Raw genomic sequence first — 57671 nt, forward strand, 5'->3', positions numbered from 1 at the left:
ATGCACTCTTCCCATTCGTCCACCGGGTGATTCCCCCGGTTGTCCACACCTGTGGATAATCGTGTGGACAACCCGGTCGACTTCAGGAAAGGGAAGCTGCGTGAGCGACGAGCCGAACGCGCTGGCCGATGTGTGGACGGACGTCGTAGCCGAGCTGACCGTCGACGACGGCGGGCTGACGAAGAGCCAGAAAGCATGGCTCGCCCTCGTCAAACCCATCACCCTGGCGCAGGGATTCGCCCTGCTCTCGGTACCTTCCACGCTCGCCCAGCAGTCGATCGAGCGCGATCTGCGCGAACCGATCCTGCGGACCCTCAACCGCCATCTCGGTCACCGGGTGGAGGGCCTCGGTGTGCGCGTCGAACCGCGCGAACGGGTGGACGATCCCGCCGAGGATCCGTACGCCGAACCGCGCGACACACTGCCCCTCGAGGGGCTCCCCGAGGACTCACAGCCTGTGAGTTCCCGCACGGGCGAGTCCCGGTCGCGGGATCTGCGCCGCTCTCCGGCGGCGCCGCGGGAGGGTGGTCTGCCCGGCGAGGCCGTGGCCCCGCTGCACCGGCGGATGCCCCCGCGCAGCCACGACATGCTCGAGGCCGACCACGGCGAACTCGAGGAGGTCGACGACGACCGCGAAGCGATGACCGCCGTCCGCGAGTCGTGGCCGTCCTATTTCACCCAGCCCACGCCGCCCGAGACGCCGCCGATGGGCTCGAGCAGCCTGAACGCGAAGTACACCTTCGACACCTTCGTCATCGGTGCGTCGAACCGCTTCGCCCACGCCGCCGCCGTGGCGATCGCCGAGGCTCCCGCCCGCGCCTACAACCCGCTGTTCATCTGGGGTGCGTCGGGCCTGGGGAAGACGCACCTGCTGCACGCCGCCGGCCACTACGCGCAGCGCCTGTTCCCCGGTCTGCGGGTGAAGTACGTCTCCACCGAGGAGTTCACCAACGACTTCATCAACAGCCTCCGCGACGACCGCAAGGTCGCGTTCAAGCGCCGCTACCGCGAGACCGACATCCTGCTCGTCGACGACATCCAGTTCATCGAGGGCAAGGAGGGTATCCAGGAGGAGTTCTTCCACACCTTCAACACCCTCCACAACGCCAACAAGCAGATCGTCGTCTCCTCCGATCGGCCGCCCAAGCAGCTGGCGACACTCGAGGAGCGGTTGCGGACGCGCTTCGAATGGGGCCTGATCACCGACGTCCAGCCGCCCGAACTCGAGACGCGCATCGCGATCCTGTCGAAGAAGGCGCGCATGGACGGCCTGAACGTCCCGCACGACGTGCTCGAGCTGATCGCGAGCCGGATCGAACGCAACATCCGTGAACTCGAGGGTGCCCTGATCCGTGTCACGGCCTTCGCGTCGCTGAACCGGCAGCCGCTCGACCTGACGCTCGCCGAGGTGGTGCTGCGTGATCTGATGCCGGATTCGTCGGCACTCGAGATCAACGCCGCCACGATCATGGCCGTGACCGCGGAGTACTTCGGTACGTCGATCGACGATCTGTGCGGCCCCGGCAAGGCCCGCCCACTGGCGCAGGCACGGCAGATCGCCATGTACCTGTGCCGGGAGCTCACCGACCTGTCGCTGCCGAAGATCGGGCAGACCTTCGGGCGCGATCACACCACAGTCATGTACGCGGACAAGAAGATTCGCAAGGAGATGACTGAGCGTCGCAAGGTCTACGACCAGGTGCAGGAGCTCACCGCGCGCATCAAGCAGCGGTCGAAGCGCTGATCCTCGAGCCTCGAGAATCCATCCACAGGGAGCGTCCACAGGGCGCTCCCTGTCCTATATCTCGAGAAATTTCCGGTCCCCACACCTGTGGACAACGGTGTGCAGAACGTAGAATCTCTGTGGACGAACGGTGGACAGAAGTTGAACCGTCTCGAGGAATCCACATTCCTCCTCGAGAACTCCTCGAGTTCATCCTCGAGTTCGCGGCCCTCGAGAACGTCGCCCCACCAGCCTAGACGGTCGTTCGTCCACAGTTTCCACAGCCCCTATTACTACTTCTGTGAGTTCTCTTCGGAAATCTTCTTTGGAAACAGGTGTGTGGACAGGTTCGCTCCACAGGCCCTCGAGAAGACACCCCGCCTCGAGCCTCTCGGCTTCCCAAGCAGCGAAGGAAGGCCTAACGTGGAGCCGCATCCCCCGGCTCCGCCTCGGCGGCGTCGGGGTTCTGTGACAGACTTCGAAGACACGTCGAGACCACGATCGAAGGGATCCACCGGGCGATGGAGCTGGGAAGTATGAAGTTTCGTGTGGCTCGCGAGGACTTCGCCGACTCCGTTGCGTGGGTTGCCAGAAGCCTCCCCTCGCGACCTCCCGTTCCCGTTCTCGGCGGTGTCCTCCTGGGCGCCGAGGAACAGGGACTGACCGTCTCGGGCTTCGACTACGAGGTCTCCGCGCAGGTCCACGTCGCGGCGGAGGTCATCACGCCGGGCCAGGTGCTGGTGTCGGGCAAGCTGCTCGCCGACATCACCCGTGCCCTTCCCCACAAGCCTGTGGATGTCGTCCTCGACGGCACCCGCGTGCTCATCACGTGCGGTAGCGCCAAGTTCTCGCTCCCCACCATGCCTGTGGAGGACTACCCGCAGCTGCCCGAGCTGCCGCAGCAGACCGGCTCGCTGCCCGGCGACCTCTTCGCCGAGGCCATCAGCCAGGTCGCCGTCGCGGCCGGCAAGGACGACACGCTGCCGATGCTCACCGGCATCCGGGTCGAGATCGACGGCACCGACATGGTGCTCGCCGCGACCGACCGTTTCCGGCTCGCCGTGCGCAAACTCGAGTGGATGCCCACCTCGGAGGCCACCAGCTCCGCGGTGCTCGTTCCCGCCAAGACTCTCTCCGAGGCTGCGAAAACCGTTGGCGGAACCTCGAATTCGCCGGTCCAGCTGGCGCTGGGCAGCGGTTCGTCGGTGGGTGCCGACGGCCTGCTCGGCATCGTCTCCGAGGGACGTCGCACCACCACGCGCCTGCTCGACGCCGAATTCCCCAAGTTCCGCCAGTTGCTCCCCAACGAGCACACCGCGATGGCCACGGTGGAGATCGCGCCGCTGGTCGACGCCATCAAGCGTGTGGCCCTCGTCGCCGAGCGCGGTGCGCAGGTCCGACTCGAGTTCACCGAGGGCAGCGTGCTGCTGTCCGCGGGTGGCGACGACGCCGGCCGCGCCGAGGAGACGCACCCCGCGGAGTTCTTCGGCGAGCCGCTGATCATCGCCTTCAACCCGGGCTACCTGCTCGACGGCCTGACCTCGCTGCACACCGACAAGGTGTCGTTCGGGTTCACCACCTCGAGCCGGCCCGCCGTGCTGCGGCCCGCTCTCGAGGAGGAGCCCGTGCCGGACGCCTCGGGTACCTTCGCGGCGCCGGAGAGCGACTACACCTACCTGCTGATGCCGGTGCGCCTGCCGGGCTGACCGGCAGGCGAGACTGGACGCCCCCGTGTACGTTCGATCCTTTTCCCTGCGTGACTTCCGTTCGTGGAGAGCGGTTTCCGTCGATCTCACACCGGGGGCGACGGTCTTCGTGGGCCGCAACGGGCACGGGAAGACCAACCTGCTCGAGGCGCTCGGGTACCTGTCGACGCTGTCCTCGCACCGGGTCTCGTCCGACGCCCCGCTGCTGCGGGCCGGCACGACCAGGGCCTTCGCGGGGGCGCTGGTCGTCAACAACGGCCGCGAACTCGGCATCGACATCGAGATCAACGACGGCCGGCAGAACCGGGCACGGATCAACCAGTCGCCGGCCCGCCGTCCTCGAGAACTCCTCGGCATCCTGCGCACGGTGCTGTTCGCGCCCGAGGACCTGTCGCTCGTCCGCGGCGACCCGGGCGACCGCCGGCGTTTCCTCGACGAACTGCTCACCACCCGCTTCCCGCGGCTGAGCGGGGTGCGCGCCGACTACGACAAGGTGCTGCGGCAGCGGTCGGCACTGCTCAAGACCGCTGGTGGGGCGCTGCGCCGCGGCAGCCGCTCGAGCGACGGGGCGAGCGCGCTGGCCACCCTCGACGTCTGGGACGGTCATCTCGCCGCGCACGGCGCCGAACTGCTGGCCGCCCGGATCTCCCTGCTGCACGAACTCGCTCCGCACGTCGCGGAGGCCTACCGGGCCATCGCACCGGAGTCGCGCCCGGCGAGCCTGCACTACCGCAGCAGCCTCGGTGACGCTCTGCCGCCGGAGTTCGCCGATCCGGCCCGCCCGCCGATCCCCGACGACCGGGAGTTCCTCGAGACCGTCTTCCTGCACCGGCTCGCCGAGGTCCGCTCGCGCGAGATCGAGCGGGGGGTCTGCCTCGTCGGTCCCCACCGCGACGATCTCGAGTTGATGCTCGGCAGCGAGCCCGCGAAAGGCTATGCCAGCCACGGTGAATCGTGGTCGTTCGCGCTGGCGCTGCGGCTCGGGGCGTTCGCCCTGCTGCGGGCCGACGGCACCGATCCGGTCCTCATGCTCGACGACGTGTTCGCCGAACTCGACCGTCGCCGCCGGGCCGCGCTCGCCGAGGTCGCCGCGGGCGCCGAGCAGGTGCTCATCACCGCGGCCGTCCCCGAGGACGTGCCGGGCGAACTGCGCGGCGCCCGCTTCCCCGTGCACGTCGAGGACGGCCCGGACGGTCGTACCTCTGTGCTGGGATCGGTGCAGAGGGAGACGGACCCGAGTGCCGATCCGGTTCCAGGGGAGGTCGGATGAACGACGAACACGCAGGTGAGGGCCCGGGCGCCGGGGAGCCCGAGCTCAAGGGCATCGATCTCGCCCGTCGCGCGCTCGAGGAGGCTCGAGCCGCGGCCAAGGCGAGCGGCAAGGCGGTGGGGCAGGGACGCGCCTCGCGCGGTCCGCTGCGGCCCAAGCGCCGGCGGCGCGGCTGGTCGGGGCCGGGTCCGGACGAGCGCGACCCGCAGCGGCTCGGCTCCCTGGCCCAGTCCGTGGCCAAGCAACGCGGCTGGTCGGCGCACGTCTCGGAGGGCACCGTGCTGGGCAGCTGGGCGCGGGTCGTCGGCGACGACATCGCCGCGCACGCGCAACCGACCACGCTGCGCGACGGGATCCTGCACGTCTCGGCGGAGTCGACGGCGTGGGCGACGCAGCTGCGGATGATGCAGTCGCAGATCCTCGGCCGGATCGCCGACGCGGTGGGCCGAGACGTCGTCCGGGAACTGCGGATCACCGGCCCGACGGCACCGAGCTGGCGGAAGGGCGAACGTCACATCCGGGGGCGTGGTCCCCGCGACACCTACGGCTGAGCGGCGACCCCGTTCGTGGACCGTAGAAGCGCCGATATTCCGGCGGTCTAGGAAATCACGCCCTGACAGGCGCGACCGGGCCGCTCCGGGGACACCAGGGGTGCGAATCACCGCATTCTGTGTCCACCCCGGCAGTGGACGTCCGGACACGTAGGATGGACAGGAATGCGTCGCGCGCGTGCGCGGGGCCGATGCGGAGAAGGAGAGCTACCCACCCGTGGCTGCCCAGAAGTCGAACAACAGCAGAAGTGAGTACGGTGCGTCGTCCATCACCGTCCTCGAGGGACTCGAGGCGGTACGCAAGCGCCCCGGCATGTACATCGGTTCCACCGGGGAGCGTGGTCTGCACCACCTCATCTGGGAGGTCGTCGACAACTCCGTCGACGAGGCCATGGCGGGTTACGCCTCGACGGTGGAGGTCACGCTTCTCGAGGACGGTGGCGTCCAGGTCGTCGACGACGGCCGCGGTATCCCCGTCGCCATGCACGCCTCCGGTGCGCCCACCGTCGAGGTCGTCCTCACCCAGCTCCACGCCGGCGGCAAGTTCGACTCCGACGCCTACGCGGTTTCGGGTGGTCTGCACGGTGTCGGTATCTCCGTGGTGAACGCGCTGTCCACGCGCCTCGAGGTCGAGATCGACCGCGACGGCTACCACTGGGAACAGACCTACACGAACTCGAAGCCGGGCGAGCTCGTCCAGGGCGAGCCGACGAAGCGCACGGGCACCACGGTCCGGTTCTGGGCCGACCCGGAGATCTTCGAGACCACGACCTACAACTTCGAGACGGTCTCGCGTCGTCTGCAGGAGATGGCGTTCCTGAACAAGGGCCTGACCATCACCCTGACCGACGAGCGGGTGCAGCCCGAGGAGATCACCGACGAAGAGGTCCCGGAGACCGCCGAGGCCCCCAAGTCCGCGGAGGAGTCCGCCGAGGCCGCGACCGAGGTGCCGAAGGTCAAGACCCGCACCTACCACTACCCGGGTGGTCTCGAGGACTACGTGCGGTACATCAACCGCGCCAAGACCCCGATCCACAACTCGGTGGTGGGCTTCACCGCCAAGGGCACGGGCCACGAACTCGAGGTCGCGATGCAGTGGAACTCGGGTTACTCCGAGTCCGTCCACACCTTCGCCAACACCATCAACACCCACGAGGGCGGCACGCACGAGGAAGGCTTCCGTGCGGCGCTGACCAGCGTGGTCAACCGGTACGCGAAGGACAAGAAGCTCCTCAAGGACAAGGACCCGAACCTCACGGGCGACGACATCCGGGAGGGTCTCGCCGCGATCATCTCGGTGAAGGTCTCGGAGCCGCAGTTCGAGGGCCAGACCAAGACCAAGCTCGGCAACACCGAGGTCAAGTCGTTCGTGCAGAAGGCGTGCAACGAGCACATCTCGCACTGGTTCGAGGCCAACCCCGCCGACGCGAAGACGATCGTGACCAAGGCCGTGTCCTCGGCGCACGCCCGCGTCGCCGCGCGTAAGGCCCGCGAGCTCGTCCGCCGCAAGAGCGCGACCGACATCGGCGGCCTGCCCGGCAAGCTGGCGGACTGCCGGTCGAAGGACCCGAGCAAGTGCGAGATCTACATCGTGGAGGGCGACTCCGCAGGTGGCTCCGCCAAGTCGGGCCGCGACTCGATGTACCAGGCGATCCTGCCGCTGCGCGGCAAGATCATCAACGTCGAGAAGGCGCGTATCGACAAGGTCCTCAAGAACGCCGAGGTCCAGTCGATCATCACCGCCTTCGGCACGGGCATCCACGAAGAGTTCGACATCGCGAAGCTGCGCTACCACAAGATCGTGCTGATGGCCGACGCCGACGTCGACGGCCAGCACATCGCGACGCTGCTGCTGACGCTGCTCTTCCGCTTCATGCGCCCGCTCATCGAGGAGGGCCACGTCTACCTCGCGCAGCCGCCGCTGTACAAGCTCAAGTGGCAGCGCAGCGAGCCGGAGTTCGCGTACTCCGACCGCGAGCGCGACGCGCTGCTCGAGGCGGGCCTGAAGGCCGGCAAGAAGATCAACAAGGACGACGGCATCCAGCGCTACAAGGGTCTCGGCGAGATGAACGCCAAGGAGCTGTGGGAGACCACCATGGATCCCTCGGTCCGCATCCTGCGTCAGGTGACCCTCGACGACGCCGCGGCCGCCGACGAACTGTTCAGCATCCTCATGGGTGAGGACGTCGTCGCACGCCGCAGCTTCATCACCCGGAACGCGAAGGATGTCCGCTTCCTGGACGTCTGATCCATTGCCGCCGGTTGCCCGCACCCGGGTCACACGCGGCACACGGGACCCACACGAGCCCTCGCTGTGCGCGATTTCACAGCGAGGGCTCGTGTCGTGGGAGGTCGGCGCGGACTTCCCGTTCGCCCAGCGTCTTACCCGTGAGTACACTCCATACGGCCATTTGTACGTGTGGCTGCCGAACGGGGGGACCAGAGCAGCACAGGGGAGCGGAAAGGATCTTCACTTCCGTATCCGTTGTACGTCCCGCTATGGTGCCCTCACCCGAAACGTCTCGTTCGACTGCACTCGATCGAAAACGCGCTCATCGGAGTGCAGTGCCGGCCGGTGCTCGATGCCCGGCGCGAACGGGGTGGAAGGAGAGCTGTAACCCATGACTGACAAGTCGCCGCCTCGGCAGCGGTGGTGGAACATCGAGGGGTGGGGCCTTCGTCGCAAGGTCACCGCCGTCCTCGCTGTCCCCGTGACCGTGGCCATGGTCCTCGGTGGTCTCCGGGTCGAGAACGAGCTCAGCAACGCCGTTCACTTCTCCGCCGCCGCCGACCAGGTGGCGGCCGTGCCGGACGTCGTCGACTTCTCGACCGCGTTCGCCACCGCCACCGCCAGTGCCGCCGCCGGAACGGTGACGCCCGCAGAATGGACGGCCCTCGAGGAGGCCTTCGCCAAGATCGAGACGGTCGTGGCGAACCCGGAGCTCGACTCCGAGGTCACCGCCGATCTCGCCCGCACCGTCGCCACCGCGCAGTCGCTGTTCGCCAAGCTCCAGGCCGGCCCGGTGCCGGTCGAGGAGATCAGCACCGTCACCAACGAGGTGCGCGACAGCCTGAACCGGGTCGTCGAGTCGATCATCAGCGAGGTCGACGACGAGGAGATCCTCGCCTACGGCGACCAGCTCATCAACGCCTGGTACTCGCAGCGTTATCTCTTCGGCCAGGTGCTCGGCCTCCTGCAGCTCCTCCAGAATCCCGACCAGCCCGGTACCGCCCTCGTGTCGGCGTCCGGTGCCGAGCTTGCGATGCTCGACCTGCTCGCCCGGTCGTACCCCTCGGCGGACACGCAGATCGCCGAACTGCGCGCCGGTGTCCAGGAACGCGCCGACATGGTCGCCGCGGCAGGGGAGGGACCGCTCCCGATCCTCAACCTGCGCGCCTCGCTGCTCAACAGCGTCGACATCTACGGCGGCCTCATCGAACAGTCGTCGAGCCAGGTCAGCACGACCATCCAGGACCGCGCCGCCGAGACGCGTTCGGCCGCGCTCCGCGACACCGCGATCGTGCTCGCGGCCCTGCTCGCCGCCCTCGTCCTCGCGCTGCTCGTCTCGCGCTCGCTGGTCGGCCCGATCCGCCGCCTGCGCTACGGCACACTGAAGGTCGCGCGGCAGGAGCTGCCCGAAGCCATCGATCGCATCAAGGTCGGCGACAACATCGAGGACATCGAGTTCACCCGGGTCCCCGTGTACACCACCGAGGAGATCGGTCAGCTCGCCCGCGCCGTCGACGACATGCACGGTCAGGCACTGCGCCTCGCCGGTGAGCAGGCGCACCTCCGCCTGCAGATCAGCGACATGTTCGAGACGCTCGCGCGGCGAAGCAAGTCGCTCGTCGAGCAGCAGCTCAGCCTCATCGAGCAACTCGAGTACGAGGAGAAGGACCCGGCCCGACTCGAGAGCCTGTTCCGCCTCGACCACCTCGCGGCCCGTATGCGCCGCAACGGCGACAACCTGCTGATTCTGTCCGGTACCCGCAGTCGTCGCGGTCACTCGGCGCCGGTGCAGCTCGGCGACGTGCTGCGCGCCGCCATGTCGGAGGTCGAGGACTACCAGCGCGTCCAGATCGGTTCGACGCCCGACGGCGCCCTCAGCGGCGCGGTCGCGACCGACATCGTGCACCTGCTCGCCGAGCTGGTCGACAACTCGCTGCGCGCGTCGCCGCCGGACAGCAACGTCACCTTCAGCTTCGCGCGTGCCGTCGACGGCGGTCTGCTCGTCGAGATCGCCGACCGCGGTATCGGTATCCCGGCCGACGAACTCGAGACGATCAACCAGCGTCTCGCCAAGGGTGGCGAGGTCGGTCCCGACACCGCCCGCCACATGGGTCTGTTCGTGGTCTCGCGTCTGGCAGAACGTCACGGTCTCACCGTGCGCCTGCGCCCGACCTTCGATACCGCGCGCAATCCCGGTATCACCGCGAGCGTGCACATCCCGGACGTGCTGCTCGTCTCGCCGCTGGCGCTGTCGCACACCGGCCCGCAGGCCCCGATCGTCGATCGGCCGGACGGCTACCCGGCGCAGCCGGCCCCGAACGGCTCGCCGGAGCCGGTGTCCCGTGAGTTGCCGTCCCGTGATCTGCCTCCCCGCGAGCTCGGCGGTGACCGCCCAGCCGAACCGCAACGCGGTTCGGCGCGAACGGAATTCAAGTCTCCGCCCGCCGGCCCCGACGCGTCGGGAACCGGCCCGTCCGGACTGCCCCAGCGTCGCCCCGGCGGCACCCCCGGCCTGCCCACCCGCCGTCCCGGCGAGACCCCCGGTCTGCCGACGCCCCCGCAGCAACCGCAGCGTCGCGTCGATCCCGGTGCCGCAGCGGCATTCGCGTCGTCGCTGCCGCAGCGCGGTTCCCGCGGTGTGCCGGAGGAACCGGCCGCACCCCGGAACGGAGAGGCCCAGAGCAACGGGGTTCAGAACAACGGGGTCCAGAACAACGGGGCTCGGGACAACGGACCGCAGCAGAACGGCCACAACGGCCACGACGGTTCTGCACCCGCTCGTCCCGAGGTGGAGTCCGAACGCGCCGAAGGACTCTCCGATCGGCCTGCCGAGGGCCTGTCGGGTCTGCCTCAGCGTCGCCCCGGCACGACCCCCGGTCTCCCGCCGGTGGATCAGGGCCGGGCCCCGCAGGCACCCGAGCGGTCCCGCGAGGACGAGCAGGGGCCGGCGTCGCCGCCGGCTCCGCCGGCCGCCGGTCCGTCCGGTCTGCCGCAGCGCCGGCCGGGTGCCACCCCGGGCCTGCCGACCCGCGGGTCGGGGAGTTCGCCTGCGGTGCAGCGGAATCTGCCGCCCCAGCCGCCTTCGGCACAGACGCTCCAGCCGCCTGCTGCCGAATCGACTCCGGACCGTCCGGCCCCGAGCCGTCCCGACCTGCCGCAGCGCACGCCGCAGCCCGTGGCGGGCGAGGGTGCGCAGAGCCTTGCCGGTGGACTGCCGCAGCGTCGTCCCGGCGCCACGCCCGGCCTGCCCACGCGTCGGCCGGGTGCCACCCCGGGTCTGCCGTCGCGACGGGAGTCCGCAGCACCACGTGCCGCCGAATCCGCTTCGGCCGGTGCGGGTTCCGTTCCGAGCATCGCCGACGGTGGTTCGGTCTCGCCCCACAGCGAGGACCAGCGGGCCGCGCGGCACCGCTACCGGACGAACTCGGCCAAGACCGCCTCGTTCTTCCAGCCCCGATCCGACCTCGCGTCGGCTCGTCCGCAACCGGCCAACACGCCGATCTTCCAGACGATGATGTCGGACTGGCTCGTCGACCCGACGAGCCTGCCCGAGGATCGCCGGAACCGGCAGTGGCGTTCGGCCGCGGATGCGGGTTGGGAAGCGGCGCAACGTGCCGCGGAACTGCCCGTGCAGGAGCACACCACCGCGGGTCTGCCCCGCCGTGCTCCCGGCGAGCGTCTGGTGCCCGGCGCCGTGCGTTCGCAGCCGACCACCGGTGAGCAGCGGGTGATCCGACGTCGGGATCCGGAAGCCATCCGGGCCAACCTGAGCCGCCATCAGCAGGGTGTCCGCAACGGACGCGCCTCGGCGAATTCCAGCAAACGCGAGAACGACGAACAGGGAGTTCGATGAGTATTGACAACGGATCCGACGCAGCTCGGCCTCTGGACTGGTTGGTTTCCAATTTCGCGCGTGAAGTCCCGGGTGTCTCGCATGCAGTGCTCGTGTCCGCCGACGGCCTCCTCATGGCCGCCAGCGCCCACCTTCCGGTGGATCGGGCCGAGCAGCTCGCCGCGGTGACGTCCGGTCTCGCGAGCCTGTCCAACGGTGTGTCGCAGCTGTTCGACGGTGGCGGCGTCCTGCAGTCCGTCGTGGAGATGCAGCACGGCTACCTGCTGCTCATGAGTGTCGGTGACGGTTCGCACCTGGCGGCCCTGACCGCCTCCGAGTGCGACATCGGACAGGTCGGTTACGAGATGGCACTCCTGGTCGATCGGGTGGGTGCGTCGGTCGAGGCCACTCCGCGAGTCGGTCTAGGGTCCTGACGTCGAGGTGGCCATGGAATCGCGGAAGCCGGAGTCGGCGCCGGACCAGCCCAGCCTGGTCCGGCCCTACTCCTTGACTTCGGGACGTACGAGTCCTGCGGTCGAACTGGCGTTGGAAGCGCTGATCCAAGCGATTCCGGGCACCGACGATCGGGCCCGGGATCTGGACAACATCAATGCCACGATCCTGGAGCTGTGCAAGGAATCCCCCTCCGTCGCCGAGATCGCGGCGCGAGTGGGGGTGCCGATCGGTGTGGCGCGTGTTCTCGTCGCCGATCTCGTCGAAGCCGGACACGTACAGATCCTGGCCACGCTGAAAGACGATTCGAGCGACGCGGAGCGTCGTGAGCTGATTGAAAGGGTCCTCAGTGGACTTCGCGAACTCTAGCGCCACGAAGCGCGTGACCTCGACCAAGATCGTGATCGCCGGCGGTTTCGGTGTCGGCAAGACGACGCTGGTCGGGGCGGTGTCGGAAATCGTTCCGCTTCGTACCGAGGCGCTTGTGACCAACGCCAGTGACGGCGTGGACAACCTCTCGGCCACGCCGCAGAAGGCCACGACGACGGTGGCCATGGACTTCGGTCGTATCAGCCTTGCCGACGATCTGGTCCTCTACCTGTTCGGTACGCCGGGTCAGCACCGTTTCTGGTTCATGTGGGACGACCTGATCCGCGGTGCGATCGGCGCGATCGTGCTGATCGACACGCGTCGTCTGGACGAGAGTTTCGCGGCCGTCGACTTCTTCGAGGCGCGGAACCTGCCGTTCATCGTGGCCATCAACGAGTTCGACGACGCTCCCCGGTACCCGCTCGAGGACATCCGTCAGGCGATGGCGATCTCGGCCGACGTGCCGATCGTGTCGATCGACGCCCGTGCGCGTGAGTCCGCGAAGCAGGCACTGGTCACCGTCACCGAGTACGCACTGCGAAAGCTGCACCAGCCGGTGACGCAGTAATGGGGGAGGGGCTCGAGCTCTTCACCATGGGGACGTGGGTCCTCGTACTCGCGTACCTCACCTCCACGATCGGCGTGTTCGTCGGCGTCACCAGCGCCCGCAAGATGCGCACCACCTCCAACTCGCGGCTGCGGTCGTACTGGTCGGTCCTCGCCGCCCTGGTGAGCGGTGGGGTGGGCATCTGGCTCGCTGTCTTCCTGCCGATGGTCGGTTTCGCGGTGGATGGCAGCGCGGTCCGGTACGACATGCTCACCATCGCGTTCTCCATGCTGGTCGCGGTGGTGTCGGTGTTCGTCGCCCTGGCTGTGGCCCTGCCGGCAGAGGGCTCCGGCGGTCCCGGGCGCCGGATCGCCGGAGCCCTCGTGCTCGGTGCCGGTCTCGCCGCCGTGCCCTTCACCATCCTGTGGGCGGTGCGGATCCAGGGGACCCTCGACTTCGACCCGATGTGGTTGCTGGGCGCCCTCGCACTCGCCCTCGTGACGGCGGTGGGGTTCATGGCCCAGGTCGAGACTGCCGACACCTGGCCGAAGCGCCTGCTCAGCAGCGCGCTCGCGGGTGCCGCGGTGATCGCCGTGCACTTCCTCACCGGTGCCTCGGTCGGTGTGACCGTCGACCCGGCCGTCCCGGCGCCGACCGGGATCGAGGTGTTCTCCATCCTGTTCCCGCTCTTCGTCGTCGGTCTGCTGCTGCTCGCCGTGCCGATCGTCGCAGTGCTCCTGACGCCGGATCGGGTCGCGGCGCAGCTCGAGCGCGAAGTGGACGCCTGGATCGCCGAAGGAGAGGGCGCGGGCTCGACGACGGCACCGGCGACATCGCCGTCCGGGGACCGCGCGGGACGGGACGTGGCTGCACCGACGCACTGAAGGGGTGCAATCCGGACTACCCGAACCTATCGGATAGTCTTCACATCGCTGCTCGGGGGCCGGGGTGCAGCTCGCGTCGTGGCGGTCAGGGCGCGCACCGACCGAGCGCGATGATGACCGCGCGCCGCTGTGAGGACATCGCGTGTCGCACGACGTACACCACTTCTCCATGGGGTTGTGGGTCTTCTTCCTCTCCTACGCCACCGCCGTTGTCGGTTCCTTCGTCGGATTGTCATGTGTCCGAAGGTCTTTGGATGAGCCGCGGCGGAGCGGTAACTGGTGGCTGCTCATGGCGGCCCTGTCGATCGGCGGCGTGGGCATCTGGCTCATGCACTTCATCGGCATGATGGGCTTCGCCGTGCCCGGATCGGCGATCCGCTACGACCTGGCCCCCACCGTCTTCTCCGTCGTCCTCGCCGTCGCCGCGACCCTGCTGGGCCTGTGGATCGCCGACGTGCAGTCGGTGAGCACCCGCAGCGTGCCCGAATGGTTGCGTCTCGGCGTGGGCGGCGTGCTCATGGGCGTGGCGGTCAGCCTCATGCACTACAGCGGCATGTCCGCCATCCGCATCCAAGGCACCATCGAGCACGAGATCGGTTACGTCGTCGGCTCCGTCGCCATCGGCATCGTCGCCTCCACGGTCGCCCTCGCCCTCGCCCGCCGCACCCGCCGGACGGTCGTGCGGGTGGGTGCCGCCCTCGTCATGGGGTGCGCGGTCGTGGCCCTGCACTACACGGGCATGGCCGGTGTGCGCGTCACCCTCGATCCGACCGCGCTCCCGCCCGCCGGCATGACCGTGATGTCGCTACTGTTCCCGGCGTTCGTCCTCGGCATCATCGTGCTGGCCGTGCCGATCACGGCGCTGCTCCTCGCCCCCGGTCGCGACGACACCGTGCGCGACGAACAACTCGAGCAGTGGGCGTCCGAGGTGGAACGTCAGGCGGCACGCGAGGCCGTTCCGAACTCGCGGTGGTGAGCCCCCCGGTCCCGGCCGGAGCCGGGATCGGGAGCGCCCGACCGCAATCGGGGTTGTGAGGGGTCGTCCCGCGCGCCGCGCCGGGGCTGTGAAGTGCCTGTCCTTCTCGGCAGCAGCTGACCTGCACCTATAGACTCGGGTGGTTGCGAGACGTCCGCAGGGCCGAAGGCCGGATCCGGGCGTGCGAGCCGAGTAGAAGAAGGAGCTCATGACCGACACCACGTTGCCTCCGGAGGGGCCGGGGCACGACCGCATCGAGCCCGTCGATATCCAGCAGGAGATGCAGAGCAGCTACATCGATTACGCGATGAGCGTGATCGTGGGCCGTGCTCTGCCCGACGTGCGTGACGGTCTCAAACCGGTGCACCGTCGCGTGCTCTACGCGATGTTCGACAACGGCTTCCGTCCCGATCGCGGGTACGTGAAGTCGGCGCGCGCGGTCGCCGAGACCATGGGCAACTACCACCCGCACGGTGACGCTTCGATCTACGACACCCTGGTGCGCCTGGCCCAGCCGTGGTCGATGCGCTACCCGCTCGTCGACGGCCAGGGCAACTTCGGTTCCCGCGGCAACGACGGCGCCGCCGCCATGCGATACACCGAGTGCCGACTCACGCCCCTCGCGATGGAGATGCTGCGGGAGATCGACCACGAGACGGTCGATTTCCAGCCGAACTACGACGGCCGTACCCAGGAACCCACGGTTCTCCCCAGCCGTATCCCCAACCTGTTGATCAACGGTTCGGGCGGTATCGCGGTCGGTATGGCCACCAACATCCCGCCGCACAACCTCGGTGAGGTCGCGGAGGCCATCTACTGGGCGCTCGAGAACCACGACGCCGACGAGGAGACCACCCTCGCCGCCGTCATGGAGCGGATCAAGGGCCCGGACTTCCCGACCGCCGGCCTCATCACCGGTACCCAGGGCATCCACGACGCGTACACCACCGGTCGCGGGTCGGTGAAGATGCGCGGCGTCGTGGAGATCGAAGAGGACTCCAAGGGCCGGGCCAGCATCGTCATCACCGAGCTGCCCTACATGGTCAACCCGGACAATCTCATCACCTCGATCGCCGAGCAGGTCCGCGACGGCAAGATCGCGGGCATCTCCGACATCCACGACGAGTCGTCCGACCGTGTCGGCATGCGCATCGTCGTCACGGTGCGCCGCGACGCGGTGGCGAAGGTCGTCCTGAACAACCTCTACAAGCACACGCAGCTGCAGACCAGCTTCGGCTGCAACATGCTGTCGATCGTCGACGGGGTGCCGCGCACGCTGCGCCTCGACCAGATGATCCGGTTGTACGTCAACCACCAGATCGAGGTCATCGTCCGGCGCACGCGGTACCTGTTGCGCAAGGCCGAGGAACGCGCCCACATCCTGCGCGGTCTGGTCAAGGCCCTCGACGCGCTCGACGAGGTCATCGCGCTCATCCGCGCGTCGCAGACCGTCGACATCGCGCGGGCCGGCCTGATGGAGCTGCTCACGGTCGACGAGATCCAGGCCGACGCGATCCTGGCGATGCAGCTGCGCCGCCTCGCCGCCCTCGAGCGCCAGAAGATCGTCGACGATCTCGCCGAGATCGAGCGCGAGATCGAGGACTACAAGGACATCCTGGCCCGCCCCGAGCGTCAGCGCGCCATCGTCCGCGACGAGCTCGAGGAGATCGTCGACAAGTACGGCGACGAGCGTCGTACCCGCATCGTCGCCGCCGACGGCGAGGTCAGCGACGAGGACCTCATCGCCCGCGAGGACGTCGTCGTCACGATCACCGAGACCGGCTATGCCAAGCGCACCCGCACCGACCTGTACCGCTCGCAGAAGCGCGGCGGCAAGGGCGTCAAGGGAGCCGAGCTCAAGCAGGACGACATCGTCAAGCACTTCTTCGTGACGTCCACACACGACTGGCTGCTGTTCTTCACCACGAAGGGCCGCGTCTACCGCGCCAAGGCGTACGAGCTGCCCGAGGCGAACCGCGCCGCGCGCGGCCAGCACGTCGCGAACCTGCTGGCCTTCCAGCCCGACGAGCGCATCCAGGGCGTCATCCGGCTCAAGTCCTACGAGGACGCGCCGTATCTGGTGCTCGCGACCCGCAACGGCCTGGTGAAGAAGTCGCGTCTGGCGGACTTCGACTCCAACCGTTCGGGCGGCATCGTCGCGATCAACCTCCGCGGCGACGACGAGCTCGTCGGTGCGGTGCTGTGCTCGGCCGAGGACGACCTGTTGCTCGTGTCCCAGGAGGGCCAGTCGATCCGCTTCTCCGCGACCGACGAGGCGCTGCGTCCGATGGGCCGCGCGACCTCCGGTGTGCAGGGCATGCGCTTCAACGGCGACGACAAGCTGCTGTCGCTCAACGTCGTCAAGGAGGGCACCTACCTGCTGGTCGCGACGTCGGGTGGCTACGCGAAGCGCACGCCGATGGAGGACTACCCGGTCCAGGGCCGCGGCGGCAAGGGCGTTCTGACGATCCAGTACGACCGCAAGCGTGGCAATCTGATCGGTGCACGCATCGTCGAGGACGACGACGAGCTCTACGCCATCACTTCGAGCGGCGGTGTCATCCGCACCGCGGCGAAGCAGGTGCGCAAGGCGGGACGCCAGACCAAGGGCGTGCGCCTGATGAACCTGGCCGAGGGCGATACGTTGTTGGCGATCGCGCGCAACGCCGACGAGCCGGACGAAGCCGACGCAGACGGAGCTAAGGAGTCGTAAGTGAGCACTCCCCAGGGACCGAACGGAGCCGACCGCGGGCAACCGGGTCCGAAGCCGGAGGACCGCAACGAGAGCGAGGTGAAGTCCGAGGCAGGGGGACCGGCCGAGCCGGCGCAGTCGGAGCGTCCCGCGGCGCCTGCGGAACCCGCAGGGTCGCAGGCCCCGTCGGGAACGTCCGGGTCCCAGGGGACGCCCGCCTCGACCCCGTCCGCCCCGGCGACCGGATCGCAGCCGACCGTTCGGCAGCCGCAGGCCGCCCCGGACGCGAAGCCCGCCGAGACCCGGAACGGCCGCGCCACCGCACCGGAGCAGCCCGCGGCGAACCCGCAGTCGCGTCCGGCCCCGGCGCCGCGCACCGGTGGCCCCACGCCGCCCTGGCAGCGGGGTGCCGCGCAGTCCGGTTCGCCGTCGGCCGCGCAGTCCGGTTCGCCGAAGGCCGCGCAGGCCGGTTCGCCGCAGAATGCGCCGCAGACGAACGTTCCGGGCGTCGGTGGTACCTCGGCCAAGGGTGACGACAACAGCCGCCCACAGCGCCCCGTAGCGGGCGCTGCGAAGCCGGCTGCCGCCCAGGGCCCGGCCGGGGGAGCTACCCCGCCGACCCGTCCCGTGGTGACCGGCACGGCGGCTCCGGGAGCGGCGCGCGGTGCGGCCGCCCGTCCGGCGGCGCCGTCGAAGTCCGCGATCATCGACGGACCCACCCGGCATATCGAACGCAAGGATCTCGCGAAGGATCTGCCGGACCTGTCGGCGGTGAAGCATCCGCTGCCGTCGTCGGCGCCGGCCACGGGGGAGATCCCGCAGGTGAGCGCGGCCGCCGCGGCGGTGCCCACGGTGGTGCCGGGTCAGACCGAACCGCTGCGGGCGACCGTGCAGGTCCGTCGCATCGACCCGTGGTCGATGCTGAAGATCTCCGCGGTCATCTCCGTGTCGCTGTTCTTCGTGTGGATGATCGCCGTGGGCCTGCTCTACGGCGTGCTGGCTGGCATGGGCGTGTGGGATCGCCTCAACAGTGCCTTCACCGACATCGTCACCGACTCCGGCAGCGGCGGACTCGTATCCGCCGGGCAGGTGTTCGGCTACGCGACCGTCATCGGGATCGCCAACTCGGTGTTGCTGACGGCGCTCGCGACCCTCGGTGCGTTCATCTACAACCTGTGCACGGATCTGGTGGGTGGCGTTCAGGTGACTCTCGCCGACCCCGATTGACCTGCGGGAACGCTGCCCCGCCGAGGCGATTTGTTTCCGGCGGCCTCGGTGGGGTAGTGTTCCATCTCGGTTCGAGGGCCTATAGCTCAGGCGGTTAGAGCGCTTCGCTGATAACGAAGAGGTCGGAGGTTCAAGTCCTCCTAGGCCCACTCCCGTGCCGGAAGGGTGATCGGAATGAGGGTTCTCGCACTCGTGGGGGCCGGCATCCTGATGATCCTCGGACTCGTCCGAATGCTTCGGAGCGAGGACGAATGGCACGCGGTTCCCGGCCGGTGATCCGGAGTACGGGGCCTTAGCTCAGTTGGTAGAGCGCTGCCTTTGCAAGGCAGATGTCAGGAGTTCGAATCTCCTAGGCTCCACAACACAACACAACACAACACACAGCAAGAGGGCGTTTTCCGAGTGATCGGGAAGCGCCCTTCGCTCGTTGTGCTCACTTCCTGCTCGCATCCGACACGAAGAGCGGACTCGCCTCGATCGAACTGTCGCGGAACGGTGAATGCGGAGCCGTGCCGCGGTGACGTCAGCGGCGTCGTTTCACGTGAAACATCACAACAAGGCGGTGGCGAGCACCCGCCGGACGGATGCGCGTACCTCGTCGAGCCCGCGGCCCGACTCGATCAGCTCGGTGCCCTTGTGGACCAGGGCGGTGACGAGCTCCGCGTCGAGGGCCGGATCGGCGCTCCCACGCGCCCGCAGGGCGTCGACGAGGGGGAGGGTGAGGTCCTGGTGCATGGCGTGCATGCTCTCGTCGCTGAACGTCTGCGGGGTGAAGGTCGCGAGCGCGCCGACGATGGCGTGCTCGCCCTCGGCGACCAGCTGCAGGTTGACTTCGATGTAGGTCAGCACCCGCTCTGTGGGGTCGGACACCTGTTCCATCGCGGCGACCACCCGCGTGTTCCATCTGGGGAACATGTCCATGACCACGGCCCGCAGCAGGTCGTCGCGGGACGTGAAGTAGTTGTAGATGCTCGATCGCGCGAGACCGGCCCGCTGCGCCACCTCCGCGAGGGAAGGGGCGTGCTCGGGGGTTTCGGCGAGGAGCTCGAAGGCCGCGTCGAGGAGGGCGCGGCGCTGCGCGGCGCGATGCTCCGCCACCGTCGCTGCGGAAATCTTCGGCACCGCCGGCCCTCCTCGTTCAGTGTGTCGACCGATCAGGAATGCGGTCGAAGGCGTCCGTCGACCATCTCGAGTACGCGGTCGCAGTGCGGCAGGACCTCGTGGTCGTGAGTGACCATGATCGTAGCCACCTCGCTCGCGTGCGTTTCCTTCGCCAGGAGCTCAACCACTTCGTGACTGCGCTTGCGGTCGAGGGCAGCGGTGGGCTCGTCGACGAGCAGCAGTGACGGTCCGGCCATCAGTGCCCGGGCGATACCGACCCGCTGACGCTCGCCACCCGAGAGCTGACCTGGACGGCGGTCGGCCCGGTGGTCCATCCCCACGGACGCCAGCAGTTCGTCGGGATTCCGTCCCTTGCGGCCGGTGATCTTCTCGACGAGCAGCAACTGGTCCCGCGCGGTGAGGGCGGGCAGCAGGTTGCCGGACTGGAACACGAAGCCGATGCGTTCGCGACGCAGCTTCGTGGTGGCCTTCCGGTCGAGTGCGGTCAGCTCGATCCCGTCGACCTTCACGGTGCCGGAGGAGGGTTTGCTCAGGCCGCCCGCGACCGCCAGCAGGCTCGACTTGCCGGCACCGGACGGGCCGACGATCGCGACGAGCTCACCCGGCGCGACCTCGAGGTCGACGTGATCGAGAGCATGGACCGTGCTGTCGCCGTCACCGAAGGACAGGCAGACGTCGGACAGGCTCAGGCCCGTGGTGGTGGTGACGGTCATCGGTTCTCTCCCAGTGCTGCGAGCGGGTCGACGCGGACGATGCGGGCCACGGCGAGGGCGGCGCCGACGAGGCCGAGGACGACGAGCAGGACGGCGCCCTGCACGATCGGTCCGGTCTCGAGGACGAAGGGCATACCGCTGCCCTTGAGGCCCGATCCGAGGCCGAGGCCGATGAGCACGCCGACGGCCACGGAACCGACGAGCACGATCACGGCCTGCAGCAGCGAATCGCGCAGGAGGAAGCCGGTGGAGGCGCCCATCGCGCGCAGGACGGCGATCTCACGGCTGCGCTGCACCGTCCAGATCGTGAAGAACGCGCCGACGACGAGCGCGGAGATCGCGTAGAGGAAGGCGATGATCATCGACATGGTCATCATCTCGGCGCTGTAACCGGGGGAGGAATCGAAGGATTCCTCGAGAGTCTTCGCCGCCGTGCCGGCCGCGGCGTCGCCCGCGGCGAGGTCGGGCAGGGCACCGTCCACTCCCTCGATGGCCACGACGCTGGCCTCGGTGTAGGCGCTGGGCGGCACTGCTTCGCCGACCCGCACACCGGCGTGGATCTCCTGCCAAATGCTCAGGGGGACGTATCCGACGTCGACGTGACCGAAGGTGCGCTTGTCGGAGGTGAAGCCGACGACGTCGAGCCGGGTGCCGAGGCGGTCGATCACGATGGTGTCGCCGAGCTCGACCCCTGCGTCGCGGGCACTGTCGCTGAGGACGACGTCGTGGTCACCGGAGAGCGCGGAGCCCTCGGCCGCGGCGGGCTCGAGGAACGAGCCGGGCCGGATGCCGAAGAGGGTGAGGTCGACGGGGGTGCCGTCACCGGTCTTGGCGTTGACGATGGTGTTGCCGAACAACTCGGCGCGGGCGACGTCGGGGCGGGCCCGCCACGCCTCGGCCTGGTCCTCGGTGACCACGGATCGCGAGAACGCGGAATCGGTCTTGGTGCCCTCCGCGAAGGCGAACGCCTGGACCGGCGTGCGCTGCAGGGCGGAGACACCGTCGACGACGAGTCCGGAGGACAGGCCGGACAGGATCACCATGAGGATCGAGATGAGGCCGACGACGGCACCCATCAGGAGGAAACGGGTACGCGCGAACCACAGCTCGCGCAGGGCAAGAAACATGAGGGTCCTTCGTGGGCTGGACGGAAGGGAGGCAACCACCGCCGGGAATCTTCTCGACGGTATGTCGACATCTTACCGACACTACGTCGACAACCTTTCGTGATGGTTACTACATCCAGTCGTAACCGCAGGTGAGGCAGGTATTCTGATCTTGTGGCTGCCGACCTGACGACCGTGACGCGAATACGCGCGGCCCTCGTGTGCGGAGTCTCGGCCGCCCTGAGCATCGCCGCCCACGCCGTCGCCGGCGGTGCCGCCCCCGACCAGGCGGCCCTGGTGCTCCTCCTCGGCGTCGCCGCCGTCTCCGGCGTCCTCGCCGCGGACGACCGCGTCCCCGTTCCCCTGCTCCTCGTGCTCGGCCAGATCACCGGACACGTCGTGCTCGGGCTCGAGGACGGGCACCTCTACACCCCGGGTCCGATGATGACGGCCGCCCACATCGCGGCCGTCGCCGTCGCGGCCGCCCTCGTACAGGGCGCGGAGAAGGGCTGCGCCGTCGCACTCGCTGCGCTGCATCGGATGCGCCCGCAGCTGTACCGGCCGCTGCCGGTGCTCGTCGCCCCGCCCACCCGCACGCTCCACCGGCCGCGTGTGGGCCGCGGTGTCCTCCTCGTCGGCGGCACGGGCAGCCGCGCACCCCCGGTCGTTCTCCGATGACCACTCCCTGAATCTGAATCCACCCCGCGGCCGCCGCATCCGGCGACCGTTGCCTCGGCGTGCCCGGACGACGGCCACGCCACCGATCGGAGAACCATGAAGAAGACTTTGCTCTGCACCGCCACGCTCGCGACGGCCCTGCTCGCCGCCGCCTGCGGATCCGACTCCGGGACCTCCACTTCCGCGGCCGACGCGGTCGTCGTCTCGGAGGCCTGGGTCAAGGCCTCGGACAGCGGTATGACCGGTGCCTTCGCCGAGATCGAGAACACCGGCAGCGAGGACGCCCACATCGTGGCCGTCACCAGTCCCGCCTCGAACGTCACGGAACTGCACGAGATGGTGGCCGTGGACGGCGCGAGCTCCCCGAAGATGCAGGAGATGGACGGCGGCCTGGTGATCCCTGCCGGCACGGTGCACCTCCTCGCCCCGGGTAACGACCACATCATGCTCATGGACCTCGTCGAACCGGTGCGGCCCGGCAGCGAGGTGACCTTCGTGCTCGAGTTCTCGGACGGCTCCACCGAGGAGTTCACGGCCCAGGTCCGCGACTTCGCCGGCGCCAAGGAGGAGTACCTGCCGTCGGGAGACATGGACGGCACGCCGTCGGGAGACATGGACGGCACGCCGTCGGGAGACATGGACGGCACGCCGTCGGGAGACATGGACGGCATGAACGGTGCCGGAGAGGTGCACGGTGGCTAGGTTCAGTCGACGCACCCTGCTCGGCGGCGGTGTCGTCGCGCTGGGCGCCGCCGGCCTCGGCGCGGTCGGCGGTGGCGCCGCCGTCGCCTCCCGCGCGGAACCGGAAGCCTCGCGCATCGTCGACGTTCACGGCGTCCACCAGGCCGGGATCGAGACCCCGGCGCAGGCGTTCGCTTCGTTCGTGGCGCTCGACCTCGCCGAGGGCGTCGACCGCGACGGCCTCGCCGGGATCCTGAAGGTGTGGGCCGAGGACTCCCGCCGGCTCACCACCGGCACCCCGGCGCTCGGCGACACCGAACCCGAGCTCGCGGTGGATCCGGCGCGGCTGACCGTCACGGTCGGCTTCGGCCCGGGGGCGTTCGACGCCGCCGGGCTCACCGACCTGCGGCCGTCCTGGCTGCGGCCGCTGCCGGCCTTCTCCGTCGACCGTCTCGAGGAGCGTTGGTCCGGCGGCGACCTGCTGCTGCAGGTCTGCGCCGACGATCCGGTGACCGTCTCCCACGCGGTCCGCACCCTCACGAAGAGCGTGCGGTCGCTGGCGAGGGTCCGGTGGGTGCAGCGCGGTTTCCGTCATGCCCCGGGCACCCGCCCCGAGGGGGAGAGCATGCGCAACCTCATGGGGCAGGTCGACGGGACCGTCAACCCCGCGCCGGGGACCCCGGACTTCGATCGTCAGGTGTGGAATCCGGGCGACCCGGCGTGGCTGGCCGGAGGCACGTCGCTGGTGCTGCGGCGCATCCGCATGGAACTCGACACCTGGGATGAGCTGGACCGCCCGGCCCGGGAGCTGGCGGTGGGCCGGACGCTGTCGAACGGGGCGCCGCTGACGGGCACCGAGGAACACGACGACGCCGACTTCGAGGCCACCGACCGCTACGGCATTCCGGTGATCCCCCCGGAGTCGCACATCGCCCGGGCCCGTCCGCGCAACGCCGACGAGCAGTTCCTGCGTCGTGGCTACAACTACGACGACGTGGACGGCGCCGGACTGTTGTTCGCGGCCTACCAGGTGGACGTGGACCGGCAGTTCGTGCCGGTGCAGCAGCGCCTCGCGGATCACGACGCGCTGGGACCGTGGATCACCCCGATCGGCTCGGCGGTGTTCCTGATCCCGCCGGGCTTCGGGCCCGACGGCTATCCCGGGCAGACCTTGCTGGAGGTCTGACCGAACCCCCGGACGCGGACGGATTCGAGGGCTAGCCTCGATATGTGACCGAGATTACATGGACGCGTCAGGGCTTCACGTCGTTGCGGGAAGGCGGACTGAACTGGGACGCCTTCCCGCTGCGGCTGTTCAGCAAAGGCAACGCCGCGCACTGGGACCCGATGGATCTCGACTTCTCCCGCGACGCCGAGGACTGGGAGGGCCTCACCTCCGAGCAGCGCCGCAGTTCGACCTATCTGGTCGCCCAGTTCGTCGCCGGTGAAGAAGCCGTCACCCAGGACATCCTCCCGTTCCTCCGCGCGATGGAGGCCGAAGGGCGCATGGGCGACGAGATGTACCTGACCCAGTTCTGCTACGAGGAGGCCAAGCACGTCCAGGTGTTCCGGCGCTGGATGGACACCGTCGGCCTGACCTCCGACCTGCACCCCTACGTCGCCGACAATCCCTACTACCGGCAGCTGTTCTACGAGGAACTGCCGCACTCCCTGCACGTGCTCGAACGGGATCCGTCCCCGACGAACCAGGTGCGCGCGAGCGTCACCTACAACCACGTCATCGAGGGCAGCCTCGCGCTCACCGGCTACTACGCCTGGCAGAAGGTGTGCACCAAGTTCGGGATCCTGCCGGGCATGCAGGAACTCGTGCGCCGCATCGGTTCCGACGAGCGACGGCACATGGCGTGGGGCACCTTCACCTGCCGGCGGCACGTCGCCGCCGACGACTCGAACTGGGACGTCGTGCAGCAGCGCATGAACGAACTGCTGCCGCTGGCCGTCGGGATGATCGAGTGGGTAAACGGCCAGTTCGACGAGCAGCCCTACGGACTCGACAACACCGAGTTCGTCTCCTACGCCGCCGACCGCGCCCAGCGCCGGCTCGGTGCGATCGAATCCGCGCGGGGACGGCCGGTGGAGGAGATCGACCTCGACTACACCCCGGCCGTGCTCGAGGAGAAGTTCGGCGACGAGGACGCAGCCGAACTCGCGGCGATCGCGAGGACCGACAGCGAGGTGTGAGCGACCGGCATCGGGAGTCGGGCGTCGGGGAGTCGGGCGTCAGAGTGTCAGGACGACGACGAGCCCGGCGACGATCAGCAGCACGAGCACGGCGAGGACGAGCATGCCGGCCTTGCCGAGCCCCTTCTCCCCTTCGTCCTCGGACTTCTCCTCGGTGAGGGTCGCCACCGCCGAGACCTCCTCGGCCGCTTCGCTGTTCGCGTCCTCCGCCGCCTTGGCCGCAGCGGCCTCCTCCTGGGCGCGCTGCGCGTCCTCGAACTCCTCGAGGGCCCGCAGGCGTTCGAGTCCGCCGGTGAGCACGTCGGTCTGTTCGTAGGAGGGCGGCAGCCCGATCCGAGAACGGTTGGTCTCGCGGGCGTGGGTGAACCCGGCCGCGAGGATCGCGGCGCCGAGCGCGGCGGTCTGCTCGGGACCCGGTCCGACGAGGCTGCGCACCTTCAGTTTCAGGGCGATGCTGTCGGCGATCGCCTGCACGTGCGTGCGGTCGCGGGCGACGAGACCGTCACCCATGACGACGACGGCCTCGAGATTGCTCGGCATCCAGCCGAAGGCGCCGAGCGCGGTCGCGAGCTGTGCCGCGGGTGACGGTGCGTTCTCGGTGGGGACGCGGTAGGCCTTCCCGGCGGGCGCACCCGACCGGACCAGGGTGACCGTCGACCCGCCGTCGTCGAGGTGGAAGACACCGACGAGCTGGCCGGGGGTCTCGGAGATCTCCGAGGCGTACCAGGCCGCGGCGGCCTGGGCGTCGGAGACGAGGTCGACGTGCCGCAGGTCGGCGTAGTCGAGGGCGGCACGCAGGGTCGCGATCGTCACCGGATCCCAGTGGGACGGATAGGTCGCGGCGTAACCCGGATCGGTGTCGCGGTCCAGGCCGCCGAAGGTCGGCAGCGGATGGCACTCGTTCAGCAGGCAGTGGATGGCCGTGGCCATGGCGTCCTCGGCACGATAGGTGCGTCCGTCGCTGGCGGTGACGCCCGACGGTTCGCCGACGCGGGGGAGGAAACCGGCGATCGTGCGGGCCTCCTCGCGGTGGGTGAGTCCGCCGAGGGTGGCTGCGCCGTCGTGGTCGATGTGCAGAACGGTGTCGCGGGCGAGGACGGTCGGGTCCGGGGTGCCGGGTTCGTTGGATGCGATGACCGCCGTGGAGACAACTCGTCCGATCCGGAGGCCGACACCGATAGCCATGTCTTCCCTTCCTTGAAACGCTGCTCGTCCATCTTGCTCCCGCGGGTTCGCGGAGTACAGCGGACCAAAGCACCGTATCGGGCGCGGAACGGCTCGATTCTCGCAGAGTCGGCCGGGGGCCGGAAGTAGCAATCTTACTGGTCGGTAGATACGTGCTACAGTCCGTACCGCCGTGATGAGGAGCACATGACTTCGAAGAAGTGGTGGAGGACAAAGATGGTGATGAGCAGGGCCGGCCGCTGGGCCGCCGCGGCAGTGACATCTGCGGTTCTCGCAGGGAGTGTCCTGGGAGCGTCCGCCACAGCAGGGGCGCAGACCGACTTCTACCTCCCTCCGGAAACCCTGCCCGCCGGTGCACCCGGCGACGTCCTGCGCACCGAGCCGCTCGATCTGGGACTGCGGGTACCCGTCGGCGACGGGGTCTTCCCCGGTCAGGGCACCAAACTCATGTACCGCAGCAACGACGCGCGCGGCGTCCCCAACGCCGTGACCGGCACCTACATCGAGCCGTCGACGCCGTGGAACGGTCCCGGCGACCGCCCGCTCGTCGCGCTGGCCATCGGTACCCACGGTCAGGGCGACCAGTGCGCACCGTCGCGGAACCTCGGCGCGGTCGTCAACTACACCCCGCCCCTCGACTTCTTCACCGAGTACGAGGCGCTGTCGGTCAACACGCTGCTGCTGCGCGGCATCGCCGTGGTCGTCACCGACTACGACGGTCTCGGCACCCCGGGCCACCACACCTACGTGAACCGCGCGGCCGAGGCGCACGCCGTCCTCGACTCGGTGCGGGCGGCCCTGAAGCTCGAGAACACCTCGGTCACCGAGAACAGCCCGGTCGCTCTGTACGGCTACTCGCAGGGCGGCGGCGCCTCGGGCGCGGCTGCCGAGCTCGCCCCCGAGTACGCCCCCGAGCTGAACCTGGTGGGCGCCTACGTCGGTGCCCCGCCGGCCGACCTCGTGGCCACGCTGAAGCAGATCGACGGCACGCTGCTCACCGGCGCGATCGGCTACACGATCAACGGCCTGGCCGAGGCCTACCCGGAGATCCGCGACGAGATCGACGCGGAGGTCAGCGACGAGGGCCGCGTGATGCTCGCCCAGGTCGCGAACCAGTGCGTGCCGGAGACCATCGCGAACTTCGCGTTCAAGCGCACCAGCGACTACACCCGTACCGGTGAGCCCCTCGACGTGGTGCTCGAGCGCCTGCCCGAGGTGCAGAGGATCCTGAACGAGCAGCGCATCGGCAAGCGCACCCCCGCGGTGCCGGTGCTGCTCCAGCACGGCACGCAGGACGATACCGTCCCCTACGGCCAGGGCCGTCAGCTGGCGCTGGACTGGTGCGCTCAGGGTGCGGCGGTGCAGTTCCTGCCCAACCCGACTCCGCCGATCCTGCCGGGCTTCATCGTCAACCACGCGGTGCCGATGATCGGTGGTCTGCCCGAGTCCGTCGCCTGGGTGGAGGCGCGGCTGCGCGGTGAGCCCGCACCCACCAACTGCGGAACCTTCTGAGCCGTGACGTGATCCGGCCCGCACTCCTCACGGGGTGCGGGCCGGTGTCGTCTCGTACGGCATCTCTCAGACGGAGTGGTGCGTGTCGATGATCCGGCGGGCCACGTTCGTCTCGGTGGACGGGCCGGGTTCCCAGTGCGCGATCCACGGCCCGGTGCCTTCGCTCCGGTCCAGGACACCCCGCTCGAGCCACTCGTAACGGCTCTCGAGCACACCGGCGGCCATCTTCCGGTCCTTCGCGTCGGTGTTGGCCCACAGCGCGTCGAAGAGTCGCTCCACGCGCAGTCGCGCCTGCGCGCAGAAGGCATCGGCGAGTTCGAAGGCCGCGTCGGCGCCGGGATGCCCATCGACGCGTTGCCGTTCGGCGCGTACGCACACCGCGGTCATGGCGAACAGCTCGGCGCCGATGTCGACGATCCGGCCGAGGAAGTTCTCCCGCTTCTCGAGTCCGGCCTGCCACCGGGCCATGCCGTAGAAGGTGGACCGGGCGAGCTTGCGGGAGGACCGCTCGACGAACCTCAGATGTGGTGCCAGTGAACCGAATTCGCTGTACGACCGCGGCAGGTGCCCCTTCCCGGCGATCAGTTTCGGCAGCCACCGCGCGTAGAAACCGCTCGCGCGGGCCGCGGCTCGCGCCTTGGCCTGCGTCGAGGCGTCGGGGTCGGCGAGTTCCCCGGCCGCGCGCAGATGCGTGTCGACGGCCTCACGGGCGACCAGCAACCGCATGATCTCGCTCGATCCCTCGAAGATCCGGTTGATCCGCAGGTCGCGCACGATTTGTTCTGTGGGAACAGCTCTTTCGCCACGTGCGGCGAGCGAGTCGGCGGTTTCGTAACCGCGTCCGCCGCGGATCTGCACGAGTTCGTCGGCGATGAGGCAACCCATCTCGCTCGCCCACAGTTTCGCCAGTGCGGCTTCGATGCGGATGTCGTTGCGGTTCTCGTCGCTCATCCGGCCGGACAGTTCGACGACCGACTCGAGGGCGTAGGTGGTCGCGGCGATGAACGAGATCTTCGCGGCGACGGCCTCGTGCCGGCCCACGGGCCTGCCCCACTGGACCCGCTCCGCAGACCACTCGCGGGCGATCTTCAACGCCCACTTGCCGCTGCCCGCGCACATGGCGGGGATGGCCAGGCGCCCGGCGTTGAGCGTGGTCAGCGCGATCTTCAGGCCGTCGCCCTCACGTCCGATCAGGTTCTCCTTCGGCACCCGCACCCGGTGCAGCCGGGTCACGCCGTTCTCGATGCCGCGCAGACCCATGAACGCGTTGCGACGTTCGACGGTGATGCCCGGTGAATCGGCCTCCACCACGAAGGCGGAGATCCCGCCGCGGTGCCCTTCGCTCCTCGGCACGCGGGCCATGACGACGAGCAGTTCCGCGACGACCCCGTTGGTGGTCCACAGCTTCACGCCCTCGAGTTCGTAGGCGTCCCCGCCCTCGACGGGGACGGCGGTGGACGCCAGCCGGGCCGGATCGGAGCCGACATCGGGTTCGGTGAGCAGGAACGCCGAGATCGCGCCGCGCGCGCAGCGCGGCAGGAACCGTCGTTTCTGCTCCTCGGTGCCGGCGAGTTTCAGCGGTTCCGGTACACCGATCGACTGGTGTGCCGACAGCAGGGCGCCGATGCTCGGGTGCACCCCGGCGACGACCATGAGGGCCCGGTTGTAGGCGACCTGCGACAGTCCGAGCCCGCCGTATCCGGTGGGGATCTTCATGCCGAAGCAGCCCAGTTCGGCGAGGGTGCGGACGTACTCGTCGGGTATGCGGGCGTCGCGTTCGATGCGAGCACCGTCCATCGAGCGGCAGGCGGCCCGCAGGGAGGTGAGGAACCGCTCGGTGCGGGCGTCCTCGTCGGGGGTGGGGCGGGGGAAGGGGTGGACCAGGTCGAGGGTGAGCCGGCCCAGGAAGAGTTCCTTGGCGAAGGACGGTCTGGTCCATTCGGTCTCGCGGGCCTGTTCGGCGACCTCGCGGGCCTGCCGTTCGGTGATCTGGGGGGTGGGAACGTCGGCGTTGTCTGCCATGACGACCTCCGATAGCTCGGCTACCGGTGAGTATGCCTCTTCCTGTGGCGCATATCACGGGTTCGCGGAGGTCGATCATGAAGCGCGAAACATGTGGCCCATGTCACTGCGGTCCGGTGGCTTCCGGGGCTGCCGGGGCTGCCGGGGGCGCCTACTCTCGAAGTGTCACTGTCGACGCGCCCTGCTCGTCACACAACCGGTCCTTCGGGGGATCGGATCGGAGATGACCATGGAATTCGTGGCCTTCGTCCCAGTCCTGCTCGTTCTCCTCGCGGTGCTCTACTTCGCTGCACGCGGCATCGTCGATCTCGAAATCCGTTCCGTGGAAAAGGAACTCGACAAATCGGAAACCGAGAGCGAGGGAGCGGACGGAACGTCCGCCCCGATGCTCACCGTCGATCGCAGGTGAACACCGGGGCGGGGGAGTCCGCTCAGGCCTCGGTGGACTTCTCCTGCGTCGGCTTCTCGGCGCCCGGCTTCTCGGCGGCCGGCTTCATGTCCGCGGCGGGCTTCGCCTCGTCGGCCGTGGTGCTCGCGGGCCGCACCCGCGGCGGCTCCGGAGCGATCGGCGGATGCGCCGGGCGGCGCGACCGGTAGAAGGCGACACCGCCGACGGCGAGCGCACCCAGCACCGCCGCGACGATCGCAGCGGTCCGTCCGGCGCTGCCACCCCGGCCGGTCGTGCCCGAGCTGTCGGCGGCGGCCCGTCGCCGGGCGTTCGCCTGCCGGGCCGCGACGACGAGTTCCTGCGCCAGGCTCAGGCCCTTGCGGGTCGCGAGGAGGCCGACGGTCGTCGTGCCCTGGGCCAGTGCCACCGCACCCTCACCGGCCACGCGCAGAGCACTCGCGAGATCGCCGGAGTCGTCGCGGCGTACGAGCCGCGGAAGCCGCAGGTGGTCGGTGTCGGCATCGATCAGCTTGCTCATGCGTCCACTCTTGCACACGGCCGGGTCTTCGGTCCGGGTCACGGAGCCGTGTCACAGGCGTCACCTGCCGGATACGGCGAGGCGGCAATGGCACCATGGGGGAGTGACTTCACCGCATCAGACAGCAACCGCCACGCTCCACACCAACCGCGGCGACATCAAGATCGCGTTGTTCGGCAACCACGCACCCAAGACGGTGGCGAACTTCGTCGGTCTCGCCGACGGCAGCAAGGAGTACAAGACCAAGAACGCGAAGGGGGAGAGCACCGGCCCGTTCTACGACGGCGCCATCTTCCACCGCGTCATCGACGGCTTCATGATCCAGGGCGGCGACCCCACCGGCACCGGCCGCGGCGGCCCGGGCTACCAGTTCGCCGACGAGTTCCACCCCGAGCTGCAGTTCGACCGCGGCTACCTGCTCGCCATGGCGAACGCCGGCCCGGGCACCAACGGCTCGCAGTTCTTCATCACCGTCGGCCCGACCCCGCACCTCAACCGTCGCCACACCATCTTCGGTGAGGTCGTCGACGAGGAGTCGAAGAAGGTCGTCGACGCCATCGCCACGACCGCGACCGATCGTGCGGACCGCCCGCTCGAGGACGTCGTCATCAACAGCATCACCATCTCCTGAGAGAACCCTCATGACGAACCCCGGCTGGGGCCCCGCGGCCGAGGGTGGAGGCCCGCAGCCCCAGCCGCGGTGCGTCCACCATCCCGACCGCCCCACACTTCTCGCCTGCTCCCGCTGCGGACGCCCCGCCTGCCCGGAGTGCCTGCGCCCCGCGTCCGTCGGCCAGCACTGCGTGGACTGCGTCGTCGCGGCGCAGCGGTCCGCCCCGCAGGCCCGCACGATCGCCGGTGCGCCCGTCCGCACGAACCGGCCCACCCCGATCGTGACCTACGCGCTCATCGCGCTGAACGTCCTGATCTTCGGCATCACCGCCGCGCAGTCCGGCAGCGTCCTGAACAACGAGCGCGGCTCGTCGCTGTTCATCGACTGGGCGTTGTGGCCACCGATCATCGCCGCGAACGGTGACTGGTTCCGGCTGCTCGGCAGCGGCTTCCTGCACTTCGGACCGATCCACCTCGCGGTCAACATGTTCGCCCTGTGGGTCATCGGCCGCGACACCGAACTGATCCTCGGCCGCGCCCGTTACCTGTCGGTCTATCTCCTGTCGATCCTCGGCGGGTCCGCGGCCGTGATGCTGCTGCAGACCGGCGCGGTGACGGCCGGGGCCTCGGGTGCGGTCTTCGGCCTGATGGGTGCCCAGGCGATCATCCTGCTGCGGTTGCGCCGCAGCCCGACGCCGGTGCTCACCGTCGTCGGCCTCAACGTCCTCATCAGCGTCACCATCCCCGGTATCTCCCTGTGGGGACATCTCGGTGGTCTCGTCGCCGGTGCCGCCACGACCGCAGCGCTGCTGTACGCGCCGCAGTATCTGGGTGCGGGCACCGACCGCGACCGCATCGTGCGGACCGGCTGGTTCGCGCTCGGCGCCGTGGCCGTGGTGATCCTGGTCGTGATCGCGCTCGCCGTGCTCCGGTTGAGGAGTCAGCTGGGCGTGTGATCGGGTGCCAGACCCCGGACGGCCAGCGCCTCGTGCACCGTCCGGGGATCGGTTCCGAGATCCCAGCGTCCGAAGATCAGCAGGCTCTCCGTCCCGTCCGGGCCGATCGCGTCGATCTCGAGCATCGGCACGCGCCGGCCGAAACGCGGATATTCGACGATCCGCACGCGCTTCAGGGCCGCGCGGGGGAACTCGCGGCGACCCGTCAGCCGCATCGCCGCCACGCCCGTATCGTCCGGGAGGATCTCGAGGCGGGGCCGTTGCCGCAGCGCCAGCGCGACGGTGGCCAGGACGAGCACCGCCGCGAACCCGACGAGCACCCGCCCGGCCGGGTCGTGCACCCCGAACACGGCCGTGCCGCCCAGTACCGCGCCCGCGACGACGAGGGCCGCGATCGCGGCGGGCGGGGTGGACCAGCGCAGGGTCGCCTCGTCGGTCACGACCGTCCTCTCCACAGGCTCCCCGGCCGCCGGGGCTCCATCACCAGGTTGTGCACAGCGTTATCCCCAGGTGGGGATGAATGACAGCGGTGTAATCCACAGGACGGCAGGTCAACGCCACTTCATCATCATGATCAGGCCGACCACCATGCAGCCGAACCCGATGAGGAAGTTGTAGGCACCGAGATCGTTCATCCACGAGATCTGCTCGGCGGCGAGGTAGTAGACGATCAGCCACAGCAGCCCGATGAGCAGGATCCCGAACATCACCGTCTTGTACAGCGTGCTCGACGGCGCGGCCTTCACCTTCACCGGTGTCCGGCTCACCGTCCGGGGCGCGGCGACGTCCTTCTTGCGAACCTTCGACTTGGGCATGATGTCCTCGTTCTCGGTGCTCCGCCCGTCGCGTGCGGGTGAAGCGGTCGGTCGGCTACGTGTGGTTTCACGCTAACGTAAGGCCAGGATCGGAGGTACGACGTGTCGGAACGGCGACTGCGCGCGCCCGCATGGGGCCTCGCCACCCTCGTCGTCTGCCTCGTCGCCGGTCTGCTCCTCGGCACCACCCGCGGGGTGTCCGAGGGCGACGAACTCCGCGCCGGCGACTCGCCCCGGCTCTCCGACCTCGTGCGCGCTGCCCAGGAGAGCGCCGACGAACTCGCCGCGACCCGCGACGCCCTCGCCGCCGAGGTCGAGGACCTGCAGGACCGGGCCGCCGCGAGCGACGACGACGTCGCCGGGGTGCTCGACGACCTGGCCGTCCTCGAGGACCCGGCGGGCCTGGTGGCGTTGCGCGGACCTGGCGTGACCGTCACCCTCACCGACGCCCCCCGCGACGCGAGTGGCCGCTATCCCTCCGGAGCCTCACCAGACGACCTCGTCGTGCATCAACAGGACGTGCAGAGCGTGCTCAACGCGATGTGGGCGGGCGGAGCCGAGGCCGTGGCCATGCAGGACCAGCGGATCGTGGCGACGTCCGCGCCGCGCTGCATCGGCAACACCCTGCTGCTGCACGGCCGCACCTACTCGCCGCCCTATGTCGTCACCGCGCTCGGTGATCCCGCCCGCCTCGAGGCCGCACTCGACGCGGAACCCGGCATCCGCCTCTACAAGCAGTACGCGGCCCGCTACCAGCTCGGCTACACCCAGCACGCCTCGGACGATCTGTCCGTCCCCGCCTACACCGGCGGGGCCTCCGCCCGCTGAGCGGTGAAGAGGACTCCGCCCGCTGAGCGGTGAAGAGGACTCCGCCCGCTGAGCGGTGAAGAGGACTCCGCCCGCTGAGCGGTGAAAACGACTCCGCCACGGTTCGGAACGAGACCACTGAGTACCCTCGTGCCATGCGCATCCTCGTCGTCGACAACTACGACAGCTTCGTCTTCAACCTGGTCCAGTACCTGGGGCAGCTCGGAACGACGGCCGACGTGTGGCGCAACGACGACGAACGCCTCACCGCACCCGGGGCTCTCACGCGCGTCGCGCAGGACTACGACGGCATCCTCGTCAGCCCCGGCCCCGGCACCCCGGAACGCGCCGGTGTGAGCATCGACCTGGTCAAGGCCTGCGCCGACACTCGCACCCCGCTTCTCGGGGTGTGCCTCGGCCACCAGTCCATCGGTGTCGCCTTCGGGGCGACCGTCGACCGCGCCCCCGAACTGCTGCACGGAAAGACCAGCGTGGTGCACCACAACGGCACCGGTGTGCTCGCCGGCCTGCCGAACCCGTTCACCGCGACCCGCTACCACTCGCTGACCGTGCTGCCGGAGACCATGCCCGCCGAGCTCGAGGCGACCGGCCATACCGACACCGGCATCGTCATGGCGCTGCGGCACGTCGAGCTGCCCATCCACGGCGTGCAGTTCCACCCGGAGTCGGTGCTCACGCAGGGCGGTCACCGGATGCTCGCCAACTGGCTCGGTGACTGCGGCCGGGCTCCGGAGGAGTCGCTCGTCGCGCAGCTCGAGGAGCGCGTGGCCCGCGCCCTCGACGGTGGCGCCGCCTAGGACCCCTCAGACACGGGAAAGGCGCCGGTCCACTGGACCGGCGCCTTTCCGCTTGTCTGCTGTTCGCTGCCTCTGCCGTTCGTCGCCGGGGGTCAGCGGATACCGAGCACACCCACACCCACGGAGATCGTCTCGTTCTTCGAGATCTCCGAGCCCGGCGGCTGGGCCTGGGTGATCACGGTGCCCACCATGTCGACGTCCAGGGTGGCCTCCCGCGTCTGCTGCAGCTGCGAGGCGTTGCCCGTCCAGCCGGCGCTGCGCAGCGCCGCCAGAGCCTCCGACACCGAGCGGTTGGTGAGGACCGGCATCTCGATGCGGTCGCCGTTGGAGACCCGCAGGGTGACGGTCTCGCCGCGCTCACCCGAGGCCCCACCGGCCGGGCTGGTGGACACCACGGTGCCCTCCGGCTCGCTGGAGTCGATCTGTTCGACGACCACCTCGAAGCCGGCGCCCTCGACGTTGCCGCGAGCCACCTCGACGGTCTGGCCCACCACGTTGGGCACCCGGATCATCTCCGGGCCGCTGCCGAGGGTGATGGTGATCGTGCTGTCACGGTCGATGCTCGCCCCCGCGGCGGGGTTCTGCTCGACGACCAGGTTCTCGTCGTCCTTCCCGGACGGCGCGCGCTTGATGTTCGGGTCCAGGCGCAGGCCCACCGCGGCGAGTTCCTGCGCGGCGCGTTCCTCCGTCATGCCCGCCAACCGCGGGATCTGTACCTGTTCGGGCCCGGTCGACACCTCGATCGTCACCGTCGAGCCCTCCTCGGCCTGGGTGCCTGGCACGGGCCGGGTGTTGATGACGTTGCCGTTCGCGACCACCGCGTCGCTCTTCTGCTGGAGCGCGACGCGGAAACCGGCGTCCTGCAGGCGGGCCTCCGCCTCCTGTGCGGACAGGTTCCGCACGTCGGGGACGGCGACCTGCGCGGCCGTCGAGCCCGGTCCGAGCGTCCACAGGAACACCCCGACAATGCCGACGACCAGCACGGCGGCGAGGCCGAGCAGCACCTTCTTGAGCACCGACCCGGATCCGGATCCGTCCGCACCCGATCCGCCCGTCCCGACGACGGCGGCGGCGCGGCTGTGCCGGCCCGCCCCCGTGTCGACGGCGTCGATCAGCGTGGTGCGGTCCTCGTCGGTCATCACCATCGGCGCGCTCGGCCGCTGGCCGCTGAGCACACGGATCAGGTCGCTGCGCATCTCCGCGGCCGACTGGTAACGGTTGGCGGGGTTCTTCGCCATCGCTTTGAGGATCACCGAGTCGAGTTCCGGCGGCACCGCCGGATTCACCGACGACGGCAGCGGCGGATCCTCCCGCACGTGCTGGTAGGCCACCGCGACCGGCGAATCACCCTTGAAGGGCGGCTCCCCGGTGAGGATCTCGAACAGCACGCAGCCGACGGAGTAGACGTCCGACCGCGCGTCGACCTGCTCACCGCGGGCCTGCTCCGGCGACAGGTACTGCGCGGTGCCGATCACCGCGGCGGTCTGCGTCATCGGGCTCGCCGCGTCGGAGATGGCGCGGGCGATGCCGAAGTCCATGACCTTCACGGCGCCGGCCTTGTTGATCATGACGTTCGCGGGCTTCACGTCGCGGTGCACGATCATGTTGCGGTGGCTGAAGTCCAGGGCCGCACACACGTCGGCGATGATCTCCATCGCCCGCTTCGGGGCCAGCGGACCGTTCGACCGGACGATGTCGCGCAGCGTCTCGCCCTCGACGTACTCCATGACGATGTACGGCAGGGGACCGGCCTCGGTCTCGGCCTCACCGGTGTCGTAGACGGCGACGATCGCCGGATGGTTCAGCGCGGCGGCGTTCTGCGCCTCACGACGGAACCGCAGGTAGAACGTGGGATCGCGGGCCAGATCCGCTCGCAGCACCTTGATGGCCACATCCCGGCCGAGCCTCAGATCCCGCGCGAGGTGAACCTCGGACATACCACCGAAGCCGAGGATCTCACCCAGCTCGTAGCGGGAGGAGAGCTTGCGCGGTGTGGTCATGACGTTCCTCGAGTGTTCGTACCGTTGCTGGTTCCGGATGAATTGTCGTTCCTTCCGCCCGAGGCCTCGTTCTCGGACCCGTCCCCGCCGCCGCTCTCGTCCGGGGTTTCGGTTTCCTCGGTCGTGGTGGTCGTCGTCTCGGTGGTGGTCGGGACCGTCGTCGTGGTGGTCGTGGGGGGAACGGTGGTCGTGGGCGCCTCGGTCGTCGTCGGCACCGTGGTGGTGGGCCGCACGGTCGTCGGGGTCGGCGTGAAGGTCTCCGGTTCCTCGATGATCGGCGGCGGGAGCGGACGACGCGTCGTGGTGGTCGTCGTGGTGGTGGCCTGCCGCGTCGTCGTCAACTGGGTGGTGGGCGAGGGCGACCGATCCGGTTCGTCGCCGCCCCCGAGCAGCACGATCCCCAGCGCCACCAGCGCGAGCACGACGGCGATCCCCGCCGCCCAGGCCAGCGCGGTCGGGCTCGGCGACTTACGGCCGCCGTCACCGGTGGGGGTCGCCGCGGTGGACGGGCCCACCGGGGGCCGGCCCGAGGTGGGCGGCTGCGCAGCGCGCGGCACGGACGCGTACGCGGTGTTGCCGTACTGCTGCGTCGGATTCAGGGCACGGGTCGCCGCGGTGGGCGCCGCCGTTCCCGGCACACCCGGGGGAAGCACACGGTTCGCGCTGGTCACCGGCGGCACGTTGCCGGGCGGCGGCGCGGGACGTCCCGCCCGCACCGCGGCGACGGCGTTCGCGAACTCGCCGCCGTTGGCGTAGCGGTGGGAGGGATCCTTCGACATCGCGATCTCGATGAGACCGCGCACTTCCGCCGGCAGGTCGGCGGGCAGCGGCGCCGGCGTCTCCTGCACGTGTTTCATCGCGACGGTGACGACGCTGTCGCCGAGGAACGGGCGGCGTCCCGCGAGGGCCTCGTAGCCGACGACGGCCAGCGAGTACACGTCGGACGCCGAGGTGGCCTCCTGCCCGAGGGCCTGTTCGGGAGCGATGTACTGGGCGGTGCCCATCACCATGCCGGTGCGGGTCACCGGGGACGCGTCGACGGCCTTGGCGATACCGAAGTCGGTGATCTTCACCTGGCCGGTGGGGGTGATCAGGATGTTGCCGGGCTTGACGTCGCGGTGCACCACCCCGGCGTTGTGGGCGGCCTGCAGCGCCCGGCCGGTCTGCTCGAGCATGTCCAGGGCGTGCGGCAGCGACAGGCGGCCGACCCGCGACAGCACCGCGTTGAGCGGTTCGCCGTGCACGAGTTCCATCACCAGATAGGCGAGGGCCTGACCCTCGCTGTCGGTGGTCTCGCCGTAGTCGAACACCCCGGCGATACCCGGATGGTTGAGCTGCGCCGTCGTGCGCGCCTCGAACCGGAAACGGCCGAGGAAGTCCTCGTCGCCGGACAGTTCGGCCTTGAGGACCTTCACCGCGACCCGCCGGTCGAGCCGCGTGTCGAGTCCCTCCCACACCTGACCCATGCCGCCGGTGGCGATGAGTCGCTGCAGACGGTAGCGGTCGGCGATCATGGCCCCGCTGCTCAGTGCCATGTCAGCCCCCCTGTAGTCCGGCCGCGATCACGGCCCGTCCGATCGGTGCGGCCACCGAGCCGCCGGTCGCGGCGAGTGCCCGGTCGCCGCCGTCCTCCACGATCACCGCGACGGCCACGGTCGGCTGCTGCGCCGGCGCGAACGCGATGTACCAGGTGTGCGGAGGAGTGTTCCGCGGGTCGCTGCCGTGCTCCGCGGTACCGGTCTTCGACGCGATCTGCACCCCCGGGATCGCACCCTGGCCACCGGCGTAGTTCTCGGCACCGATCATCAGATCGGTGAGGGTCGCGGCGACCTCCGGCGGAATGGCCTGGCCGAGCGACTCGGGCTTGGTCTCCTCGAGTACCGTCAGGTCCGGGCCCTGCAGGCGGTCGACGAGATAGGGCTGCATCCTCACCCCACCGTTGGCGACGGTCGCGGCGATCGACGCGTTCTGCAGCGGGGTGAGCGCCACGTCGCGCTGGCCGATGCTCGACTGGCCGAGCGCGGCGCCGTCCGGGATCGGGCCGACGGTGCTCGCCGCGACCGGCAGCGGCACGTCGAGGGTCTCACCGATGCCGAGCGCCTCGGCCTGCGCTTCGAGCGCGTCGCGGCCGGTGTCGATGCCCATCTCCACGAAGGCGGTGTTGCACGACCGGGCGAACGCCTCGCGCAGGGTCACCGTCGCCCCGTCGCCGCAGGTCGCGCCGCCGTAGTTCTCGAGGGTCGTTGTGGTGTCGGGCAGCGTGATCTGCGGGGCCGCGGTGAACAGGGTGTCGGGGGTGACACCGTTCTCGAGCGCCGCCGCGGTCACCACGACCTTGAAGGTCGAGCCCGGGGGATAGGTCTGGGAGATCGCCCGGTTGAGCATCGGCTTGTCGGGATCGGAGTTCAGCTCGTCCCAGGCCTGCGAGGTCGCGGCGCCGTCGTGCCCGGACAACCGGTTCGGGTCGTAGCTCGGGGTGCTCACCATCGCCAGGATCCGGCCGGTCGCCGGCTCGATCGCGACCACCGAACCCGTGTAACCCTTCGACGTCAGCTCGTCGTAGGCGACCTGCTGCATCACCGGGTCGATCGTGGTGACGACATTGCCGCCGCGCGGGTTGCGGCCCGACACCAGGTCGAACAGGCGCCGCCCGAACAGCAGGTTGTCGGAGCCGTTGAGCAGCGAGTCCTCGGCGCGTTCGATGCCGGTGCTGCCGTACTGCATCGAGTAGAAGCCCGTCACCGGGGCGTACGCGAGCGGGCTCATCGGCTGGGTCGGCGTCGCCGGGTACTCGCGCAGGTACTTGTAGCGGCTGTCGGTGGGCACCGACACGGCCAGCGCCTGCCCGGCGGCGACGATCTGCCCGCGCTGCCGCGAGTACTCGTCGAGGAGCACCCGCGAGTTGCGCGGGTCGGTACGGAGGTCGTCGGCCTTGATGACCTGCACGTAGGTGGCATTGGCGAGCAGCGCCACCACCATGAACATCACGGCCATCGCGACTCTGCGGAGCGGACCGTTCATTCGCGCCCCATCATTTCCGTCGGTGCATCGGCGATCGGCGGCGGTGTCCTCTTCCGAGGAACCGCGGGTTCACGGGCAGCGTGCGAGATCTTCATCAACAGAGCCAGGAGCAGATAGTTGGCGAGGAGCGACGAACCGCCGTACGAGACGAACGGCGTGGTCAGGCCCGTCAGGGGGATCAATTTCGTGACGCCGCCGACCACCACGAACAGCTGGACGGCGAGGGTGAACGACAGGCCGGCGGCGAGCAGCTTGCCGAAGCTGTCGCGTACCGCCAGCGCGGTGCGCATGCCCCGGATCACGAGGATCAGGAACAGCAGCAGGATCGCGGACAGGCCGATCAGCCCGAGTTCCTCACCGATCGCCGCGATGATGAAGTCGGTCTTCGCGAACGGCACCTGACCGGGGCGTCCGCTGCCCAGACCGGTCCCGGCCACCCCACCGGTCGCGAGACCGAACAGCGACTGGGAGATCTGGTAGCCGGTGTTGTTGTAGTCGGCGAGGGGGTCGAGCCAGGTCTCCACACGGACCTGCACGTGCCCGAACATGTGGTACGCCGCGTAGAAGCCGACGGCGAGCAGCGAGAACCCGATGATCAGCCAGCCGACCCGCTCGGTGGCGATGTAGAGCATCACCAGCACGGTCGTGAACAGCAGCAGCGACGTGCCGAGGTCCTTCTCGAAGACCATCACGCCGATCGAGATGATCCACGCGGCGAGGATCGGCCCGAGATCGCGGGCGCGCGGGAAGTCCATGCCGAGGAAGTGCCGGCCCGCGGTGGTGAACAGGTCGCGCTTGGCGACGAGCACCGACGCGAAGAAGATGATCAGCAGGATCTTCGCGAACTCACCCGGCTGGATGCTGAAGCCGGGCAGCCGGATCCAGATCTTCGCGCCGTTGACCTCGGAGAAACTGCTCGGCAGCAGCGCCGGGATCGCCAGGGCCACCAGACCGACGAGACCGAGGGTGTAACTGTAGCGCGCCAGCAGCCGGTAGTCGCGCAGGAAGATCAGCACGACGATGAACAGGGCGATGCCGAGCGCCGTCCACAGCACCTGCTGGGTCGCATCGGGGGACGGCGGATCGAGCCCCATGTAGCGGGCGTTCTCCTGGTCGGACAGGTCCAGCCGGTGGATGAGCACGAGCCCGAGCCCGTTGAGCAGCGCCACGATCGGCAGCAGCAGCGGATCGGCGTACTTCGCGAAGCGCCGCACCGCCAGGTGTGCGATCAGGAACAGGCCGGCATAGGCCGCGCCGTATTCGAGCAGGTCCAGGGTGATGGTCTGCTCCATCGACACCTCGACGAGCATGAGCGAGACCGTCGTGATGGCGATCGCCGCGAGCAGCAGTGCCAGCTCGGTGTTGCGGCGCGTCGACTGGACCGGAGCCGGCGCGAAACCACCGGGCGGGCTCGGGAACGCCCCCAAACCATGGGACACCGACATCAGGCGCCCACCCTGCAGTTCTGTCCAGGGATCTGGGGTGCCTGTTCGGGAACCGGGGTGATCTGCTGCGGTTCCTGCGGGGCAGGCGCCGGTTCACCCGTCGCCGGGGTCTCGGGGGCCGGGGTCTCGGCGGGAGCGGCACCGTTCGGTTCCGGAGTGGGGGCGCCGGGCGGCGCCGGTGCGGGCTCGGGTTCCGGCCTCTTCTCCTCGCATACCGGCAGCAGGTCGAGTTCGGCGAGCCGCTGCATCTGCTCGCGCGTGTCGTCGAGAGAACCCGACGGCAGACCGGCGCGCACCTGCTCGCGCGCGGCGGGCCACAGATCGTCGACGAGCATCACTCGGCACTGCGCCGAGGCCGGATCGACGAGTGTCAGGTCGCCCTCGTCGGTGATGCAGCCGACGCGGGCCACCTCCTGCAGCGAGTAACCGAAGACGTTGCCGGGGATGCCGCGCAGCACCGCGACGCGGCCCTCGTCGGCGGCCACGTAGTAGTTGTTGCGGATCAGCTGCCGGCCCAGCAGCAGGCCACCGGCCAGCGCCGCGATCACCAGGATCGCGATCGACGGCCAGAACAGGCGGCTGCGCTTCTTCTTCGGTTCGGGTTCCGGGGCCTTGTTGATGACCCGCTTCGGGGTGGCACGCGGGGGACGCATCGCCGCGGCACGACCGGCCGCGGTGTTCGGCGGGGGAGTGTCATCGTCGTCGTCCCCCGACGCCGCGCCCGCCACGATGGGATTGCTCTGCCCGTAGTCGAGGTCGATGACGTCGGCGACGACCACGGTGACGTTGTCGGGGCCACCGCTGCGCAGCGCGAGTTCGATGAGGCGGTCGGCGCACTCGTCGTGGGTGCCCTGCCGCATGGTCTCGGCGATGGTCTCGTCGCTGACGACGTCGGACAGGCCGTCCGAGCACACCAGATAGCGGTCGCCGGCGCGGGCCTCGCGGACCGTGAGCGTGGGTTCGACCTCGGTGCCCGTCAGCGCGCGCATGATCAGCGACCGCTGCGGATGGGTGTGGGCCTGTTCCGGGGTGATGCGGCCCTCGTCGACCAGCGACTGCACGAAGGTGTCGTCGCGGGTGATCTGGGTGAGCTGGTTGTCACGCAGGAGGTAGGCGCGGGAGTCGCCGATGTGCGCCAGACCCAGCTTGCTGCCGGCGAACAGGATTGCGGTGAGGGTCGTGCCCATGCCGTCGAGCTCGGGCTCCTCCTCCACCTGGTCGGCGATGGAGGCGTTGCCCTCCCGGACGGCGGCGGCCAGCTTGCCGAGGAGGTCGCCGCCGGGCTCGTCGTCGTCGAGATGGGCGAGCGCAGCGATCATCAGTTGTGAGGCGACCTCGCCTGCGGCGTGGCCACCCATGCCGTCGGCGAGGGCGAGCAGGCGCGCGCCGGCGTAGACGGAGTCCTCGTTGTTGGAACGGACGAGGCCGCGGTCGCTGCGGGCGGCGTAACGGAGTACGAGGGTCACGGGCGGAGCTCGATCACGGTCTTGCCCACACGGACGGGAGTGCCGAGCGGGACACGGACAGCGGTGGTGACCTTCGCACGGTCGAGATACGTACCGTTCGTCGACCCGAGGTCCTCGACGTACCAGTCGCTGCCCCGCGGGGACAGGCGGGCGTGGCGGGTCGAGGCGTAGTCGTCGGTCAGGACGAGGGTGGAGTCGTCGGCCCGCCCGATGAGCACCGGCTGGGTGCCCAGCGTGATGCGGGTACCGGCCAGCGCCCCCTGCGTGACCACCAGGTACTTGGCGGTCTTGTTGCGGCTCAGCGAGGGCAGTACCGACTGCTTGGGTGAATACCGGGGCAGCGGCCGCGCGGTGCCGGCGTAGATGTCGGACCGGAGCGTGCGCAGCACGGCCCACACGAACAGCCACAGCAGGAGGAGGAATCCCGCCCGGGTCAGCTGCAGAATCAGCCCCTGCACGGCGTGCCCTCCTTCTGGCTGGTCGACCGGTCGTTCTCGTCCGGTGCGTTGCGGTCACTCACAATACGGACACCGGACGACTCCACGCAGCGTCCGACGCGCGGTGCCGCGCGTCGGACGATGTGGACGAATCCGGTGTGTCCGTCTATCTCGGCTGCTCAGAGGATGCGTACGAGGATCTCGGAGTGCCCGGCGCGAATCACATCACCGTCGGCGAGCTGCCAGTCCTGGACCGCCGCACCGTTGACGGTGGTGCCGTTGGTGGAACCGAGATCGGAGAGCATCGCGACCTGGCCGTCCCAGCGGATGTCGATGTGGCGACGTGACACGCCGGTGTCCGGCAGACGGAACTGGGCGTCCTGCCCGCGGCCGACGATGTTGCTGCCCTCGCGGAGCTGGTAGTAGCGGCCGCTGCCGTCCTCGAGCTGGAGGGTGGCCGTCAGGACACGGCCGGCGGCCGGCGACTGGTAGCCGCCCTGCTGGTAGCTCTGGTCGTAGGCCGGGGCCGCGGCGCCGTAGCCCTGGTCGTAACCGGCCTGCTCGCCGTACTGCTGCTGACCGTAGCCGGGCTGCGCGTAACCCTGCTGGCCGTAGGCCTGCTGGTCGTAGCCGCCCTGCTGGTAGGCCGGATCCTGATAGCCCTGCTGCCCGTAGGCCTGCTGGTCGTAACCCTGCTGGTAGTCGCCGCGGTAGTCCTGGCTGTAGGCCTGGGGTTGCGCGTAACCCTGCTGGCCGTAGGCCTGCTGGTCGTAGCCGGCCTGCTGGTAGCCGGGATCCTGGTAGTTCTGGTCGCCGTACGCCTGCTGCCCGTAGGCCTGGGCGTCGTAACCACCCTGCGCCTGGTCGTAGCCGGCGTTGCCGTAGCCCTGTGCGTAGCGCTGCTCCTGGCCGACGTGCGCGTGACCGTTGCGTGCGTACTGAGGTTCCGCTTCGGCGGGGTCACGGCTGGGGTCGTAGCCGGGGTTCTGCGTCATGGGGCCAGCTCCTGGTTCAGAGTTCACGAATGGGCGGTTCTGCGGGTTCCGTGATGACGGCGCGCGCGTCGCTGAGCGCCCCGCATCGGGATCTACCGAGCCGCGGGTCCGGAACTGCCCGGTGTGCAGTGCGGACGACGACTCGAAGACGACGTGGACCTCACCGTACGTCTGCCATCCTTGCTCTCGGATGAAGTCCTCAAGGTGACGGGAGAAGGCCTTCACAGTCAAGTCCCGATCCGCGGCGAGGGCTTCGTGATCGGACTCGCTGATGGTGATGACGTACTTGTTGGGGGCGAGCGCGTGTCCTCGGTCGAGTTGCTGGACGCCGTCTGCTGCCTCCTGCTGCAGGGCGGCCTCCACCTCCTGAGGCACGACGCCGCCGCCGAACACGCGGGCGAAAGCGTCGCCGATCGCAGCCTGGAGCTTGCGCTCGAAGCGCTGGGCGATACCCATGGCGACCCCCTTTCCGTACTCAGCGTGTCGCAATGCAGACCTCGCTCCTGCATGGTATCGACTTTTCCCGCGATTCGACCCGAGGGAGATCGGTAGCACTCTCCGACGCTCCTCCGGCGGCCCCTCGAGGGCGCTGCAGACCCCTTGCGCAGGTCTCCTACCAGCGGAATAGTGGAATCGCCGCATCGTGTGTTAATGTTTTCGGCGTTGCTCGGGCGAGTGGCGGAATGGCAGACGCGCTGGCTTCAGGTGCCAGTGTCCTTCGGGACGTGGGGGTTCAAGTCCCCCTTCGCCCACAGATGAACGAGGTCGCGAACTCCACGGAGATCGTGACCTCGTTCTTCGTTTCGGGGTTCTTCTGCTTCCAGGTTCTTCTGTTTCCGGCCCCCTTCGGCGGCGCCACCCGGATGGCACACTCCCGGGGGGCAGTCGCGGAACCCGTGGACAGCCGCGCGTCCCTGCGTATCCTGCCGGTGTGATCGGGGGATCGTCGTACGGATCCGAGCTCGTCGGGCAGCTCCAGGAGCTGCGCGAATCGGTGCTGTGGAAACTCGAGGGCCTGCAGGAACACGACCTGCGCCGCCCGATGACCCCGACCGGCACGAATCTGCTGGGGCTGGTGAAGCACCTGGCGGGCTGCGAGTTCGGCTGGTTCGGTCTCGTCTTCGGCCGGCCCGCCCCGATCGAGCTGCCCTGGCTCCGTCCCGGAGCGGAGGAGAACGCCGACATGTGGGCAGCTCCCGACGAATCCCGTGAGTACGTCGTCGGCCTCTACCGCCGCTCCTGGGAGCATGCCGCCGGGACCTTCGAGGCACTCGATCTCGCGTCGACGGGCACGGTGCCCGGCTCGGACCGGCCCGTGACCCTGCGACAGGCCATTCTGCACATGATCGTCGAGACCGCGCGGCACGCCGGGCACGTCGACATCGTGAGGGAGCACATCGACGGGTTCGCCGGCCGCGGCCCGGGCAACGACAACCTTCCCCACACCGACGCCGCGCGGTGGCGTGCCCACGTCGAACGTGTGCAGGCCGCCGCCGATCTCTTCCTGTGAACAAACACTGCTCGGCGATGAGTTCCGGCCGTCACCGTGGTCTCCATGTGCGTATCTCTCGTCCGGACACGAGGAGGCACCGGTGACGCAACTGCTGCGAGTACAGAACTTCACCGTCTCGATCGACGGCATCGGCGCGGGGGAGGACCAGACCCTCGACAACCCCTTCGGCCTCGACCAGAGCAGGCTGATGGAGTGGCTGTTCGCCACCGCGTCGTCGCCGGTACGCACCGGCCCCGGCGGCAGCCGCGGCCTCGACGACTGCTTCGCCCGGGACTTCTCCCACGGCATCGGTGCGGAGATCATGGGCCGCAACAAGTTCGGACCCCAGCGCGGACCCTGGACCGATCACGACTGGCAGGGATGGTGGGGCGACGAGCCACCCTTCCATACCCCCGTGTTCGTCCTGACGCATCACGAACGGCCGTCGTTCACCCTCGGCGACACCACCTTCCACTTCGTCGGAGGCGACCCGGCGAGCGTGCTCGAGAAGGCCCGGATCGCCGCGCACGGCAAGGACGTCCGGCTCGGCGGGGGAGTGACCACCATCCGGCAGTTCCTCGACGCCGACCTCGTCGACACCCTGCACGTCGTGGTGGCGCCGGTGCGGTTCGGGCATGGGTTGAAGCTGTGGGAGTCACCGGACGAACTGCGGGACCGCTTCCATCTCGAGGTCGTTCCGAGCCCGAGCGGCGTGGTCCATCACCTGTTCTGGAGGAAGTGACGTTCCTCCCGGCTCACTCCGGCGCCGAGCAGGCCGGGCACAGACCCCAGTAGACGACCTCGGCCCGTTCGACGAGGAAGTCCTCCTGCGGGGTGGCCAGGCAGTCCGACCGGCCGACGGCCCGGTCGACGTCGGTGATGGACCCGCACGCGCGGCAGACCAGATGGTGGTGGTCGTCGCCGACCCGAGACTCGTATCGGGCCACCAGACCTGCCGGCTGGATGCGACGGATCAGACCCGCCACGGTCAGGGCGTGCAGCGCGCTGTAGACGGTCTGGCGCGACACCCCCGGAATGCGTTCCTGCACGGCGACGAGGATCGTGTCGGTGTCGGCGTGGGGGTGTCCGTCGACGGCTTCGAGTACCGCGACCCGTGGCCGGGTCACGTACAGGGCAGCGGTCCGGAGCCGGGCCGCGTACTCGGACGTCGGGGCCACCCCTCCACTATCACGCCTTCGCGGGTCTCCCGCGGGAGATTTCGGGGGCGGGCGTCAGGGCCGGCTGCCCAGCGGCTGCGCCGAGTCGTCCTCGGGGGTGTCGGGGCGGGTGGCGACTGCGCCGTCCTGGTAGCGCACGAAGGCGAGCCAGACCAGGAAACCGACGCCGACCACCACGTACAGGGCACCGAGCGCCTGCTGCCACAGGGCCCAGTCGAGTTCGACGTCCTTCCCGGAGGGCAACAGGTGCTGCGGGCCCACCAGGAAGATCACCGTGACACCGGCGGCGACGGCGAGGGCCCCGCGCGAGGCGGGTCCGCGCATCAGCTCGAAGGCGAACACCAGCAATGCGGGGGCGACCCACACCCAGTGGTGCGACCACGACACCGGCGAGGCGAGCAGGACGGCGGTCGCGTTGGCGAGCAGCGCGGGGACGAGTTCACCGTGGTCGAGGGCGCGGCGGATGGCGATCACCGCGACCAGCAGCATCACCGCCACCGCGACCAGCCACAGCAGTGAGCCCATCAGTTCGGGCGGGGCGAACCGCGCCACGACGGCCTTGAAGGACTCGTTGGTGCCGAAATAGGCGGGGCCGATCCGGCCGGTGTCCGGCAGGGTCTGCAGCCAGTACTTCACCGACTCGCTCGGCTTCAGGGCGAACGCCAGCGCGGTGAAACCCACCGCCGACGCGACGATGGTGAGGCTGGTGCGGCGGTCGCGGCGGACCAGGAAGAGCAGCAGGAACGCGGCGGGGGTCAGTTTCACCGCGGCGGCGAGACCGATCAGCAGACCGCGCGGCCACTTGGGGTTCTTCGTGAGCACGTCCACCGCGACCAGCGCCATCAGCACGAGATTGATCTGCCCGAAGCTGATGGTCTCGCGGACGGGTTCGAGGAGCACGGTGGCTGCGGCCGCGATGGTCGTCGCCGTCCACGACGCGCGCGGACCGAGCTGCGGCCACACCCGGGTGATCACCAGCCGCAGGGTGACGGTCAGGGCGGCGAGGGAGACGAGGGTGAAGACGACCTTGCCCAGTGCGACGGGCAGCACCGCCAGCGGGACGAACAGCATCGCCGAGAGCGGGGGATAGGTGAACGGCAGCGTGAAGTCGTCGAGGACCGGGGGCATCTGCCCGTAGAGGTCCTTGCCGTCGAGCAGCACCCGGGCGCCCAGGCGGTAGACGAGCAGATCGATGAGGTCGCTGCCGAGGAGGATCGCCACGACCACACCGGCGGCGACGAGCGACGTGATCGCGGCGGTGGCGGTGCCGGCCCGGCTGTCGAAGAACGAAGTGGTCGTCGTCGAACCGCCCGAGTCCTGCCGTGAAAGTCGCACTCGGCAACTTTAGTCAATTTCGGATGCCGTATTTCTCCGACCCACCGGCCGTGTGAGCTGCGCATCCGTTGCCCGTGAGCGGTCAGGATCCGACGGGACGCAGCAGTTCCGGGGAATTGTTGCGCGGGGAATTGACCGCGGTGCTCACCTCGTACGGTTCGAGGGTCGGTTCGGGGATCGAATTCAGTAGGGCGTCGACGTCGTCGCGGTCGGTGAGTTCGGGATCGAGCCAGGGGTCGACGAAGGTCTCCGGCAGGATCACGGGGGAGCGTTCGTGGATGTGTCCGGCGGCGTCGGTGGCGGGCCGGGTGAGCACGGTGCACGTCCACAACCAGCGGTCGGGGTGGTCCTCCGGCAGGTCCGGATCGGCCCACAGTTCGTAGAGCCCGGCCATCGACAGCGGCGCGTCGCCGTGCAGGAAGAAGGGGATCTTCTTCCCGTCCTCGGTCTTCATCCACTCGTAGTAGCCGTCGGCGGGGAGGATGCAGCGGCGCCGCGACGCGGCGGCCTTGAAGGCCGGCTTCTGCGTGATCGTCTCGGAGCGGGCGTTGATCATCCGCGACCCGATCTTCGGGTCCTTCGCCCAGAACGGCACCAGCCCCCACTTCACCTCGGAGGAAACGATGCGGACGGGTTCGGCGTCGGGATCGTCGCGGGGTGCGCGTACGAGCACCACGTTCACCCGTTGCGTGGGGGCGATGTTGTAGGAGGGCGGCAGTTCCTCACCGACGGCCTCCACCGCGTCGTATGCCGCGAGCAGATCACTGCGGGTGCTGGTGCTGGCGTAGCGTCCACACACGATCCAGTCGCCTCCTGTGGGTCCGAATCTGCCGGTGCCGGTGAGACGATTGTCCCGCAGGCACGCGTCCGCGGGAGGGTGAGTCGTATGACCGGTGATGTCAGACGTATGTCGCAGGCCGATCTGATGTCCTGGCGGATGGAGGACGACCCGATCCTGAGGTCCACCATCGTCGCCGTCGCCCTGCTCGACCGGTCGCCGGACCAGGAGCGCTTCGTCCGCACGATGGAACGCGGCACGCGGGCGGTACCGACCTTCCGGCAGCGGCTCGTCGACCCGGGGGTCGGGCTCGCTCCGCCGCGGTGGGTGGACGATCCCGATTTCGACCTGTCCTGGCATCTGCGGCGGGTCGCGCTGCCGCACGGCGGTGGGCTGGAGGCGGTGCTGCCACTGGCGCGGGTGGCCGCGATGGCGGCGTTCGACAAGGACCGACCGTTGTGGGAGGCCACGGTCGTCGACGGTCTCGACGACGGACGGGCGGCGGTCGTGCTGAAGGTGCACCACTCGCTCACCGACGGCATCGGGGGCATCCAGATCACGAACGAGGTCGTCGACTTCGAACGCGACGGCACCGAGACCGAGCGGCCGCCGCTGCCGGAGAGTTCCTCCGTCGCACGGGGTTCGGATCTGGTCGATGCTCTGATCTGGCACGTGTCCACGGCCCGCGATCTCGCCGGGCGGGCCGTTCCCGGGCTCGCCCGCTTCGGCCTGCGCTCGCTGACGGATCCCGTCTCCGCGCTGCGGACGGTGGTGGGCACGGCCGGGTCGGTGGCCCGATACGCGCGCCCCGTGTTCACGACGCGGTCACCGTTGATGACCGCGCGCAGCACGGTCCGGGAGGTCGCGGCGCTCGACCTGCCGTTGCAGGCACTGCGCGACGCGGGGAAGGCGGCGGACTCCTCGCTCAACGACGCGTTCCTCGCCGGAGTCCTGCTGGGATTGCACCACTATCACGTGCGGCACGGTACGCAGGCGGGGGCACTGATGACGACGATGCCGATCAGCCTGCGGGCGGAGGGTGACGAGATCGGCGGAAACCGGATCACCCTGGCGCGCTTCGCTCTTCCCACCGACGTCACCGATCCGGTGGAGCTGATGCACCGGGTGCGTGCGATCGTGCGGTCCTGGCGGAACGAACCGGCCGTGCCGTTGTCCGAGGCCATCGCCGCGGCCCTGAACGTCCTGCCGCCGCGTGCCCTGGGCGGGATGCTCGAGCACATCGACTTCCTCGCGTCGAACGTGCCCGGTTCGCCGATCCCCATCTATCTCGCCGGTGCCGAGATACTGAGGTACTACCCGTTCGCGCCCACCATCGGTGCGGCCGTGAACATCACGCTGATGTCCCACATCGACGAGTGCTGCATCGGCATCAACGCCGACACCGCCGCGGTACCGGACCCGGAGGTGTTCGCCGGTTCGATCGCGGACGGCTTCCGTGAGGTGCTCGCGGTGGCGTCCGGGGACGAGGACCTCGTCTCCGTGACGCTGCCGGCGTCCGGGGAGGGGTGAGGTCCTCCGCGGCTACAGGGCGTCGAAGTGCCGTTCGGCGAGAACGCCCATCGCCGAGCGCATCTGCTGGGTGCGACCGGCGATCTGGCGGAAGAGGACGGTCAGCACGTCCTCGATGGGGATCTCCCCGGCGAAGTGCCGTGCGACCAGTTCGGTGGTGCCGTCGGTCACCGTGTCGGGGCGCGACCCCAGCGCGGCCTCCAGGTCGTCGAGATCGCGTTCGGTGATGCGGTCGCCGAAGCGGTTCGCGTCGCGGAGGTACTTCAGGATGCGGGCGAGGCCCTTGCTGCGCAGGACGACGAAGGCGTCCTCGCTGCGCGGCACGATGATGTGCCGGATCTGTTCCAGCGCAGCGTCGTACAGCCATTGCAGTTCGGTCGGCTCGGCCTCGACGTCGGCCGGGAGCTCGAGGTCGGTGCCGAGGACGTCGGCGAGTGCCTCGACCAGCAGTCGACGGTGGAGCAGGCCGTAGGGGAGGGCGTTGCCCACCTCGCCCAGGAGGTCGACCCCGCCCGTGCCGAGGACGACGATCCGCAGTTCGGCGAGCACGCGGTAGTAGCGCACCCGGTCGAGGTCGATGCGCATGCCCGAGGCGCGTTCGTAGTCCGCGAACCGGTCGTGGATGTCGGTGAACGGCTCCTGCACGGCGCGGGTGGTGACCCACGCGAGATCGTCGTGCGGGTCGCCGAGATGACCGAGTTCGAGATCGAGGACGGCGGTGACCTTCCCGTCCTCGTAGAGGAAGTTGCCCGGTCCGGTGTCGCCCTGCACGATCACCACCGGCCCGTCGGCGTCGGGGATGTTGCGGCGCACCCAGCCGAGCGCGAGTTCGACGAGGGGATCGGACTTTCCGCCCGCGTCGCGGTAGATCCGCTCCCAGACGTCGATCTCGTGTTCCACCAGCCGCCGCAGCCCCATGCCGGGATGCTGGTCGGGGAGTTCGAGCCGGGCCGGGTCGACGCGGTGCATCTCGGCGAGGATGCGCATGAAGTCCGAGGCGATCGCGACCCGCTCGTTCTCGTCGGTGAGGCGCGAGAACCAGGCCTGCCCCGGTACCCGTTCGGACAGGATGGCCTGTTCGGTGGGGTGGACCCCGACGATGCGGGGGATCGGGACGGGGGAGTCGGCGAACGCGCGGTAGAACTGCGCCTCGCGGTGCAGGGTGAACGGGTCGCCTCGCTGTGCGGGGTCGAGGCGGTCGTAGCGCAGGAAGAGGGGAAGTGTTGTGCCGTCGGGGGTCTCGACGTCCACCACCCAGGCCTCGCGGCGTCCGCCGCCCGGTCGCCGGTCGACGTGGACGATCTTCCCGCCGGCGGTGTCGGCCACCCAGTCGAGCAGGGTGTGGTCGAGTGCTGCCCGCGTTTCGTCCATGGTCGAACTCCGCTCTTCGCTCGTCACCGAGGCGCCGTTGTTTGCATACCAGGTTATACAAGTGAGTCCCTATCGGGAACTCGTTTTCCGTTGACGGGGCGGGCCGATGGACGGGTGGCGTGACGTGGGTCATGGTCGGTGCTAGCATCTCACCTCAAGTTGTCTAACCTAGTAGTCGTGCAGGGGGTGCTGGTGGGTAGGCCACTTCCTCAACCGACCGTGACCACGGCAGGCTTCTGGGCCTCCGGGGCCGACGGCGTCCTGCAGGTCGCGCAGTGCGACGCGTGCGGGAAACGCATGCACCCCACCGCGGTCCTGTGCTCCGAGTGCCGCTCCCGCGACATCTCCCTGCAGCCGGTCTCGGGCCGTGCGGTCGTCGTCGGGGTGACGGTCAACGCCCAGCAGTGGCTCCCCGACCTCCCCCCGCCCTATGTCGTCGCGATCGTCGCCCTGGAGGAGGACCCGAGCGTCCGCCTCACCACGAACATCGTCGGCTGCGAACCCGGGGAGGTGGCAGTCGGCGACCGCGTCCGCGTGACGTTCGAGCAGGTCGCCGACGACATCTGGCTGCCGCTGTTCGAACCCGATCCCGACGCCGACTGCCCCGGCGAACTCCCCGAACCCGAGGATCTGCGCCCCCGCCTGCGTCCCCCGGTCACCTCGCGGCGGTTCGAGGACCGGGTCGCGATCACCGGCGTCGGTCAGTCCGCCGTCGGCCGCCGCCTCATGGTCGATCCCCTGACCCTCACCGTGGACGCGTGCCTGCGTGCCGTCGAGGACGCCGGGCTGACCCTCGACGACATCGACGGACTGTCCACCTACCCCGGCGCGGTGTCCGGAGGCATCTCCGAGGGCGGCATCGTGCCGGTCGAGCAGGCGCTGCGCATCCGCCCCGTCTGGGTCAACGGTGGCGGGGACCTGCCGGGGCAGAACGGATCGATCATCGCCGCGATGCTCGCCGTCGCCTCGGGCCTGTGCCGTCACGTGCTGTGTTTCCGCACCGTCTGGGAGTCCACGCACACCGAGCTGGTGAAGGCGGGACGCTGGTCCGGAGGTGGGGGCCGCGCCTCGGGCATGTTCGAGTTCCGTCATCCCTTCGGGGCGATCTCCGCCGCCAACTGGATCGCCTGCCAGGCCTCGCACTATTTCCACCGCTACGGCGAAGCCAAGGACACCCTCGGCGCGATCGCCGTCACCGCCCGCGACAACGCCTCCGCCAATCCCGAAGCGGTCTACCGGGATCCGATCACGATGGACGACTACCTGTCCGCCCGTGTCGTCTCGACGCCCTTCGGCCTGTACGACTGCGACGTGCCCGTCGACGGGGCCGTCGCCGTCGTCGTCTCCGCCGTCGAGACCGCGAAGGACCTGCGGCACGAGCCCGTGCTCGTCGAGGCGGTCGGCACCCAGATCACCGAGAATCTCTCCTGGGACCAGGGCACACTCACACACCTGCCCCAATCCCTCGGTCCCGCTGCACATCTGTGGAGCCGCACCGACCTGCGGCCCGAGGACGTCGACGTCGCGCTGCTCTACGACGGGTTCACCTTCAACGCGCTGTCCTGGCTCGAGGGCCTCGGCTTCTGCGAGATCGGCGGTGCCACCGACTTCGTCGACGGAGGCAAGGGCATCGCCGTCGACGGGGTGCTGCCGCTCAACCCGCACGGCGGGCAGCTGTCCGCCGGACGCACCCACGGATACGGCTTCGTGCGCGAAGCCGTCCTCCAGCTGCGCGGGCAGGCACCGGGGCGGCAGGTGCCCGACGCGAAGGTCGCGGTCGTCACCGCTGGCGGGGGTGTGCCCTCGGGTGCGTTCCTGCTGCGCACCCCCTGAACCAGCCCCGAAAACCAGCCCCACGCACCAGGATCAGGAGTCGTCATGGACCGTCCCTTGGAAGGCATCCGCATTCTCGAGGTCGCGCAGTTCACGTTCGTGCCTGCGGCGGGAGCCGTGCTGGCCGACTGGGGAGCCGACATCGTCAAGGTCGAGCACGCCGAGAACGGCGACGCCCAGCGTGGTCTCGTCCGCGTGCTCGGGCTCGACGCGAACAAGGCCGGGTCGTCGTTCGCGCCGATCATGGAGGGCCCCAACCGCAGCAAGCGCAGCATCGGCATCGACCTGTCCAATCCCGAGGCGCGGCCCGTGCTCGAGGAACTGATCCGGCGCAGCGACGTCTTCCTCACCAACTACCTCCCCGGTCCGCGGGCCAAGCTCGGGATCACCGTCGACGACGTCCGCGCGATCAACCCGAAGATCATCTACGTCACCGGAAGCGGTTTCGGCACCGAGGGACCCGACGCCGAGAAGGGTGCCTACGACGCCACGGCCTTCTGGGCCCGCGGCGGCAGCGCCGACGGGGTCATGCCGCCCGACACCGACCACATGGCGTTCATGCCGGCCGGTGCGTACGGCGACAACATCGGCGGCATGACCATCGCCGGGGGCATCGCCGCGGCGATCGCCGGTCGCGAACGCACCGGCGAGCCCTCCGAGGTCGACGTGTCGCTGCTCGCGGTGGGGGCGTGGGCCACCCAGTTCTCGGTCAACCTGTCGCTGTTCACGGGCGGTCCGCTGCCCAAGGTGCAGCGGACCACGGCCGCCCCGGGCAATCCGCTGAGCGGGTCGTACCGCACCGCCGACGGCCGCTGGCTCCAGTTCTCGATGCTCCAGCCCACCCGCTACTGGAACGAATTCGTCAGCGCGCTGGGCCGTGAGGACCTCGTCGACGATCCGCGGTTCGCCACGATGGAGGCGATCTTCCAGCACTCCGAGGAGATCGGCGGCTGGTTCGCGGAGGCCGTCTCGAAGCGCACCTACGACGAATGGCTCGAGGTGTTCTCGTCGCTCACCGGCCAGTGGGCGCCGGTACAGGACGGCTGGGATCTCGGCCACGACGAGGCACTCCTCGCCAACGGGCGCATCGTCGAGGTGGTCGACGCGGACGGCAGGCCACAGAAGCTCGTCGCGAATCCGGTCAAGTTCGACAACGCGCCCGTGAGAATGCGGCGGGCACCGCAGTTCGCCGAGCACACCGACGACATCCTCCGGGAACTCGGGTTCGACGACGACAGGCTCCTCGAACTCAAGATCGCGGGTGCGGTGACCTAGCTTCCGACGCGACCGGGACTGCCCTGCTGCAGTTTCCGGGCGGCGCGGGTGGCGGTGGCGAGGGCGTCGGCCGCGGTCGCGAGCGCCTGCTCGAGTTCGGCCTGCGCGGCGTCGGGGGATCCCTCCGCCGGTTGCGGCCGCAGGGCGGGAACGACGAACCGGCGGAAGCGCAGCCGGGCGGCCGCGTCGGAGCGGTCGGGGTCCTCGGCGGCGAGGAAGGTCTGCTCGATGAGGAACTCGAGCAGGTCCTCGAGGGGGACGTCGGTGCGGATGATGCCCGCATCCTGCCCGGCGCGCAGCAGCGGTTCGGACACCGCCGAGGTCACTGCGAGGATGTCGGGATGCCGCGCGGAGGCCGAGTGCTGGGCCATGAGCGCGACGATCACCGGGTCCTCCGGCAGTTCGCGCGCGTTGTAGGCCATCGTGTCTTCCATCTTGGAGAAGATGTCGCCCTGACCCGCGGACCGTTCGAGGGCGCGTTCGATGTGCCGTTCGGCGCGCAGCAGGCCCACCTGCACGATCATCTCCTGGGCACCACCGAGTTGCCGGAAGGCGGTGGCGCGGGAGACACCTGCCCGTTCGGCGATCGTGGCCATGCTGACCGAGACGGTTCCCTGCCGACGTATCTCCTCGTCGGCGGCTCGGACGAGGCGTTCCTTCAGGCTCATCTCGTCGGTCTGTACGGAGTCGTCACTCGGCATTCCTTCACCCTACGGCGCCCACTCCGTCCCGTTGGGGAGCCAAGGCTTCGCTGACATAGTGAACTTGGTAAAAAGTGTGATGCAGGTCTCGACTTATGCCCCCAATGTTGCTACCGTGTGTCCTAGTGAGTCTCAGGCTGTGAGACCAAGGGGGCTTTCGGTCTCACGCCTGATGCGACTGCCGGCACTTCGTCTCCACCGTCCATCGTCGAAAGCAGGGGCCTCATGAGACTGACGATCGACACCGGAAAATGCTCCGGTCACGCGCGTTGCTGGGAGGCCGCACCCGACGTGTTCGACATCGACGACAACGGGTACGCACTCCCTCTCGACGTCGAGGTCTCCGATCCGCCCGCCGACTCGATCCGGGCGGGTATCGCGGCCTGCCCCGAACGGGCCATCTCGCTCCACTGACGCCGGACACGACGGCCGTGCACGTGCACGCCGGTCGCCCACCTTGAACTCCCGCAGCGCGCAGCGTCTTTCGTGATCATCCGCTCCGCGCCCCGGGTCCCACGCGATCTCCCCTCCCACCGGATCTGAAGCAAAGGACACCCATCATGGGCCGTTTGCAGGACAAAGTCGTCTTCGTCACCGGCGTCGCCCGCGGTCAGGGTCGCACCCACGCCGTCCGTCTCGCGCGCGAGGGAGCCAAGGTCGTCGGTGTCGACCTCTGCGACAACATCAAGACCAACGCCTACCCCCTCGCCACGCCGGAGGACCTCGCCGAGACCACCCGCCTGGTCGAGAAGGAAGGCGGCACACTGATCTCCACCGTCGCCGACGTCCGCGACCGGCAGTCCCTGTTCGCCGCCGTCCAGCGCGGCGTCGAGGAGTTCGGCCGGCTCGACGGGGTGGTCGCCCAGGCCGGCATCTGCCCGCTCGGCAGCGACGACCCCCAGGCGTTCATGGACGCGTTCACCGTCGACTTCGTCGGTGTCGTCAACACCGTGGAGGCCTGCCTGCCGCACCTCGCCGAGGGCGGATCCATCGTCGCCACCGGCAGTCTCGCGGCCCTGCTGCCCGGCGCCACCGACAACCCCACCAACGGCACGGGCGGTCTCGGCTACTCGCTCGCCAAGCGGACCATCGCCTCGTTCGTCAACGACCTTTCGATCGTGCTGGGACCGAAGAAGATCCGGGTCAACGCGGTTCATCCCACGAACTGCAACACCGACATGCTCAACAGCGAGATCATGTACCGGCAGTTCCGGCCCGACATCGAGTCGCCCACCCTCGAGGACGCCCTGCCCGTCTTCCCGGTGATGAGCGTGATGAACGTGCCCTACGTCGAACCCGAGGACGTCACCGACACGGTGCTGTTCCTGCTGTCCGACGAATCGCGGTTCGTCACCGGCATGCAGATGCGCGTCGACGCCGGCGGCTACGTCCGCAACCGTCCCGCCACCCCGGCCTTCTGAACCGACCCGGTTCCTGTTGAGTACGGAGAATATTGTGACACACGACTTTTCACGACTTTTCATCGACGGGGCCTGGGTGGAGAGCGACGGGGGCGAGGTCCTCGACGTACTCAACCCCGCCAACGGCGAACTCGTCGGCCGGGCACCGCAGGCCACCGTCTCCGATGTGCGGCGAGCCGTCGCCGCGGCGCGGCGGGCCTTCGACGAGGGACCGTGGCCGCGCATGTCGCCCCGCGAACGCGCCCAGGTGATGCTGCGCATGGCCGACGCCCTCGACAAGCGCCGCGCCGAACTCGTGGACCTGAGCATCGTGGAGGCCGGCTCGACCCGGGCGCTGGCCGAGTACCTGCAGGTCGGTGTGCCGCTGCAGCACTTCCGCGACATGGCCGAGCGGATCCTGCCCTCCTTCGAATTCGAGAAGCCGGTGCTGCCCACGGTCGGGCCGGGCATCGGGATCGGCCAGGGCGTCGTCCTGCGCGAACCCGCCGGTGTCGCCGCGCTGATCTCGGCGTACAACTTCCCGCTCTTCCTCAACATCATGAAGGTTGCGCCGGCCCTGGCCGCGGGCTGCACCGCGGTGCTCAAACCCGCCCCCGCGACCCCGCTCGAGGCACTGGTCCTCGGTACCATCGCGGAGGAGGCCGGACTTCCGCCCGGCGTGCTCAACATCGTCACCGGCGACATCGACGCCGGTCGCGAGCTGACGACCAGCCGCGACGTCGACCTGGTGAGCTTCACCGGCTCCGACACGGTCGGCCGCGCCGTCTACGAGCAGGCC

At 69.3% G+C, this 57671-nt stretch carries 51 protein-coding genes and 3 tRNA genes (1 of these 54 running past the window's edge); 34 read left to right on the top strand and 20 right to left on the bottom strand.

Annotation, left to right across the window (positions count from 1 at the left end):
- Window positions 1-100 precede the first annotated feature (100 nt).
- The 15 genes from dnaA (at window position 101) to OED52_RS00075 (ending at window position 18819) form a co-directional block, all read left to right on the top strand.
- Window positions 101-1744 carry a chromosomal replication initiator protein DnaA gene (gene dnaA / locus OED52_RS00005; protein WP_264152693.1) on the top strand — a complete coding sequence of 548 codons (1644 nt, stop codon included), beginning with the start codon at window positions 101-103 and terminating at the stop codon, window positions 1742-1744.
- A 500-nt stretch (window positions 1745-2244) separates the two neighbouring features.
- A complete protein-coding gene (gene dnaN, locus OED52_RS00010; RefSeq protein WP_264152694.1) occupies window positions 2245-3429 on the top strand; it encodes a DNA polymerase III subunit beta in 1185 nt (394 codons plus the stop codon).
- A 25-nt stretch (window positions 3430-3454) separates the two neighbouring features.
- Window positions 3455-4699, top strand: coding sequence for a DNA replication/repair protein RecF (gene recF, locus OED52_RS00015; protein WP_264152695.1), 1245 nt, complete (start codon window positions 3455-3457; stop codon window positions 4697-4699).
- Window positions 4696-5250, top strand: coding sequence for a DUF721 family protein (locus tag OED52_RS00020; RefSeq protein ID WP_264152696.1), 555 nt, complete (start codon window positions 4696-4698; stop codon window positions 5248-5250). The genes recF and OED52_RS00020 overlap by 4 nt, the downstream gene beginning before the upstream one ends.
- Window positions 5251-5467: 217 nt before the next feature.
- On the top strand, window positions 5468-7498 hold the full coding sequence (gyrB, locus tag OED52_RS00025) for a DNA topoisomerase (ATP-hydrolyzing) subunit B (protein WP_264152697.1): 2031 nt from the start codon (window positions 5468-5470) through the stop codon (window positions 7496-7498).
- Between the two features lie 373 nt (window positions 7499-7871).
- Window positions 7872-11333: a sensor histidine kinase gene (locus tag OED52_RS00030; protein WP_264152698.1), complete on the top strand. Its 3462-nt coding sequence runs from the start codon at window positions 7872-7874 to the stop codon at window positions 11331-11333.
- A complete protein-coding gene (locus tag OED52_RS00035) occupies window positions 11330-11746 on the top strand; it encodes a roadblock/LC7 domain-containing protein (protein ID WP_264152699.1) in 417 nt (138 codons plus the stop codon). The genes OED52_RS00030 and OED52_RS00035 overlap by 4 nt, the downstream gene beginning before the upstream one ends.
- 13 nt (window positions 11747-11759) lie before the next feature.
- Entirely contained in the window at window positions 11760-12134 is a 375-nt protein-coding gene (locus tag OED52_RS00040) for a DUF742 domain-containing protein (protein ID WP_264152700.1), read from the top strand.
- Between the two features lie 13 nt (window positions 12135-12147).
- Window positions 12148-12702: a GTP-binding protein gene (locus OED52_RS00045; RefSeq protein ID WP_016691076.1), complete on the top strand. Its 555-nt coding sequence runs from the start codon at window positions 12148-12150 to the stop codon at window positions 12700-12702.
- Window positions 12702-13565, top strand: coding sequence for an MHYT domain-containing protein (locus OED52_RS00050; RefSeq protein ID WP_264152701.1), 864 nt, complete (start codon window positions 12702-12704; stop codon window positions 13563-13565). Before OED52_RS00045 ends, OED52_RS00050 begins: the two co-directional genes overlap by 1 nt.
- A 289-nt stretch (window positions 13566-13854) precedes the next feature.
- Complete coding sequence (locus OED52_RS00055) at window positions 13855-14541, top strand: MHYT domain-containing protein (RefSeq protein WP_318841895.1); 687 nt, start codon at window positions 13855-13857, stop codon at window positions 14539-14541.
- Window positions 14542-14749: 208 nt separating this feature from the next.
- Complete coding sequence (gene gyrA, locus OED52_RS00060) at window positions 14750-17254, top strand: DNA gyrase subunit A (RefSeq protein WP_264152703.1); 2505 nt, start codon at window positions 14750-14752, stop codon at window positions 17252-17254.
- The gene (locus OED52_RS00065) at window positions 17255-18460 is read left to right on the top strand and encodes a DUF3566 domain-containing protein (protein ID WP_264152704.1); all 1206 of its coding nucleotides are present in this window, start codon (window positions 17255-17257) and stop codon (window positions 18458-18460) included.
- Window positions 18461-18535: 75 nt separating this feature from the next.
- A tRNA-Ile gene (locus OED52_RS00070) sits at window positions 18536-18609 on the top strand.
- Window positions 18610-18746: 137 nt separating this feature from the next.
- A tRNA-Ala gene (locus tag OED52_RS00075) sits at window positions 18747-18819 on the top strand.
- 190 nt (window positions 18820-19009) lie between these two features.
- On the opposite strand, the gene OED52_RS00080 is transcribed toward OED52_RS00075, so the two are convergent.
- From OED52_RS00080 to OED52_RS00090, 3 genes are read right to left on the bottom strand one after another with little or no spacing between them, the layout of a single operon-like run.
- Window positions 19010-19582, bottom strand: coding sequence for a TetR/AcrR family transcriptional regulator (locus OED52_RS00080; RefSeq protein ID WP_264152705.1), 573 nt, complete (start codon window positions 19580-19582; stop codon window positions 19010-19012).
- Window positions 19583-19614: 32 nt separating this feature from the next.
- Window positions 19615-20295, bottom strand: a complete 681-nt coding sequence (locus OED52_RS00085; protein WP_264152706.1) for an ABC transporter ATP-binding protein — start codon at window positions 20293-20295, stop codon at window positions 19615-19617.
- Window positions 20292-21422, bottom strand: coding sequence for an FtsX-like permease family protein (locus OED52_RS00090; RefSeq protein ID WP_264152707.1), 1131 nt, complete (start codon window positions 21420-21422; stop codon window positions 20292-20294). Before OED52_RS00090 ends, OED52_RS00085 begins: the two co-directional genes overlap by 4 nt.
- 198 nt (window positions 21423-21620) lie before the next feature.
- Between OED52_RS00090 and OED52_RS00095 the strand changes: the two genes are divergently transcribed.
- The 4 genes from OED52_RS00095 (at window position 21621) to OED52_RS00110 (ending at window position 24962) form a co-directional block, all read left to right on the top strand.
- Window positions 21621-22079, top strand: coding sequence for a hypothetical protein (locus OED52_RS00095; RefSeq protein ID WP_264152708.1), 459 nt, complete (start codon window positions 21621-21623; stop codon window positions 22077-22079).
- 96 nt (window positions 22080-22175) lie between these two features.
- Window positions 22176-22781 (top strand): copper chaperone PCu(A)C, encoded by a 606-nt coding sequence (locus OED52_RS00100; RefSeq protein ID WP_264152709.1) that lies wholly within the window; start codon window positions 22176-22178, stop codon window positions 22779-22781.
- Complete coding sequence (locus OED52_RS00105) at window positions 22774-23946, top strand: Dyp-type peroxidase (protein WP_264152710.1); 1173 nt, start codon at window positions 22774-22776, stop codon at window positions 23944-23946. Before OED52_RS00100 ends, OED52_RS00105 begins: the two co-directional genes overlap by 8 nt.
- 44 nt (window positions 23947-23990) lie before the next feature.
- The gene (locus OED52_RS00110; RefSeq protein ID WP_264152711.1) at window positions 23991-24962 is read left to right on the top strand and encodes a R2-like ligand-binding oxidase; all 972 of its coding nucleotides are present in this window, start codon (window positions 23991-23993) and stop codon (window positions 24960-24962) included.
- A 39-nt stretch (window positions 24963-25001) separates the two neighbouring features.
- Here OED52_RS00110 and OED52_RS00115 read toward each other — a convergent pair whose 3' ends face one another.
- Window positions 25002-26147: a hypothetical protein gene (locus tag OED52_RS00115; protein ID WP_264152712.1), complete on the bottom strand. Its 1146-nt coding sequence runs from the start codon at window positions 26145-26147 to the stop codon at window positions 25002-25004.
- Between the two features lie 216 nt (window positions 26148-26363).
- On the opposite strand from OED52_RS00115, the gene OED52_RS00120 reads away from it, so the two are divergent.
- The gene (locus tag OED52_RS00120) at window positions 26364-27659 is read left to right on the top strand and encodes a lipase family protein (RefSeq protein WP_413247778.1); all 1296 of its coding nucleotides are present in this window, start codon (window positions 26364-26366) and stop codon (window positions 27657-27659) included.
- Window positions 27660-27725: 66 nt separating this feature from the next.
- On the opposite strand, the gene OED52_RS00125 is transcribed toward OED52_RS00120, so the two are convergent.
- Window positions 27726-29681 (bottom strand): acyl-CoA dehydrogenase family protein, encoded by a 1956-nt coding sequence (locus OED52_RS00125; RefSeq protein ID WP_264152714.1) that lies wholly within the window; start codon window positions 29679-29681, stop codon window positions 27726-27728.
- 223 nt (window positions 29682-29904) lie between these two features.
- Between OED52_RS00125 and OED52_RS00130 the strand changes: the two genes are divergently transcribed.
- On the top strand, window positions 29905-30090 hold the full coding sequence (locus tag OED52_RS00130) for a hypothetical protein (protein WP_264152715.1): 186 nt from the start codon (window positions 29905-29907) through the stop codon (window positions 30088-30090).
- A 22-nt stretch (window positions 30091-30112) separates the two neighbouring features.
- On the opposite strand, the gene OED52_RS00135 is transcribed toward OED52_RS00130, so the two are convergent.
- Window positions 30113-30607: a hypothetical protein gene (locus OED52_RS00135; protein ID WP_264152716.1), complete on the bottom strand. Its 495-nt coding sequence runs from the start codon at window positions 30605-30607 to the stop codon at window positions 30113-30115.
- Between the two features lie 103 nt (window positions 30608-30710).
- On the opposite strand from OED52_RS00135, the gene OED52_RS00140 reads away from it, so the two are divergent.
- Together OED52_RS00140 and OED52_RS00145 are read left to right on the top strand one after the other, a co-directional pair.
- Window positions 30711-31238 carry a peptidylprolyl isomerase gene (locus OED52_RS00140; protein ID WP_264152717.1) on the top strand — a complete coding sequence of 176 codons (528 nt, stop codon included), beginning with the start codon at window positions 30711-30713 and terminating at the stop codon, window positions 31236-31238.
- A 10-nt stretch (window positions 31239-31248) separates the two neighbouring features.
- On the top strand, window positions 31249-32175 hold the full coding sequence (locus OED52_RS00145) for a rhomboid family intramembrane serine protease (RefSeq protein ID WP_264152718.1): 927 nt from the start codon (window positions 31249-31251) through the stop codon (window positions 32173-32175).
- Here OED52_RS00145 and OED52_RS00150 read toward each other — a convergent pair.
- Both OED52_RS00150 and crgA read right to left on the bottom strand, forming a co-directional pair.
- Window positions 32160-32615 (bottom strand): PH domain-containing protein, encoded by a 456-nt coding sequence (locus OED52_RS00150; RefSeq protein WP_264152719.1) that lies wholly within the window; start codon window positions 32613-32615, stop codon window positions 32160-32162. The two genes, OED52_RS00145 and OED52_RS00150, sit on opposite strands and share 16 nt — an antisense overlap.
- A gap of 111 nt (window positions 32616-32726) precedes the next feature.
- Window positions 32727-32990, bottom strand: a complete 264-nt coding sequence (gene crgA, locus OED52_RS00155) for a cell division protein CrgA (protein WP_264152720.1) — start codon at window positions 32988-32990, stop codon at window positions 32727-32729.
- 102 nt (window positions 32991-33092) lie between these two features.
- Between crgA and OED52_RS00160 the strand changes: the two genes are divergently transcribed.
- On the top strand, window positions 33093-33818 hold the full coding sequence (locus OED52_RS00160; protein ID WP_264152721.1) for a DUF881 domain-containing protein: 726 nt from the start codon (window positions 33093-33095) through the stop codon (window positions 33816-33818).
- A 134-nt stretch (window positions 33819-33952) separates the two neighbouring features.
- Window positions 33953-34615 carry an aminodeoxychorismate/anthranilate synthase component II gene (locus tag OED52_RS00165; protein ID WP_264152722.1) on the top strand — a complete coding sequence of 221 codons (663 nt, stop codon included), beginning with the start codon at window positions 33953-33955 and terminating at the stop codon, window positions 34613-34615.
- Window positions 34616-34707: 92 nt separating this feature from the next.
- Here OED52_RS00165 and pknB read toward each other — a convergent pair whose 3' ends face one another.
- The 7 genes from pknB to OED52_RS00200 form a co-directional block, all read right to left on the bottom strand.
- Window positions 34708-36615 carry a Stk1 family PASTA domain-containing Ser/Thr kinase gene (gene pknB, locus OED52_RS00170; protein WP_264152723.1) on the bottom strand — a complete coding sequence of 636 codons (1908 nt, stop codon included), beginning with the start codon at window positions 36613-36615 and terminating at the stop codon, window positions 34708-34710.
- Window positions 36612-38150, bottom strand: a complete 1539-nt coding sequence (locus tag OED52_RS00175) for a serine/threonine-protein kinase (protein ID WP_264152724.1) — start codon at window positions 38148-38150, stop codon at window positions 36612-36614. Before OED52_RS00175 ends, pknB begins: the two co-directional genes overlap by 4 nt.
- 1 nt (window position 38151) lies before the next feature.
- Window positions 38152-39636 (bottom strand): peptidoglycan D,D-transpeptidase FtsI family protein, encoded by a 1485-nt coding sequence (locus tag OED52_RS00180; RefSeq protein ID WP_264152725.1) that lies wholly within the window; start codon window positions 39634-39636, stop codon window positions 38152-38154.
- Window positions 39633-41081 (bottom strand): FtsW/RodA/SpoVE family cell cycle protein, encoded by a 1449-nt coding sequence (locus OED52_RS00185; protein ID WP_264152726.1) that lies wholly within the window; start codon window positions 41079-41081, stop codon window positions 39633-39635. Before OED52_RS00185 ends, OED52_RS00180 begins: the two co-directional genes overlap by 4 nt.
- Entirely contained in the window at window positions 41081-42547 is a 1467-nt protein-coding gene (locus tag OED52_RS00190) for a PP2C family protein-serine/threonine phosphatase (protein WP_264152727.1), read from the bottom strand. The genes OED52_RS00185 and OED52_RS00190 overlap by 1 nt, the downstream gene beginning before the upstream one ends.
- On the bottom strand, window positions 42544-43005 hold the full coding sequence (locus OED52_RS00195; RefSeq protein WP_264152728.1) for an FHA domain-containing protein FhaB/FipA: 462 nt from the start codon (window positions 43003-43005) through the stop codon (window positions 42544-42546). Before OED52_RS00195 ends, OED52_RS00190 begins: the two co-directional genes overlap by 4 nt.
- Before the next feature lie 158 nt (window positions 43006-43163).
- Window positions 43164-44435 (bottom strand): DUF3662 and FHA domain-containing protein, encoded by a 1272-nt coding sequence (locus OED52_RS00200; RefSeq protein WP_264152729.1) that lies wholly within the window; start codon window positions 44433-44435, stop codon window positions 43164-43166.
- A 213-nt stretch (window positions 44436-44648) separates the two neighbouring features.
- On the opposite strand from OED52_RS00200, the gene OED52_RS00205 reads away from it, so the two are divergent.
- From OED52_RS00205 to OED52_RS00215, 3 genes are all read left to right on the top strand, one after another.
- A tRNA-Leu gene (locus tag OED52_RS00205) sits at window positions 44649-44731 on the top strand.
- Between the two features lie 179 nt (window positions 44732-44910).
- Window positions 44911-45489 carry a DinB family protein gene (locus OED52_RS00210; RefSeq protein WP_264152730.1) on the top strand — a complete coding sequence of 193 codons (579 nt, stop codon included), beginning with the start codon at window positions 44911-44913 and terminating at the stop codon, window positions 45487-45489.
- A gap of 82 nt (window positions 45490-45571) precedes the next feature.
- Window positions 45572-46213: a dihydrofolate reductase family protein gene (locus OED52_RS00215; RefSeq protein WP_264152731.1), complete on the top strand. Its 642-nt coding sequence runs from the start codon at window positions 45572-45574 to the stop codon at window positions 46211-46213.
- A 13-nt stretch (window positions 46214-46226) separates the two neighbouring features.
- On the opposite strand, the gene OED52_RS00220 is transcribed toward OED52_RS00215, so the two are convergent.
- From OED52_RS00220 to OED52_RS00230, 3 genes are all read right to left on the bottom strand, one after another.
- Entirely contained in the window at window positions 46227-46649 is a 423-nt protein-coding gene (locus OED52_RS00220) for a Fur family transcriptional regulator (RefSeq protein WP_264152732.1), read from the bottom strand.
- Between the two features lie 54 nt (window positions 46650-46703).
- Entirely contained in the window at window positions 46704-47984 is a 1281-nt protein-coding gene (locus tag OED52_RS00225) for a glycosyltransferase 87 family protein (RefSeq protein ID WP_264152733.1), read from the bottom strand.
- Window positions 47985-48066: 82 nt separating this feature from the next.
- Window positions 48067-48783: an SOS response-associated peptidase gene (locus OED52_RS00230; protein WP_264152734.1), complete on the bottom strand. Its 717-nt coding sequence runs from the start codon at window positions 48781-48783 to the stop codon at window positions 48067-48069.
- A gap of 87 nt (window positions 48784-48870) precedes the next feature.
- Here OED52_RS00230 and OED52_RS00235 point away from each other — a divergent pair, with 87 nt between their 5' ends.
- Complete coding sequence (locus OED52_RS00235) at window positions 48871-50292, top strand: wax ester/triacylglycerol synthase domain-containing protein (RefSeq protein WP_264152735.1); 1422 nt, start codon at window positions 48871-48873, stop codon at window positions 50290-50292.
- Window positions 50293-50304: 12 nt separating this feature from the next.
- On the opposite strand, the gene OED52_RS00240 is transcribed toward OED52_RS00235, so the two are convergent.
- The gene (locus tag OED52_RS00240) at window positions 50305-51663 is read right to left on the bottom strand and encodes a phosphotransferase family protein (RefSeq protein WP_264152736.1); all 1359 of its coding nucleotides are present in this window, start codon (window positions 51661-51663) and stop codon (window positions 50305-50307) included.
- Window positions 51664-51882: 219 nt separating this feature from the next.
- On the opposite strand from OED52_RS00240, the gene OED52_RS00245 reads away from it, so the two are divergent.
- Window positions 51883-53496, top strand: a complete 1614-nt coding sequence (locus tag OED52_RS00245) for a thiolase C-terminal domain-containing protein (RefSeq protein ID WP_264152737.1) — start codon at window positions 51883-51885, stop codon at window positions 53494-53496.
- Between the two features lie 45 nt (window positions 53497-53541).
- Window positions 53542-54771 carry a CaiB/BaiF CoA transferase family protein gene (locus OED52_RS00250; RefSeq protein ID WP_264152738.1) on the top strand — a complete coding sequence of 410 codons (1230 nt, stop codon included), beginning with the start codon at window positions 53542-53544 and terminating at the stop codon, window positions 54769-54771.
- Here OED52_RS00250 and OED52_RS00255 read toward each other — a convergent pair.
- Window positions 54768-55472, bottom strand: coding sequence for a TetR/AcrR family transcriptional regulator (locus tag OED52_RS00255; protein WP_264152739.1), 705 nt, complete (start codon window positions 55470-55472; stop codon window positions 54768-54770). The genes OED52_RS00250 and OED52_RS00255 overlap by 4 nt on opposite strands.
- Window positions 55473-55697: 225 nt before the next feature.
- Here OED52_RS00255 and OED52_RS00260 point away from each other — a divergent pair, with 225 nt between their 5' ends.
- The 3 genes from OED52_RS00260 to OED52_RS00270 all read left to right on the top strand — a co-directional run.
- Complete coding sequence (locus OED52_RS00260) at window positions 55698-55886, top strand: ferredoxin (RefSeq protein ID WP_264152740.1); 189 nt, start codon at window positions 55698-55700, stop codon at window positions 55884-55886.
- A gap of 146 nt (window positions 55887-56032) precedes the next feature.
- Window positions 56033-56893 carry a mycofactocin-coupled SDR family oxidoreductase gene (locus OED52_RS00265; protein ID WP_264152741.1) on the top strand — a complete coding sequence of 287 codons (861 nt, stop codon included), beginning with the start codon at window positions 56033-56035 and terminating at the stop codon, window positions 56891-56893.
- A 34-nt stretch (window positions 56894-56927) separates the two neighbouring features.
- On the top strand, window positions 56928-57671 hold the 5' portion of the coding sequence (locus OED52_RS00270) for an aldehyde dehydrogenase family protein (RefSeq protein WP_264152742.1). The gene runs 735 nt beyond the window's last position; the window shows 744 of its 1479 coding nt (coding positions 1-744); it begins with the start codon at window positions 56928-56930; the stop codon falls past the right edge of the window.

It is taken from the genome of Rhodococcus sp. Z13 (genome assembly GCF_025837095.1).
Lineage (GTDB): Bacteria > Actinomycetota > Actinomycetes > Mycobacteriales > Mycobacteriaceae > Rhodococcus > Rhodococcus sacchari.

Coding starts and splice junctions, on each gene's coding strand:
- dnaN (WP_264152694.1), top strand. CDS start 2,245: ATGGAGCTGGGAAGTATGAAGTTTCGTGTGGCTCGCGAGGACTTCGCC.
- OED52_RS00020 (WP_264152696.1), top strand. CDS start 4,696: ATGAACGACGAACACGCAGGTGAGGGCCCGGGCGCCGGGGAGCCCGAG.
- OED52_RS00030 (WP_264152698.1), top strand. CDS start 7,872: ATGACTGACAAGTCGCCGCCTCGGCAGCGGTGGTGGAACATCGAGGGG.
- OED52_RS00035 (WP_264152699.1), top strand. CDS start 11,330: ATGAGTATTGACAACGGATCCGACGCAGCTCGGCCTCTGGACTGGTTG.
- OED52_RS00040 (WP_264152700.1), top strand. CDS start 11,760: ATGGAATCGCGGAAGCCGGAGTCGGCGCCGGACCAGCCCAGCCTGGTC.
- OED52_RS00050 (WP_264152701.1), top strand. CDS start 12,702: ATGGGGGAGGGGCTCGAGCTCTTCACCATGGGGACGTGGGTCCTCGTA.
- OED52_RS00055 (WP_318841895.1), top strand. CDS start 13,855: ATGGCGGCCCTGTCGATCGGCGGCGTGGGCATCTGGCTCATGCACTTC.
- gyrA (WP_264152703.1), top strand. CDS start 14,750: ATGACCGACACCACGTTGCCTCCGGAGGGGCCGGGGCACGACCGCATC.
- OED52_RS00085 (WP_264152706.1), bottom strand. CDS start 20,295: ATGACCGTCACCACCACCACGGGCCTGAGCCTGTCCGACGTCTGCCTG.
- OED52_RS00090 (WP_264152707.1), bottom strand. CDS start 21,422: ATGTTTCTTGCCCTGCGCGAGCTGTGGTTCGCGCGTACCCGTTTCCTC.
- OED52_RS00100 (WP_264152709.1), top strand. CDS start 22,176: ATGAAGAAGACTTTGCTCTGCACCGCCACGCTCGCGACGGCCCTGCTC.
- OED52_RS00115 (WP_264152712.1), bottom strand. CDS start 26,147: ATGGCTATCGGTGTCGGCCTCCGGATCGGACGAGTTGTCTCCACGGCG.
- OED52_RS00120 (WP_413247778.1), top strand. CDS start 26,364: ATGGTGATGAGCAGGGCCGGCCGCTGGGCCGCCGCGGCAGTGACATCT.
- OED52_RS00125 (WP_264152714.1), bottom strand. CDS start 29,681: ATGGCAGACAACGCCGACGTTCCCACCCCCCAGATCACCGAACGGCAG.
- OED52_RS00130 (WP_264152715.1), top strand. CDS start 29,905: ATGACCATGGAATTCGTGGCCTTCGTCCCAGTCCTGCTCGTTCTCCTC.
- OED52_RS00135 (WP_264152716.1), bottom strand. CDS start 30,607: ATGAGCAAGCTGATCGATGCCGACACCGACCACCTGCGGCTTCCGCGG.
- OED52_RS00145 (WP_264152718.1), top strand. CDS start 31,249: ATGACGAACCCCGGCTGGGGCCCCGCGGCCGAGGGTGGAGGCCCGCAG.
- crgA (WP_264152720.1), bottom strand. CDS start 32,990: ATGCCCAAGTCGAAGGTTCGCAAGAAGGACGTCGCCGCGCCCCGGACG.
- OED52_RS00165 (WP_264152722.1), top strand. CDS start 33,953: ATGCGCATCCTCGTCGTCGACAACTACGACAGCTTCGTCTTCAACCTG.
- pknB (WP_264152723.1), bottom strand. CDS start 36,615: ATGACCACACCGCGCAAGCTCTCCTCCCGCTACGAGCTGGGTGAGATC.
- OED52_RS00175 (WP_264152724.1), bottom strand. CDS start 38,150: ATGGCACTGAGCAGCGGGGCCATGATCGCCGACCGCTACCGTCTGCAG.
- OED52_RS00180 (WP_264152725.1), bottom strand. CDS start 39,636: ATGAACGGTCCGCTCCGCAGAGTCGCGATGGCCGTGATGTTCATGGTG.
- OED52_RS00185 (WP_264152726.1), bottom strand. CDS start 41,081: ATGTCGGTGTCCCATGGTTTGGGGGCGTTCCCGAGCCCGCCCGGTGGT.
- OED52_RS00200 (WP_264152729.1), bottom strand. CDS start 44,435: ATGGGTATCGCCCAGCGCTTCGAGCGCAAGCTCCAGGCTGCGATCGGC.
- OED52_RS00235 (WP_264152735.1), top strand. CDS start 48,871: ATGACCGGTGATGTCAGACGTATGTCGCAGGCCGATCTGATGTCCTGG.
- OED52_RS00240 (WP_264152736.1), bottom strand. CDS start 51,663: ATGGACGAAACGCGGGCAGCACTCGACCACACCCTGCTCGACTGGGTG.
- OED52_RS00250 (WP_264152738.1), top strand. CDS start 53,542: ATGGACCGTCCCTTGGAAGGCATCCGCATTCTCGAGGTCGCGCAGTTC.
- OED52_RS00255 (WP_264152739.1), bottom strand. CDS start 55,472: ATGCCGAGTGACGACTCCGTACAGACCGACGAGATGAGCCTGAAGGAA.
- OED52_RS00260 (WP_264152740.1), top strand. CDS start 55,698: ATGAGACTGACGATCGACACCGGAAAATGCTCCGGTCACGCGCGTTGC.
- OED52_RS00265 (WP_264152741.1), top strand. CDS start 56,033: ATGGGCCGTTTGCAGGACAAAGTCGTCTTCGTCACCGGCGTCGCCCGC.